The 57,671-nt window shown below is 62.6% G+C and carries 47 protein-coding genes, 1 pseudogene and 1 riboswitch (2 of these 49 running past the window's edge); of the genes and pseudogenes, 27 read left to right on the forward strand and 21 right to left on the reverse strand.

Annotated elements, in window-relative coordinates:
- A protein-coding gene (locus GQ59_RS13335) for a GGDEF domain-containing protein (protein ID WP_037081932.1) crosses the window boundary here: on the reverse strand, positions 1–127 show its start. Its footprint begins 944 nt before the window's first position; the window shows 127 of its 1,071 coding nt (coding positions 1–127); the start codon lies at positions 125–127; its stop codon lies beyond the left edge, outside the window.
- Positions 128–419: 292 nt separating this feature from the next.
- On the reverse strand, positions 420–1,811 hold the full coding sequence (gene fumC / locus GQ59_RS13340; protein ID WP_037082413.1) for a class II fumarate hydratase: 1,392 nt from the start codon (positions 1,809–1,811) through the stop codon (positions 420–422).
- Positions 1,812–2,192: 381 nt separating this feature from the next.
- On the opposite strand from fumC, the gene GQ59_RS13345 reads away from it, so the two are divergent.
- The gene (locus GQ59_RS13345; RefSeq protein ID WP_084683142.1) at positions 2,193–4,130 is read left to right on the forward strand and encodes a L,D-transpeptidase family protein; all 1,938 of its coding nucleotides are present in this window, start codon (positions 2,193–2,195) and stop codon (positions 4,128–4,130) included.
- Positions 4,131–4,191: 61 nt separating this feature from the next.
- Here the strand turns inward: GQ59_RS13345 and GQ59_RS13350 are convergent, their stop codons facing one another.
- Positions 4,192–4,893, reverse strand: a complete 702-nt coding sequence (locus tag GQ59_RS13350) for an HAD family hydrolase (RefSeq protein ID WP_037081933.1) — start codon at positions 4,891–4,893, stop codon at positions 4,192–4,194.
- A gap of 172 nt (positions 4,894–5,065) precedes the next feature.
- Here GQ59_RS13350 and rpiA point away from each other — a divergent pair, with 172 nt between their 5' ends.
- The 3 genes and pseudogenes from rpiA to gor all read left to right on the forward strand — a co-directional run bounded on the left by rpiA (position 5,066) and on the right by gor (position 8,020).
- Positions 5,066–5,761, forward strand: a complete 696-nt coding sequence (rpiA, locus tag GQ59_RS13355; RefSeq protein WP_037081935.1) for a ribose-5-phosphate isomerase RpiA — start codon at positions 5,066–5,068, stop codon at positions 5,759–5,761.
- 18 nt (positions 5,762–5,779) lie between these two features.
- Positions 5,780–6,346: pseudogene (locus GQ59_RS13360) on the forward strand (DUF2059 domain-containing protein); the annotation flags it as partial.
- Between the two features lie 285 nt (positions 6,347–6,631).
- Positions 6,632–8,020, forward strand: a complete 1,389-nt coding sequence (gene gor, locus GQ59_RS13365; RefSeq protein ID WP_037081938.1) for a glutathione-disulfide reductase — start codon at positions 6,632–6,634, stop codon at positions 8,018–8,020.
- Positions 8,021–8,044: 24 nt separating this feature from the next.
- Here the strand turns inward: gor and GQ59_RS13370 are convergent, their stop codons facing one another.
- Positions 8,045–9,385 (reverse strand): TadE/TadG family type IV pilus assembly protein, encoded by a 1,341-nt coding sequence (locus GQ59_RS13370; protein WP_037081941.1) that lies wholly within the window; start codon positions 9,383–9,385, stop codon positions 8,045–8,047.
- Positions 9,386–9,665: 280 nt separating this feature from the next.
- On the opposite strand from GQ59_RS13370, the gene GQ59_RS13375 reads away from it, so the two are divergent.
- The 5 genes from GQ59_RS13375 to bluB all read left to right on the forward strand — a co-directional run bounded on the left by GQ59_RS13375 (position 9,666) and on the right by bluB (position 15,176).
- Positions 9,666–11,039 carry a class II 3-deoxy-7-phosphoheptulonate synthase gene (locus GQ59_RS13375; RefSeq protein WP_037081944.1) on the forward strand — a complete coding sequence of 458 codons (1,374 nt, stop codon included), beginning with the start codon at positions 9,666–9,668 and terminating at the stop codon, positions 11,037–11,039.
- Between the two features lie 163 nt (positions 11,040–11,202).
- Positions 11,203–11,613, forward strand: a complete 411-nt coding sequence (locus GQ59_RS13380) for a GFA family protein (protein WP_037081946.1) — start codon at positions 11,203–11,205, stop codon at positions 11,611–11,613.
- Between the two features lie 60 nt (positions 11,614–11,673).
- The gene (locus GQ59_RS13385; RefSeq protein WP_037081948.1) at positions 11,674–13,347 is read left to right on the forward strand and encodes an NAD+ synthase; all 1,674 of its coding nucleotides are present in this window, start codon (positions 11,674–11,676) and stop codon (positions 13,345–13,347) included.
- A gap of 15 nt (positions 13,348–13,362) precedes the next feature.
- Entirely contained in the window at positions 13,363–14,193 is an 831-nt protein-coding gene (locus tag GQ59_RS13390; RefSeq protein ID WP_037082417.1) for a TolB family protein, read from the forward strand.
- 27 nt (positions 14,194–14,220) lie between these two features.
- Positions 14,221–14,409: riboswitch (cobalamin riboswitch) on the forward strand.
- An 80-nt stretch (positions 14,410–14,489) separates the two neighbouring features.
- On the forward strand, positions 14,490–15,176 hold the full coding sequence (gene bluB, locus GQ59_RS13395; protein WP_037081949.1) for a 5,6-dimethylbenzimidazole synthase: 687 nt from the start codon (positions 14,490–14,492) through the stop codon (positions 15,174–15,176).
- Here the strand turns inward: bluB and GQ59_RS13400 are convergent, their stop codons facing one another.
- On the reverse strand, positions 15,177–15,869 hold the full coding sequence (locus GQ59_RS13400) for a hypothetical protein (protein WP_207642194.1): 693 nt from the start codon (positions 15,867–15,869) through the stop codon (positions 15,177–15,179).
- Positions 15,870–16,021: 152 nt separating this feature from the next.
- On the reverse strand, positions 16,022–18,349 hold the full coding sequence (locus GQ59_RS13405) for an NADP-dependent malic enzyme (protein ID WP_037081953.1): 2,328 nt from the start codon (positions 18,347–18,349) through the stop codon (positions 16,022–16,024).
- A gap of 232 nt (positions 18,350–18,581) precedes the next feature.
- Here GQ59_RS13405 and GQ59_RS13410 point away from each other — a divergent pair, with 232 nt between their 5' ends.
- A complete protein-coding gene (locus GQ59_RS13410) occupies positions 18,582–19,385 on the forward strand; it encodes a UDP-2,3-diacylglucosamine diphosphatase (protein WP_084683144.1) in 804 nt (267 codons plus the stop codon).
- Between the two features lie 109 nt (positions 19,386–19,494).
- A complete protein-coding gene (locus tag GQ59_RS13415; protein ID WP_037081956.1) occupies positions 19,495–20,682 on the forward strand; it encodes an MFS transporter in 1,188 nt (395 codons plus the stop codon).
- On the opposite strand, the gene dgcA is transcribed toward GQ59_RS13415, so the two are convergent.
- Positions 20,652–21,635, reverse strand: coding sequence for an N-acetyl-D-Glu racemase DgcA (gene dgcA, locus GQ59_RS13420; RefSeq protein WP_037081957.1), 984 nt, complete (start codon positions 21,633–21,635; stop codon positions 20,652–20,654). The two genes, GQ59_RS13415 and dgcA, sit on opposite strands and share 31 nt — an antisense overlap.
- Positions 21,636–21,790: 155 nt before the next feature.
- Here dgcA and GQ59_RS13425 point away from each other — a divergent pair, with 155 nt between their 5' ends.
- The 5 genes from GQ59_RS13425 to GQ59_RS13445 are packed head-to-tail and all read left to right on the forward strand — an operon-like array spanning position 21,791 to position 26,267.
- Positions 21,791–22,900 (forward strand): ABC transporter permease, encoded by a 1,110-nt coding sequence (locus tag GQ59_RS13425; protein ID WP_084683154.1) that lies wholly within the window; start codon positions 21,791–21,793, stop codon positions 22,898–22,900.
- Positions 22,901–22,935: 35 nt separating this feature from the next.
- Complete coding sequence (locus GQ59_RS13430) at positions 22,936–23,745, forward strand: ABC transporter ATP-binding protein (protein WP_037082418.1); 810 nt, start codon at positions 22,936–22,938, stop codon at positions 23,743–23,745.
- An 8-nt stretch (positions 23,746–23,753) separates the two neighbouring features.
- On the forward strand, positions 23,754–25,124 hold the full coding sequence (locus tag GQ59_RS13435; protein WP_037081960.1) for an MlaD family protein: 1,371 nt from the start codon (positions 23,754–23,756) through the stop codon (positions 25,122–25,124).
- A 35-nt stretch (positions 25,125–25,159) separates the two neighbouring features.
- Positions 25,160–25,777, forward strand: a complete 618-nt coding sequence (locus GQ59_RS13440; RefSeq protein WP_037081963.1) for an ABC-type transport auxiliary lipoprotein family protein — start codon at positions 25,160–25,162, stop codon at positions 25,775–25,777.
- A gap of 7 nt (positions 25,778–25,784) precedes the next feature.
- Positions 25,785–26,267, forward strand: coding sequence for a barstar family protein (locus GQ59_RS13445; RefSeq protein WP_037081964.1), 483 nt, complete (start codon positions 25,785–25,787; stop codon positions 26,265–26,267).
- Between the two features lie 76 nt (positions 26,268–26,343).
- Here GQ59_RS13445 and GQ59_RS13450 read toward each other — a convergent pair whose 3' ends face one another.
- Positions 26,344–32,799, reverse strand: coding sequence for an apolipoprotein A-IV repeat region-like domain-containing protein (locus GQ59_RS13450; protein ID WP_037081967.1), 6,456 nt, complete (start codon positions 32,797–32,799; stop codon positions 26,344–26,346).
- Between the two features lie 479 nt (positions 32,800–33,278).
- Between GQ59_RS13450 and GQ59_RS13455 the strand changes: the two genes are divergently transcribed.
- Both GQ59_RS13455 and GQ59_RS13460 read left to right on the forward strand, forming a co-directional pair.
- On the forward strand, positions 33,279–33,647 hold the full coding sequence (locus tag GQ59_RS13455; RefSeq protein ID WP_037082419.1) for an Hpt domain-containing protein: 369 nt from the start codon (positions 33,279–33,281) through the stop codon (positions 33,645–33,647).
- A 140-nt stretch (positions 33,648–33,787) separates the two neighbouring features.
- On the forward strand, positions 33,788–34,108 hold the full coding sequence (locus GQ59_RS13460) for a 2Fe-2S iron-sulfur cluster-binding protein (RefSeq protein WP_007754550.1): 321 nt from the start codon (positions 33,788–33,790) through the stop codon (positions 34,106–34,108).
- Positions 34,109–34,523: 415 nt separating this feature from the next.
- Here the strand turns inward: GQ59_RS13460 and GQ59_RS13465 are convergent, their stop codons facing one another.
- On the reverse strand, positions 34,524–35,144 hold the full coding sequence (locus GQ59_RS13465; RefSeq protein ID WP_051903939.1) for a DUF922 domain-containing Zn-dependent protease: 621 nt from the start codon (positions 35,142–35,144) through the stop codon (positions 34,524–34,526).
- A gap of 106 nt (positions 35,145–35,250) precedes the next feature.
- Here GQ59_RS13465 and folP point away from each other — a divergent pair, with 106 nt between their 5' ends.
- Genes folP through folK form a run of 3 tightly spaced genes read left to right on the forward strand, consistent with a single transcriptional unit; the run spans position 35,251 to position 37,002 of the window.
- A complete protein-coding gene (gene folP, locus GQ59_RS13470) occupies positions 35,251–36,126 on the forward strand; it encodes a dihydropteroate synthase (RefSeq protein WP_037082422.1) in 876 nt (291 codons plus the stop codon).
- Positions 36,126–36,491 (forward strand): dihydroneopterin aldolase, encoded by a 366-nt coding sequence (gene folB, locus GQ59_RS13475; protein ID WP_037081970.1) that lies wholly within the window; start codon positions 36,126–36,128, stop codon positions 36,489–36,491. Before folP ends, folB begins: the two co-directional genes overlap by 1 nt.
- Positions 36,460–37,002 carry a 2-amino-4-hydroxy-6-hydroxymethyldihydropteridine diphosphokinase gene (gene folK, locus GQ59_RS13480; RefSeq protein ID WP_174459617.1) on the forward strand — a complete coding sequence of 181 codons (543 nt, stop codon included), beginning with the start codon at positions 36,460–36,462 and terminating at the stop codon, positions 37,000–37,002. The genes folB and folK overlap by 32 nt, the downstream gene beginning before the upstream one ends.
- A 15-nt stretch (positions 37,003–37,017) precedes the next feature.
- Here the strand turns inward: folK and GQ59_RS13485 are convergent, their stop codons facing one another.
- The 4 genes from GQ59_RS13485 to GQ59_RS13500 form a co-directional block, all read right to left on the reverse strand.
- Positions 37,018–37,572, reverse strand: coding sequence for a hypothetical protein (locus GQ59_RS13485; protein WP_037081975.1), 555 nt, complete (start codon positions 37,570–37,572; stop codon positions 37,018–37,020).
- A gap of 102 nt (positions 37,573–37,674) precedes the next feature.
- A complete protein-coding gene (locus GQ59_RS13490) occupies positions 37,675–38,754 on the reverse strand; it encodes a YcjF family protein (RefSeq protein ID WP_037081979.1) in 1,080 nt (359 codons plus the stop codon).
- Entirely contained in the window at positions 38,751–40,220 is a 1,470-nt protein-coding gene (locus GQ59_RS13495) for a YcjX family GTP-binding protein (protein WP_037081982.1), read from the reverse strand. Before GQ59_RS13495 ends, GQ59_RS13490 begins: the two co-directional genes overlap by 4 nt.
- Positions 40,221–40,297: 77 nt before the next feature.
- Positions 40,298–40,807, reverse strand: coding sequence for a SixA phosphatase family protein (locus GQ59_RS13500; protein ID WP_037082424.1), 510 nt, complete (start codon positions 40,805–40,807; stop codon positions 40,298–40,300).
- 269 nt (positions 40,808–41,076) lie between these two features.
- On the opposite strand from GQ59_RS13500, the gene dksA reads away from it, so the two are divergent.
- Positions 41,077–41,496 carry an RNA polymerase-binding protein DksA gene (gene dksA / locus GQ59_RS13505; protein WP_007771163.1) on the forward strand — a complete coding sequence of 140 codons (420 nt, stop codon included), beginning with the start codon at positions 41,077–41,079 and terminating at the stop codon, positions 41,494–41,496.
- An 89-nt stretch (positions 41,497–41,585) separates the two neighbouring features.
- Here the strand turns inward: dksA and GQ59_RS13510 are convergent, their stop codons facing one another.
- Positions 41,586–42,665 carry a flagellar biosynthetic protein FliO gene (locus GQ59_RS13510; protein ID WP_037081984.1) on the reverse strand — a complete coding sequence of 360 codons (1,080 nt, stop codon included), beginning with the start codon at positions 42,663–42,665 and terminating at the stop codon, positions 41,586–41,588.
- 252 nt (positions 42,666–42,917) lie between these two features.
- On the opposite strand from GQ59_RS13510, the gene cckA reads away from it, so the two are divergent.
- The 5 genes from cckA (at position 42,918) to GQ59_RS13535 (ending at position 51,505) form a co-directional block, all read left to right on the forward strand.
- The gene (gene cckA, locus GQ59_RS13515) at positions 42,918–45,530 is read left to right on the forward strand and encodes a cell cycle histidine kinase CckA (RefSeq protein WP_037081987.1); all 2,613 of its coding nucleotides are present in this window, start codon (positions 42,918–42,920) and stop codon (positions 45,528–45,530) included.
- Positions 45,531–45,775: 245 nt separating this feature from the next.
- Positions 45,776–46,864, forward strand: coding sequence for a recombinase RecA (gene recA / locus GQ59_RS13520; protein ID WP_037081989.1), 1,089 nt, complete (start codon positions 45,776–45,778; stop codon positions 46,862–46,864).
- 184 nt (positions 46,865–47,048) lie between these two features.
- Complete coding sequence (gene alaS / locus GQ59_RS13525) at positions 47,049–49,709, forward strand: alanine--tRNA ligase (RefSeq protein ID WP_037081991.1); 2,661 nt, start codon at positions 47,049–47,051, stop codon at positions 49,707–49,709.
- 53 nt (positions 49,710–49,762) lie between these two features.
- Positions 49,763–50,629, forward strand: coding sequence for a tRNA 2-thiocytidine(32) synthetase TtcA (gene ttcA, locus GQ59_RS13530; RefSeq protein WP_037081993.1), 867 nt, complete (start codon positions 49,763–49,765; stop codon positions 50,627–50,629).
- Between the two features lie 51 nt (positions 50,630–50,680).
- Positions 50,681–51,505 (forward strand): inositol monophosphatase family protein, encoded by an 825-nt coding sequence (locus tag GQ59_RS13535; RefSeq protein ID WP_037081994.1) that lies wholly within the window; start codon positions 50,681–50,683, stop codon positions 51,503–51,505.
- A 61-nt stretch (positions 51,506–51,566) separates the two neighbouring features.
- Here GQ59_RS13535 and GQ59_RS13540 read toward each other — a convergent pair whose 3' ends face one another.
- The 7 genes from GQ59_RS13540 to GQ59_RS13570 all read right to left on the reverse strand — a co-directional run.
- Positions 51,567–52,814, reverse strand: a complete 1,248-nt coding sequence (locus GQ59_RS13540) for a multidrug effflux MFS transporter (RefSeq protein WP_037081996.1) — start codon at positions 52,812–52,814, stop codon at positions 51,567–51,569.
- A gap of 89 nt (positions 52,815–52,903) precedes the next feature.
- On the reverse strand, positions 52,904–53,239 hold the full coding sequence (gene grxD / locus GQ59_RS13545; protein WP_007770088.1) for a Grx4 family monothiol glutaredoxin: 336 nt from the start codon (positions 53,237–53,239) through the stop codon (positions 52,904–52,906).
- A gap of 173 nt (positions 53,240–53,412) precedes the next feature.
- Positions 53,413–53,661, reverse strand: coding sequence for a hypothetical protein (locus tag GQ59_RS13550; protein ID WP_037082000.1), 249 nt, complete (start codon positions 53,659–53,661; stop codon positions 53,413–53,415).
- A 3-nt stretch (positions 53,662–53,664) separates the two neighbouring features.
- Positions 53,665–53,901: a BolA family protein gene (locus GQ59_RS13555; RefSeq protein ID WP_007770085.1), complete on the reverse strand. Its 237-nt coding sequence runs from the start codon at positions 53,899–53,901 to the stop codon at positions 53,665–53,667.
- Between the two features lie 107 nt (positions 53,902–54,008).
- On the reverse strand, positions 54,009–54,692 hold the full coding sequence (locus tag GQ59_RS13560) for a hypothetical protein (RefSeq protein WP_037082002.1): 684 nt from the start codon (positions 54,690–54,692) through the stop codon (positions 54,009–54,011).
- A 152-nt stretch (positions 54,693–54,844) separates the two neighbouring features.
- A complete protein-coding gene (purL, locus tag GQ59_RS13565) occupies positions 54,845–57,052 on the reverse strand; it encodes a phosphoribosylformylglycinamidine synthase subunit PurL (RefSeq protein ID WP_037082005.1) in 2,208 nt (735 codons plus the stop codon).
- A 161-nt stretch (positions 57,053–57,213) separates the two neighbouring features.
- Positions 57,214–57,671: the 3' portion of an acyloxyacyl hydrolase gene (locus GQ59_RS13570; protein ID WP_037082006.1), read on the reverse strand. It continues 97 nt past the right edge of the window; only the last 458 of its 555 coding nucleotides appear in the window; its start codon lies off the right edge, out of view — the gene reads right to left on this strand; it ends in the stop codon at positions 57,214–57,216.

The following is a 57,671-nucleotide window of genomic DNA, read 5'->3' on the forward strand; positions in this document are numbered from 1 at the left end:
CGATATAGGCCTCGTAGAAAAGCTGATAATTGCGAGGGATCGGCGCAACGCCCATCGATCGCACCGCATAGATGATCTGGCCGATCAGATCGCTAGATTGCGCTCTCGGCGCCGTTGCCGTCGTCATCGACGATCCCCACTAGATCCCACCTGTATGCTATTAAACGAAGTAGTATGTGAAAAATGTTGGAAAAGAATTAAGGGGTGCCAGCTGAAGAGCTTGTTCTTAAATTTATTTCGCATTTCTGAAATGCCCGATTTTCCATCAAAAGTAATGGGTTTTCAGACTTTGAGCCCGAAAAGATATTCAGCCCTATGAATTTGATATATTGTCGGAATTAATCATTTCGCGTTGACCGCAAGAGAAAGCCCGCCATGCGGAAGGCGGGCTTGTATGTTATAGTGTCGGGCGGATCGGCTTATTTAGGGCCGATCATGTTTTCGGGGCGGACATACTGGTCGAACTCCTCGTTCGTCAGGTATCCGCCGCCGACCGCTTCTTCGCGAAGCGTCGTGCCGTTCTTGTGGGCGGTCTTGGCGATCTTGGCGCAGATGTCGTAGCCGAGCCTGGTGTTAAGGGCGGTGACCAGCATCAGCGAGTTCTCCACGCCGCGCCTGATATTGTCTTCGCGAGCCTCGATGCCGACCACGCAATTGTCGGTGAAGGAGACGGCAGCGTCGCCGAGCAGCTGCACCGACTGCAGGAAATTGTAGGCCATCATCGGATTGTAGACGTTGAGCTCGAAATGGCCCTGGCTGCCGGCGAAGGTGAGAGCCGCATGGTTTCCGAAGATGTGGGCACAGACCTGGGTGAGCGCTTCCGACTGGGTCGGGTTGACCTTGCCCGGCATGATCGACGAACCCGGCTCGTTTTCCGGCAGCGACAGTTCGCCAAGGCCCGCACGCGGGCCGGAGCCCAGGAAACGGATGTCGTTGGCGATCTTGAAGAGAGCAGCGGCGGCGGCGTTGATCGCGCCGTGCGCAAAAACCATCGAGTCGTGCGAGGCGAGTGCTTCGAACTTGTTGGGAGCCGTGACGAACGGCAGGCCGGTGATCTTCGAAATCTCCTCGGCGACCTTTTCGGCAAAGCCGACCGGGGCGTTGAGGCCGGTGCCGACCGCCGTGCCGCCCTGGGCGAGCTTGGAAAGCGCCGGAAGCGTGAGTTCGATATTGGCGATCGCCGAGCCGACCTGCGCCGCATAACCGGAAAATTCCTGGCCGAGCGTCAGCGGGGTGGCGTCCTGCGTATGGGTGCGACCGATCTTGATGATGTGGGAGAAGGCCTTGACCTTCACTTCCAGCGCTTCGTGCAGATGCTTCAGCGACGGGATCAGGTGGCGCACGATGGTTTCGACGCAGGCGATGTGCATGGCCGTCGGATAGGTATCGTTCGACGACTGGCTCATGTTGACGTGATCGTTCGGATGCACGGGCTTCTTGGAGCCCATCACGCCGCCGAGCATTTCGATCGCGCGGTTGGAGATCACTTCGTTGGCGTTCATGTTCGACTGGGTGCCGGAGCCCGTCTGCCAGACGACCAGCGGGAAGTGGTCGTCGAGCTTGCCGTCGATGACTTCCTGGGCCGCTTCGACGATGACCTTGCCGATCGAAGCGTCGAGTCCGCCCAGTTCCATATTGGCGCGGGCGGCGGCCTGCTTGACGATACCGAGCGCACGCACGACCGCGAGCGGTTGTTTTTCCCAGCCGATCTTGAAGTTGCCGAGCGAGCGCTGCGCCTGAGCCCCCCAATAACGGTCGCTCGCCACGTCGATCGGGCCAAACGTATCGGTTTCGGTGCGGGTCGATGCCATCTTCGCTGCCTCTTTTTGCTCGTGGTCGCTGCCGGTGTCCTGAAAGATCAACAACGCGTTACCGCGTCGGAGCCGGCCGGCGGCATTACTATACGATTGGCGAACGTCTGCAAGCCGGCCTAGCAGGCTTTTTGGCAGGCTTTGGTCGTGCCTTTTATGACACGGACCGCGGAATTATACAGCGCAATCCGCCCTCCGGCCGGGTGCTTGTCGGTGGTCGTCAGTAAAAATTTAACGAATAGTTTCTTAACCTTCCGGCTGCGCACCGATGCTGTTTCCGGCGGAGCCGAAAGCCACCGGCCACTCGGGCGTTTCTTTCCATCCCTCACGCGATCGGTTAGATGGCGTGATATATATTCGAGCCCGCGGATCAAGACGCGGATGCAGGTGACGGGGACGACATTGCAGCACAAACACCAAAAAACTTCGATCGCATTGGCGCTCGTCTCCGGCATCTCGATGTTTACCGGTGCGGCCGTTCCGGCACATGCCGTGACACTTCTCGACCTTCTGCGCGGCGGTCCCGGCGCGGAACGGGCAGGGCGGGCCGATAACGGCCTGCCGGGCGTCGGCGGCAATACCGGCACGCCGACCGAGCGCAGCCTCGCCGATCCCGAGCCGCTGCCGAAGGTCTCCGGTCCTCGATATTACACCTACAAGCCGGATGCCGAGCGGGCCGTGAAGACGACCGCCTTCGCCGCGGCGTCTGCGACGGACGGCACGCGCCTCATCGCCGAGGCCAAGGTTTCCGCGCCGGCGGAAATCGCGACCGCTCTCGAAGCCTTCTACAGCAAGGCTGCGGAGCCTCTCTGGATCACCGCTGGCGACGTCAATGAGAAGGCGAGGGGCGTGCTGTCGCTCTTCGAGCGGGCCGGCGAATACGGGCTGGAACCGGCCGATTACATCCTCCCGGTCCCGGCGCTGACAACGGCAAGCGTCGCGGCCCCGACCGATGCGGCGGCCCCCATCAACGTTTCCGCGACGGCATCTGCACCGGTTTCGGCCGCCGACAGCCACGATCGCGCGCTGATGCAGTTCGAACTGGCGCTGTCGGAAAAGGTGCTGACGTTCGCGCAGGACATGACGCGTGGCCGCATCGACCCGAACAAGGTGTCCGGTTACCACGACTTCAAGCGCAAGGACGGCAAGCTCTCGCTCGTCCTGCCCTTCGCGCAGACCGGTACGGACGTGGCGGCCTACCTCGAAGGCCTCGCGCCGCAGAGCCCTCAATTCCAGGCGCTGAAGGCCGAGCTTGCAACGCTGCGCGCCGCAGCGGTCAACGACGGTCCGCAGATCTCGCTGCCGAGCGAGATTCTCCTGAAGCCGGGCAAGAGCAGCGCGGATATGGCGAACATCATCGCCGCAATCCAGCATACCGGTTCGGAAGCGCTGAAGACCAAACATGCGGCGACGCTGGCGGCCTATCAGCAGACCCCGGACTACACGCCGGAACTCGTCGATGTCGTGAAGTCCTTCCAGGCGGAAGTCGGTCTCAAGGCCGATGGCGTCATCGGCAATGCGACGGTGCGCAAGATGGTCGGCCATACGTCGAAGGACAAGATCGAGAAGGTCGAAGTCGCCATGGAACAGGTGCGCTGGCTGCCGGACGACCTCGGCCAGCGTTACGTCTTCATCAACCAGCCGGCCTTCACGGTCTATTACCATGACCGTGGTGCCGAACAGTTCGCGATGCGCGTCGTGGTCGGCAGCAAGTCCAACCAGACCTATTTCTTCCAGGATGAAATCGAAACCGTCGAGTTCAACCCCTATTGGGGCGTGCCGCAGTCGATAATCATCAACGAGATGCTGCCGCACCTGCGCCAGGATCCGAGCTATCTCGACCGGATGGGTTACGAGGTATCGGTCGGCGGCAGGGCGGTCCCGTCGAGCAGCGTCAACTGGTTCGGCTCGACCGACAAGATTTCCGTGCGCCAGCCGCCCTCGGGTGATAACGCACTCGGCGACTTGAAGATCCTGTTCCCGAACAGCCACGCGATCTACATGCATGACACGCCCTCGAAGAGCTTCTTCCAGCGCGACATGCGGGCGCTGAGCCACGGCTGCGTCCGTCTTGCCGAACCCCGCAAGATGGCGGCCGCCGTACTCGGCACCACGATCGAGGACGTCAACGGGCGGATCGCCGCCGGCGAGAACGTCGCCGCCAAGGTGCCGGTCAGGATCCCGGTCTACGTCGCCTATTTCACCGCCTGGCCGAACAAGGACGGCAAGGTCGAGTATTTCGACGACGTCTACGGCCGCGACAGTGCGACGATGAAGGCTTTCGTGGCAACCACCAAGGTCCGGGCGGCCCAGAGCTAAGGTCAGCTTGGGCTGAGAACGAGTTTCGGATTGCAGAAGAAAGCGGCCTCAGGGCCGCTTTTCATTTGGCAGCCGCCAGCTTCTTCACGTCGGCGGCAATCAACGTTTCCACCATCCCCACGGTCAGCTCGTCATAACCGCCGATCACCCGATCCGGGTTGAGCGTATCGACCGCGACGTCGGAATAACCGAAAGTCACGGCGACGGAGGCAATGCCGGCATTCTGCGCGGCAAGGATATCGTTGACGCTGTCGCCGATCATGACGCTCGTCGCGGGATTTCCGCCCGCCCGTTCTATCGTACCGAAAATGTGCCGGGCATCCGGCTTGCGGACGGCGAAGGTATCGCCGCAGGTCATCGCGACGAAGCGATCCGAAAGGCCGAGCTTTTCGAGAAGCGGGAAGGCGAGACGTTCGGACTTGTTGGTGCAGACCGCAAGCCGCATCCCGGCTGCCGTCAGGCGGTCGAGACACGCCACGACGCCGTCGTAGGGGCGGCTTCTGCCCGGCATCTCCGCCTCGTAGTGCTCCATATAGCGATCGAACAGCCTGGCCGCCGTCGGCTCGTCGAGCGGAACCCTGCGAAGTTCGAAAGCGCGGCGGATCATCACGCGCACGCCCTGGCCGACGAGATGGGTGAGGTCCTCGAAGGTCACCGGCTGCAGGCCGACGTCCTCGATCGTGTAGTTGAGGCTGTCGATAAGATCCGGTGCGGTGTCGATCAGCGTGCCGTCGAGGTCGAAAATGACAAGTGGAGCGGTCAATGGAACCTCGTGAACGTCGTTCGGGAGATGCCCCGGATTAAGCAATGCTGCCGTGAAAAGCAAATATGCGAGATTCGCGGCCCTTCGTAAAACCCGCCGCGAGGGGACTTTCGTTTGCGGGGAGAGGCGTGTAAACAGCGGGTCGGCGAAAACAGCGGGGAGCTTTTGGCGGATGGACGCCCGGGAAATGAAAGTCAAGGCGGCGCAAGCGGCACTGGCCTATGTCGAGGACGGCATGAGGCTGGGTATCGGCACCGGTTCGACGGCGGACGAATTCGTCAGGCTACTCGCCGAAAAGGTCCACGGCGGCTTCAAGGTCGAAGGCGTGCCGACATCCGAACGCACCGCGAGGCTCTGTGTCGAGCTCGGTGTCCCGCTGAAATCGCTCGACGAGCTTCCGGAACTCGATCTGACGGTCGACGGCGCCGACGAAGTCGATGCCAACCTGACCCTGATCAAGGGCGGCGGCGGTGCATTGCTGCGCGAGAAGATCGTCGCCGCGGCGTCTGCCCGCATGATCGTGATTGCCGACGAAAGCAAGCTGGTCGATATGCTCGGAGCCTATCCGCTGCCGATCGAGATCAATCCCTTCGGCCAGACGGCGACCCGGATTGCCATCGAAAAGGCTGCTTCCCGGTTAGGATTGACCGGCGAGTTGAAGCTGCGCAAATCGGGGGCTGAAGTCTTCACGACGGATGGCGGCCACTACATTTTCGACGCATCTTTTGGCCGCATTCCTGATGCAGACGCACTGTCGGCGGAGCTTAATTTCATTCCCGGTGTCGTGGAACACGGGCTGTTCATTCATATGGCGTCCTTAGCGATCATTGCCGGTGAGGCTGGAGCGCGGACGCTTGAGGCGAAGTAAACTAGGAGCAACCAACTCATGATCAGATACGCGGTTCTCGGCCGTGCCGCCGCTGTGGCCATCCTCTTCTCCGGCGCCTTCACGGTATCGGCTCGCGCCCAGGAAGTTTCGGAAGCCCAGCTTGCCGCTGCGCGCGGTGCGATCACGGCGCTCAACGTCACGGATCGTTACGATAATATCCTGCCCAACCTGGCAGAACGTCTGAAGGCCCAGTTCATCCAGGCCTCTCCGAATTTCCAGGGCCAAATCTCCAACGTCGTCGACGAGCAGGCGCTCGTGCTTGCACCGCGCCGTGCCGATCTCGAGAAGGAAGCGGCGACCATTTACGCCAAGAGCTTTTCGGCCGATGAACTGAAGTCGATTTCCACCTTCTTCAACACGGAGACGGGCAAGAAGCTGCTGACCACCCAGCCGCTCGTCAGCCGTGAACTGACCAAGGCCGCTGAAATCTGGGCAAACGGGATTTCCCGCGACCTGACCAACCAGAGCTCGGAAAAGCTGCGCGGCATCATCGACGCAAATCCGATCCAGGCGCCGGTCGTCGCTCCGGCTCCGGAAGCACAGGCCGCTGCACCCGCACCGGCAAAGCCTGCTGCTCCGCCGGCCCCGGCCAAGCCCGCTGCTGCGCCCGCGGCCAAGCCCGCTGCTCCGGCTGCCACCGCTCCGGCTGCCACCGCTCCGGCTGCCACCGCTCCGGCCAAGCCCGCCGCTCCGGCCGCCAAGCCGGCCCCGGCGCCCGCGCCGAAGCCCTGATAGCATCGTCCACCCGTCGAATTTTAAGGAAGCCCGGAGCAATCCGGGCTTTTCCTTTTGGATCTGTCATCCCTATATGTGAGCCACATCCAGCCGCCTGCTCTCAAGGAGAATATTATGACCGCCTATGACTATGATCTCTTCGTGATTGGCGGCGGATCGGGCGGCGTGAGGGCAGGCCGCGTGGCGGCATCGCTCGGCAAGCGGGTGGCGATCGCCGAGGAATATCGTTTCGGCGGCACCTGCGTCATTCGCGGCTGCGTGCCGAAGAAGCTCTTCGTCTACGCATCGCAATATCACGAGCATTTCGAGGACGCGGTCGGTTACGGCTGGGACGTCGGAGCGAGCACGTTCGACTGGAAGAAGCTGATCGCCGCGAAGGACAGGGAGATCGCGCGCCTCGAAGGCCTCTATCGCAAGGGTCTTGAAAACAACGGTGCGGAAATCCTCGAGACCCGCGCCGAGCTGGTCGATGCCCATACGATCCGGCTTACGAAGAGCGGCAAGACGGTCACTGCCGAAAAGATCGTTATCGCCACCGGCGGCGCGCCCAACCCGCATGCGGCGCTGCCCGGCCATGAACTCTGCATCTCGTCCAACGAGGCTTTCGATCTGCCCGAACTGCCGCGCTCCATCCTGATTGCCGGCGGTGGTTATATCGCGGTCGAATTCGCCAACATCTTCCACGGCCTCGGCGTCGACGTGACGCTGATCTATCGCGGCAAGGAGATCCTGTCGCGCTTCGACCACGACATGCGCCAGGGCCTGCACAAGGCGATGGTCGAGAAGGGCATCCGCATCGTGCTGACGGACGTGATCGAGGAGGTCACCAGGGCGCCGGCCGGTGGGCTTGTCGCCAGGACAATGAGCGGCGAGACGATTGCGGTCGACACCGTCATGCTGGCGCTCGGGCGCGATCCGAATACCAGCGGGCTGGGCCTGGAGGCCGCGGGCGTCGAGATGAACGAGCGCGGCGCCATCGTCGTCGACAGATATTCCCGCACCAGCGTCCCGCATATCTATGCGCTCGGAGATGTCACCGACCGGGTACAGCTCACGCCCGTGGCGATCCATGAGGCGATGTGCTTCATCGAAACCGAGTACAAGGGCAATCCGACCGCTCCCGACCACGACCTGATCGCCACCGCCGTCTTCTCGCAGCCGGAGATCGGCACGGTCGGCCTGTCGGAAGAGGAGGCGGCCAAGCGCTATCCGGAGATCGAGATCTACCGCGCCGAATTCCGGCCGATGAAGGCGACGCTTTCGGGTCGGTCGGAAAAGATGATCATGAAACTGGTCGTCGACGCGGCAAGCCGCAAGGTGGTCGGAGCCCACATCCTTGGCCACGATGCCGGCGAGATGGCGCAGCTTCTGGGAATTTCGCTGAAGGCCGGCGTCACCAAGGACGATTTCGACCGCACCATGGCCGTCCATCCGACGGCAGCGGAAGAGCTGGTCACGATGTACAACCCGAGCTACCGGGTGAAGAACGGCGAGCGCGTCTGACGCGCTCGCAGCTTCGGCGCGGTGTCAGCTGGTGATGCGCGGCGCGCTGACGATCTTGCGGAAAAGGGTATTCATGGCGGCGGCGATACCTTCGGTCGGGCTCACCTCGAAGTAATAACCTTCGGTGGCGCAGGCCCGCATGTTGTTGGGTATGCTTGGCTGGAACGGGGCGATCCAGTTGTTGTAGAAGCCGTTCTCCGGCAGAGGCAGATAGGTCGTATAGAGCACGGCAATCTTCACGCCCCGGAGCTTTATGTCGTTGCAGTATTCGACGTCGATCGGTTCCATGCAACGCGGCAGCTGTTCCGACCCCTTTTTCGTGTAGGTCAGCTTCTTTTTGCAGTTCGAGCGCTGCGCATCGCCGACGCCATCGCCAACCAGGAAGACGATCGCCTGCCGGTCGGCAGTACTGGTGCCATTGCCCGTCGACTTGATCTTCTCGTCGATGCCGGTGAGAGCCGCATTGTAGTCAGTCTGATTGTTTGGGTAATCGTGACTCGGGATGCTCATCAGCTCGATATTTTCCGTGGCCTTGCCGAGGGCCTCCAGATCGGTCGTCGGACTGGCGACCGTAAAGAGGTTCGCGTCGAGCGCGGAGCGCCCGAACGTGTAAGCCGACATCCGGAACTGACTGTTAACAGTCTGGGTGTCTTTGGCGGTCGTCATCAGCGCGGCGACCGCATCGGCCACAACGTCGATGCGGATCGTTGCTCCAATCTTTTTGGCGAGGTTGTAGTAGCTGTCCTTGTCCTCGACGCCGCTTTCCGAGACGATGTGACAGGCGAACGCGCAATCCTTGTCTTTTCCGTTGCGGCCGTTGATGGTGGCTGCCCGGAGTCTGGCCACGTCCGCAGGTGTCGCCCCGACCCCCATCGAAGGCGTGTTGTCGAGCAGCATGTAGAAGTCGAGGAACGACGGCGTCTGGTACTGCGCGGTGGCCCGGCCGGATACAGTAATGTCATCCTTGCCGAGGATCGTCATGAAAGTGGTCGGCAAGGTCGCGGTGAACGACACGCGCGAGGTCAGGATGCCGTTGTTCTTCGCGACCTCGATATCGACGTTCACCGGCAGGGTGGAAAGCTCGCCTAACATCTGACCGAGGAAGATGCTTCGGGCCTCGGCCGGATCGAGCGCCACGCTTCCGTCGCCCGGCAGCTGCATCGCCTGGGCGACAGCCTTCGATTTTTCCGCGATCGCACCGACGGCGGCCGCATCGGCCGCGCCGACGAGTTGCTGCTTGACGGTGAGCGCGTGGCCGAAATCGAGCGCCATGCCGGCCGTTCCGATCAGCGGAACCAGTAGAAAGGCAGTCATGACGCCGAAATTGCCGCCGCGATCCTTCCATAAACGTGTCATCGGATGCATTGCCTGCTCCCCAGCAAGAAAACCCTGCAGGAACCTCGCGCAAATTCGTGAAATTGTGGCTAAGAACGAGAGTAAAATTCAAGGCATGTCCTGATTTCATACTGCATGCGATCCGCCGGGCTACGGCGTCAGCTTGATATTCGAGGTCTTTCGCGGGGGACTGGCCGGTGGTGAAAGCGGGCAAAACGGCTATGCAACGCCGCTGTTAAGGTCTATAAGCCGCCTCGATTTTAAAGACTTGCCCGGCAGAGGATGGCCGAGGCTGAAACAGGTGAGCGAGATGGCACAGAATTGGACCCCGAGCAGTTGGCGGCAAAAACCGATCCAGCAGGTCCCGGAATTCCCGGACAAGGGCGCGTTGGCAGCGACGGAAGCTCAGCTCGCGACCTTTCCGCCACTCGTATTCGCCGGTGAGGCCCGCCGCCTGAAGAAGCAGCTTGCCAGTGTCGCGGAAGGCAATGCCTTCCTGCTGCAGGGTGGCGACTGCGCAGAAAGCTTCGTCGAACACGGGGCGGACAACATCCGCGACTTCTTCCGTTCGTTCCTGCAGATGGCGGTTGTCCTGACCTATGGCGCCCAGCTTCCGGTCGTCAAGGTCGGCCGCATCGCCGGCCAGTTCGCCAAGCCGCGCAGCAATTCGCACGAGACGCAGGACGGCAAGACGCTGCTCACCTATCGCGGCGACATCGTCAACGGCACCGAGTTCACCGAGGCGGCCCGCACGCCGGATCCGGAGCGCCAGATGATGGCTTACCGGCAGTCGGCGGCGACGCTCAACCTGCTGCGCGCCTTCGCGATGGGCGGTTACGCCAATCTCGAAAACGTTCACAAGTGGATGCTCGGTTTCGTCAAGGACAGCCCGCAGGGTGAACGTTACCGCAAGCTCGCCGACCGCATCAGCGAGACCATGGACTTCATGACGGCGATCGGCATCACCTCGGAAAACCAGCCGAGCCTGCGCGAAACGGACTTCTTCACCAGCCACGAAGCCCTGCTGCTCGGTTACGAAGAGGCCTTCACCCGCGTCGACTCCACCTCGGGCGACTGGTACGCGACGTCGGGCCACATGCTATGGATCGGTGACCGCACCCGCCAGCTCGACCATGCGCATGTCGAATATTTCCGCGGCATCAAGAACCCGATCGGGCTCAAGTGTGGTCCGTCGCTGCAGCCCGACAACCTGATCGAGCTGATCGACGCGCTCAACCCGACGAACGAAGCCGGTCGCCTGACGCTGATCTGCCGTTTCGGCTACGACAAGGTCGCCGACAGCCTGCCGAAGCTGATCCGCGCCGTCGAGAGGGAAGGCAGGAAAGTCGTCTGGTCCTGTGATCCGATGCATGGCAACACGATTACGCTCAACAACTACAAGACCCGGCCGTTCGACCGGATCCTGTCGGAAGTCGAAAGCTTCTTCCAGATCCACCGCGCGGAAGGCACCCATCCGGGCGGCATCCATATCGAGATGACCGGCAAGGACGTCACCGAATGCACCGGCGGTGCCCGCGCCGTCACGGCCGGCGACCTGCAGGACCGGTACCACACCCATTGCGATCCCCGCCTCAACGCTGACCAGGCCTTGGAACTCGCCTTCCTGCTCGCCGAGCGGATGAAGAGCGGCCGCGACGAAAAGCGGATGGTCGTCAACGGCTGAACCGCCGCGCTCGATTGTTGGAAATCAGGGAAGGCCGGCGGTGACGCCGGCCTTTTCTGTGTCTTCGTATTGCTTCCGCTGATGGTCATTATCAGCCGAATAGATTTGACCCTGAGGCCGCCGCTCGCGAGACTGAGCGCATCGCTTTCGTCGGGGATGTTGCATGCAGCAGAAGAACGGCGGTCGTTGCCTGTGCGGTGCGATCCGGTTTGAGACGGTGGGTCCGCTGCGGACGGTCACGGCCTGCCATTGTTCGCAATGCCGCCGCCAGACCGGGCTTTATTACGCGGCGACCAGCGTTCGCGTCGAAAACATGACGCTCGAAGGCGAGGAGACGCTGAGCTGGTATCGCGCCAGCGACGAGGCGCGGCGCGGCTTCTGCTCGCGATGCGGCTCTGCGCTGTTCTGGCAGGCGAAGGGCGCGGCAAGCATTTCGATCCTGGCGGGCGCCTTCGACCAGCCGAGCGGGCTTGTCATGGGCGAGCATATCTATTGTGCCGACAAGGGGGATTTCTACCAATTGCCGGAGGATGGCGTACCGCATTATCCGGGCGATCGCCCCGCATCCGCCTGAATGACAAAAAACTCTCGGAACGACGTTGCCGCCGTCTGCGGCTGACGCTAAATCGGTATCATGACCCAGGACATCAGCCAGACTTTCCGCATCGCCGTCGCCCAGCTCAACCCGACCGTCGGCGATATCGCCGGCAACCTGGCGCTGGCGCGAGAAGCCCGAAAGGATGCCGCCCGCGAAGAGGCGGATATCATCCTGTTCACCGAGCTCTTTCTGTCCGGTTATCCGCCGGAAGACCTCGTCCTGAAGCCGGCTTTCCTGAAGGCCTGCCTGAAGGCTGTGGAGGAGCTGGCTGCCGACACGGCGGACGGCGGCCCCGGCGTCATCATCGGCTTCCCGCGCCAGAGCGCGGAAGGCCGGCACAATTCGATCGCCGTGCTCGACGGCGGCAAGGTGATCGCGGTGCGCGACAAGATCGACCTGCCGAACTATGGCGAGTTCGACGAGAAGCGCGTCTTCATCGCCGGCGAAATGCCAGGGCCGGTGAATTTCCGCGGCGTCCGGCTCGGCATCCCGATCTGCGAAGACATCTGGGGCGATCTCGGCGTCTGCGAGACCCTGTCGGAGAGCGGGGCGGAAATCCTGCTGGTGCCGAACGGTTCGCCCTATTATCGCGGCAAGGTGGATATCCGCCATCAGGTCGTTCTGAAGCAGGTGATCGAGACCGGCCTACCGATGATCTACGCCGCCCAGCTCGGCGGCCAGGACGAGCTGGTCTTCGACGGCGCCAGCTTCGCCTTCAACGTGGACAAGTCGCTCGCCTTCCAGATGAGCCAGTTCGAGGCGGCCGTTGCCGTCACCGAGTGGAGACGGATTGGCGAGACTTGGCACTGCGCCCGCGGGCCGATGGCGCGCATTCCGGAAAAGGAGGAGGCGGACTATCGCGCCTGCCTTCTTGGTTTCCGCGACTACGTCAACAAGAACGGCTTCAAGTCGGTCGTGCTCGGCCTGTCCGGCGGCATCGACAGCGCCATCTGCGCGGCGATCGCCGTCGATGCGCTCGGCGAGGAGAGGGTCCGCACGGTGATGCTGCCCTATCGCTACACCTCCGAGGATTCGCTGAAGGACGCGGCCGATTGCGCGAGAGCGCTCGGCTGCCGTTACGACATCGTGCAGATCGCCGAGCCGGTGGACGGTTTTTCGTCGGCGCTGGCCGAACTGTTCGAGGGGACCGAGGAGGGCATTACCGAGGAGAACCTCCAGAGCCGTGCGCGCGGCACGATCCTGATGGCGATCTCCAACAAGTTCGGCTCGATGGTGGTCACGACCGGCAACAAGTCGGAAATGTCGGTCGGTTATGCGACCCTCTACGGCGACATGAACGGCGGATTCAACCCGATCAAGGACCTCTACAAGATGCAGGTCTATGCGCTGGCCGCCTGGCGCAACCAACACCTGCCGCCGACGGCTCTCGGCCCGAGCGGCGAGGTGATCCCGAAGAACATCATCTCCAAGGCGCCGTCCGCGGAACTCAGACCCAACCAGACCGACCAGGATTCGCTGCCGCCCTATCCGGTGCTCGACGACATCCTGGAATGCCTGGTCGAGCTGGAGATGGGCACGGAAGAGATCATCGCCCGCGGCCACGACATCGCTACCGTTCACCGGATCGAGCACCTGCTCTATCTCGCCGAATACAAGCGGCGCCAATCGGCGCCGGGCGTCAAGATCACCAAGAAGAATTTCGGCCGCGACAGGCGCTATCCGATCACCAACCGTTTCCGCGATCGCTAGGAGAGGATCATGGCCCTGCGCAGCTCGGTCGAGATCTTCAATATTCGAACGAGGACGATGCGGGTGGTCTGGCAGACGGAAGCCCTGTTCGAGGCGCCCAACTGGTCGCCCGACGGGCGCTACCTGATGCTCAACAGCGAGGGCCTGATCTATCGTCTGTCTCCGGACGGTGATAACGGCCCCGCTCTGGTCGATACCGGATTTGCCCGCCAATGCAACAACGACCACGGCATTTCGCCGGACGGTTCGCTGATCGCCATTTCCGACAAGGTAGAGTTCGGCAAGTCCGCGATCTATGTCCTTCCCGCCGGTGGCGGCGTGCCAAGTCTGGTAACCCTGAACCTGCCCTCCTACTGGCATGGCTGGTCGCCGGATGGGAAAAGCTTCGCCTATTGCGGCATCCGCGGCGACGAGTTCGACATCTATACGATCGGCATCGAAGGCGGCGAGGAGACGCGGCTGACGTTCGGTGAGGGACGCAATGACGGGCCGGATTTTTCGCCGGACGGGAAATGGATCTATTTCAATTCCAGTCGCACCGGACTGACGCAGATCTGGCGCGTCCCGGCCGCAGGCGGCATGGCCGAGCAGATCACCGACGGTGGTTACGGCGACTGGTTTCCGCATCCGTCACCGAAGGGTGACAAGATCGTCTTCGTCTCCTACGACGCCGATGTCTTCGACCACCCGCGCGATCTCGACGTTCGCGTCCGGCTGATGGACATGGACGGCGGCAATGTCGAAACGCTGTTCGAGCTCTTCGGCGGGCAGGGCACGATGAATTCGCCGAACTGGTCGCCTGATGGCGATGAGTTTGCCTATGTGCGCTATTTCCCCGTCGCATGAGCGCCTTGCGCCGAGGATGGCGTAAGGGCATAACCGATCCCGTCAGGTGCCGGCGACAAGCCGGAGAATCGGGAATCCGGGGTGGAACCGGAACGTGCCCAACGCTGTGAGGTGGACGCTCGGCCGCAGGATATGAAAGCCACTGGGAAACCGGGAAGGCGGCGGTGGAGGCGGACGAAGCCAAGTCAGAAGACCGGCCTGACGAGATAGACCAGCCCGCGCGGACGGCGGAAAGGTTTCGGACCTCTCCTTGCTTCCGAAAGGCAAGGGAGCGACGGCATTGTTGGGGACTAACGATGCAGCCTGATCCTTTCGAGCATGCCTTGCTGCCTGCCGGTGAATTTTCGAAGGCCGAGCGCGCGGCCGTTTACCGGGCGATCGAGACGCGCCGCGACGTGCGCGACCAGTTCCTGCCGGACCCGTTGCCGGACGACCTTGTGATGCGGCTGCTTGGCGCCGCGCATTCGGCACCCTCGGTCGGCTTCATGCAGCCCTGGAATTTCATCCTCATCCGCGATCCGGCGATCCGGGAGGCGGCCCGGGCTGCCTTCTCGCGCGCCAACGACGAGGCCGCGGAGATGTTTGCCGAGGAAAGCCGCGACCTTTATCGCAGCCTCAAGCTCGAAGGCATCGTCAAGGCGCCGCTGTCGATCTGCATCACCTGCGATCCGGATCGCGCCGGCCCGGTCGTGCTCGGCCGTACCCATAATCCGCGCATGGACGTCTATTCGACCGTCTGCGCCGTGCAGAACCTGTGGCTTGCGGCAAGGGCCGAGGGCGTCGGTGTCGGCTGGGTCAGCATCTTTCGCGAGGAGGACGTGCGCGCACTGCTGGGCATTCCCGACCGCATCGAGATCGTCGCGTGGCTCTGCCTCGGTTATGTCGATCAACTCTATGGCGAGCCGGAATTGGCGCTCAAGGGCTGGCGCCAGCGGTTGGCCCTAGAGGAGCTGATCTTTCAGGATCGCTGGGAAAACCGCTAATCACTGCTGCGGCTGCGGTCCTGCCGTTTTCGGATTGCTGAGGTCGATATCCGCTTCGGGCAGGAAAGCCGGCCCGACGGTGCGCACCTTCTTGTTCGGATCGTATGGCCGGTCCGGCGGCGGCGTGAGCACCGGCGGCTGGGCAGCGGCTGCCTGCGGCTTTTGCGGCGGGCGGGTGCGCAGGTTGGTGATCCCCGAATAGGGCTGTTCTTCTCTCGGAAGCTCGATGCCCGGCACCTTGCGGCGGTCGTCGACAACAGGCGGCAGCGGCTCGAAGGAGGGAATGCAGCGCTGCTCGCGGATGGCGGCGAGAATGGCATTCCGCTCTTCCGAGGGCAGGATCATCTGCCGGGAACTGTTCCGTTCCGCCGCCAGCGCGTCGCGGCTCTGTTCCATTCTGTCCAGCGCATCCCGCATCTGGCCGCAGACCTCGGCATTCGGGCCACCCAGAACCACGACGCTGCCATTGCCGCAGCCGGCGCGGCGCATGTCGACCCGCAATTCCCGGATATCGGCATTGTATTCGCCAAGCTGCTGGGCATAGCTGCGTGCCAGAGACGTGCTGCCGATGATCTGCGGGCTGTTTCCAAGTTTCCGGTAAAGGGCTGCACAAACGGCAGGGTCTCCCGCCAGCGCTGCGGCCGGCAGAAGCAAGAGCGGTATGGTCAGCAGGCCGCGAAGCGGTATCGGCAATTCCGGCATCCTCTCCTTAGATGGGAGATGGCATCATGGAACGTGCCGGTTGATAATCTCATAAAGCCGTGATCACCGCATGGTGAAATCGATCCCGAGTGCCGCTCGAGCCCCCGAAAGGGCCCGCGCCAAAGCAGGGGAAGAATTTCAACTCAGGATTGAACCTGCAGATTTGGCTGCGAGGCTTCCACGACGGCGAGCGCCGCCATGTTCACCACGCCGCGGGATGTCACCGAGGACGACAGGATATGCGCCGGCTGGGCTGCCCCGAGGAGAATGGGGCCGACATGCAGAGCGTCCGTGAGGTTACGGACCAGACCGAGCGAGATGTTTGCCGCATCGAGATTCGGGAAAACCAGCAGGTTGGCTTCGCCGGTCAGCGAACTGTCCGGCATGGCCCGCTTGCGCAGCGTTTCCGACAATGCCGAGCCACCCTGCATTTCGCCGTCCACTTCCAGCTCCGGCGCTCGCTGGCGCACCAGCTTCAGGGCCGCCCGCATCTTCTGGGCGCTTTCGGAATCGCGCGAACCGAAGTTCGAGTGGCAGATCAGCGCCGCCTTCGGGGTGATGCCGAACCGGCGGATTTCCTCTGCCGCCAGAATGGTGATCTCGGCGATCTCCTGCGCGGATGGATTGTAGTTCACGAACGTGTCGGTGAAGAACATCGCGCCGCGCTGCGAGATCACCAGGCTGAGGCCGGAGAAGGCGCAGACATCCGGCCGCTTGCCGATGATCTGGTTCACGTCGCTGAGATGCTTGTCGAAACGGCCCTCGACGCCGCAGATCAGCGCGTCCGCATCGCCGCGCTTGACCGCCAGCGCGCCGATCACCGTATTGTTGGTGCGCACGATGGTGCGCGCCGCTTCCGGATTGATGCCTTCGCGGCCGACCAGTGCGAAATATTCGTCGACATAGTCGCGATAGCGCGGATCGTCTTCCGGGTTGACCACGGCGAAATCGACATTCGGGCGGATGCGGATGCCGAAACGGGCAAGCCGCGCCTCGATGACGGAAGGGCGCCCGATCAGGATCGGGGTCGCCGTCTTTTCCTCGAGCAGAACCTGGGCGGCGCGCAAGACGCGTTCGTCCTCGCCTTCGGAGAAGATCACGCGGTTCTTTTCAGAAACCTTGGCGGCGCTGAAGATCGGCTTCATGACGAAGCCGGAGCGCCAGACGAAGCGGTTCAGCTGGTCGAGATAGGCTTCGAAATCCTGGATTGGCCGGGATGCGACGCCGGTCTCGGCAGCTGCCCTGGCAACCGCCGGTGCGATTCGCAGGATGAGGCGCGGGTCGAAAGGCGAGGGGATGAGGTAGTCGGCTCCAAAGATGGGAGTCTCGCCGGAATAGGCGCGCGCCGCGACGTCGGAGACTTCCTCGCGCGCAAGCGCCGCGATGGCCTTGACCGCCGCCATCTTCATTTCCTCGTTGATCGTCCGGGCGCCGCAATCGAGCGCCCCGCGGAAGATGTACGGGAAGCAGAGCACGTTGTTGACCTGGTTCGGGAAGTCCGAACGGCCGGTGCAGATCATCGCGTCGGGGCGGGCGGCGCGGGCAAGCTCGGGCATGATTTCCGGCGTCGGATTGGCAAGCGCCATGATCAGCGGCTTTTCCGCCATCTGTGCCAGCAGTTCGGGCTTCAGCACACCCGCGGCGGAGAGGCCGAGAAACACGTCGGCGCCGCCGATGCTGTCGGCAAGGACACGCTTTTCGGACTTCTGGGCGTAGATTTCCTTCCACTCGTCCATCAGCGTATTGCGCCCGTCATAGACGAGGCCTTCGATGTCGTGGACCCAGATATTCTCCTTTTTCGCGCCGAGCGAGACGAGGAGATGCAGGCAGGCGAGCGCGGCAGCACCCGCGCCTGACGTGACGATCTTGACGTCGGCGATGTTCTTGCCCGCGAGCTCCAGCCCGTTCAAGACGGCGGCAGCGACGATGATCGCCGTGCCGTGCTGGTCGTCGTGGAAGACCGGGATGTTCATCTTTTCGCGCAGCCGGCGCTCGACTTCGAAACATTCCGGCGACTTGATGTCTTCGAGGTTGATGCCGCCGAAGGTCGGCTCCAGCGCCGAAACGGTCGAGACCATCGCCTCGATGCCGGGCGCGTCGATCTCGATGTCGAAGACGTCGATTCCGGCGAATTTCTTGAAGAGGACGGCCTTGCCTTCCATGACCGGCTTCGAAGCCAGCGGGCCGATATTGCCAAGGCCAAGCACGGCCGAGCCGTTCGAAACGACGGCGACGAGATTGGCGCGGGCGGTATAGTAAGCCGCCATGTCGGGATTGTCGCGGATTGCCAGGCAAGGTGCCGCAACGCCGGGGGAATAGGCAAGCGCCAGGTCGCGCTGGTTGCCAAGCGGCTTGGTGGCCTGAATTTCAAGCTTGCCGGGCCGCGGGTAGCGGTGGAAGAACAGCGCCTGTTCGTCGAGATCGCCGCTGACCGGCACGGCCGGCGATTTCGGTTTGTCCTGCGCGTTCATGGTTCCTCCTGGCTTGTTTGTTTTGTGTCTGAGGGGTCGAAAGGAGAGACCTCTCCTTACATCAATCGACCGGAAGCGACAGCAGCTAATTTGCGGTCATGGCGGAAATTGGAACATGGCCGATTGGGCGCCGGGATGCACCTTTCCCGGTCCCTGTCATCATCCTGAAACACGAGTCTGGTTTTGAAGCCAACAGAAGCGGCAGCGAAAGGACGACTTCGTGACCGGTGAGATGGATACAAGACATTTCAGAACGCTCTTCATTTCAGACGTTCATCTGGGCTCCAAGGCAGCCCGAACGGACTTCCTCCTGGATTTCCTGCGCTATCATGAAGCGGATACCATCTTCCTGGTCGGCGACATCATCGACGGCTGGCGGCTGAAGCGCAACTGGTACTGGCCGCAGGGCTGCAACGACGTGGTTCAGAAGCTGCTGCGCAAGGCGCGCAAGGGCACCCGCATCGTCTACATCCCCGGCAACCACGACGAATTCCTACGTTCCTTCCCGGGCACGCATTTCGGCGGCATCGAAGTTGCCGAGCGCGAAATCTACGAGATGGCCGACGGCAAGAAATACCTGGTCCTGCATGGCGACGAATTCGACGTCGTGGTCCGCAACGCCCGCCTGCTCGCCTATCTCGGCGACTGGGCTTATGACGCGGCGATCGTCATCAATATCGGGCTCGCCGCCATCCGCCGCCGCCTCGGCATGCCCTACTGGTCCTTCTCCGCCTGGGCCAAGCTGCAGGTCAAGCACGCGGTCAATTTCATCGGCGAGTTCCAGCGGGTCGTCGCCGACGAAGCCCGCCGCAACAATGTCGATGGCGTCATCTGCGGCCATATCCATCATGCCGTCATGGAAGACATCGACGGCATCCACTACGTCAATACCGGCGACTGGGTGGAAAGCTGCACGGCGATCGCCGAAAACTTCGACGGCACGCTGGAGATGATCTCCTGGCAGAACGTCGCCGCCACGGCGGAGATCAAGTCCCTGCCGGCGCCGCAATCCGTCGAGGACATGCAGGCGGCGTGAGCGGCCTGCAACAGACGGACGGGCCAGCCTCAGGGCTATATCTTGCCATAGGCAGGCACAAGGGTGTGTGTTAGGTAAGCTGAAACTTCAGCAACCCACCCGTGAAATCGTGATTCCCTCAAATACGGCGCAGACAGCGCCCCGGTTCTTCCAGTTGCGCTGTGCGATCGCCTATGGGGCGCCGCTCGGGGTGAACGGAGTGATTCTGCCCTATCTGCCCGTCTGGCTCGACGGGCTTGCCTTTACCGAATTCGAAATCGGCCTCGTGCTCGCAGCCCAGCTTTTCCTGCGGGTGGCTGCGGCCCCGGTGGCCGGTCTGCTTGCCGACCGCATGACGGAACGGACCCTGATGCTCGCCTGGTCCGGTGCCCTGTCGCTGCTGACGGCGTTCGCCATGTTCTTCACCCGCGATTTCTGGCCGGTTCTCATCGTCATCGCCGTTCAGGCGGCGGTCTTCGCACCCTATGCGCCGATCGTCGAATCGATCGCCGTCAGCGGCGTCCGGCGCTGGGGTTTCCAGTATGGCTCGATGCGCGTGTGGGGCTCGGTCGGCTTCGTGGCCGTGGCGCTGCTCGTCGGCGAACTCCGCGGCTTCTGGGGTTTCCAGGCCATTCCATGGGCGATAGCGGTCGGTTTTCTCCTGACCGTCGCCGTTGCATTCGCGGCTCCGAAGCTCGGCCGGGCGGTTGCAAGGCCGGACCCGGACAGGATGCCTCAGCAAAGCTCGCTCAGAAGGCTCGACCTGCACGTGCTGATGATCGGCGCGTCGGTGGCGCAGGCGGGGCACGGCATGTTCTATACGTTCGGCACCATCCATTGGCAGCAGATCGGGTTTTCGAGCGGCTCGATCGGCGTCCTGTGGAGCGCGGCCGTCGTGTCGGAGATCATCGTCTTTTTCGCGGCGGGCTGGATCGCCAGACGGATTTCTCCCTGGACGCTGATGCGGGTCGGATGCGCGGTCGCGGTGGTCCGCTGGACGCTCTTTCCGATGCCGCTCGACTTCTGGGGATATCTGGCGCTGCAGGCCACTCACGCCTTCACGTTCGCCTTCGTCCATATCGGCATCCAGCACCGGCTGGTCGAGGCGGTGCGCGAGGACCAGGAAGCCTCGATGCAGGGCGCCTATGTCTTCTATAACGGCGTCTTTCTTGCGCTTGCGACGGTGCTTTCCGGCCTGCTCTACCGTCAGTTCGGCCCGCCGAGCTACGTGGCGATGTCGATCCTGGCGCTGGTCGGCCTGTCGATCATCGCGCTTGCGGCAAGAATTCAGCCCCAGAGGGTCGATTCCGGCGGGTAGACGAGGGACCCTTCGTAGCGCAGCCCGTCCGGCCGGTCGCGGGAAAGCAACAGCGGCCCGTCGAGATCCGCATAGTCCGCATCCTGGGCAAGCAGCACGGCCGGCGCCATGGCGAGCGAGGAGCCGACCATGCAGCCGATCATCACGGCAAATCCGAGCCGCTGTGCTTCCGCCTTCATGGCGAGGGCTTCGGTGAGCCCGCCGGTCTTGTCGAGCTTGATGTTGACCGCGTCGTACCGGTCGCGAAGGCTTTCCAGGTCACTGGTCGCATGCACGCTTTCATCGGCGCAGACGGAAACGAGGCGGCGGATACGGCCGAGCGCCGCGTCCCGCCCGGCTGGCAACGGCTGTTCGATCAGCGACACATTGGTTTCGGCGGCGATTGCCATGTGGTGGGCGAGGTTTTCCTCGGTCCATCCTTCGTTTGCATCGACGATGATCCGCGTGGCCGGCGCGGCGTCACGAACGGCCCTCAGCCGCGCTTCGTCGTTGTCGGTTCCGAGCTTGACTTTAAGAAGCGGACGTTGCGCATTCCTGGCTGCTTCGGCAGCCATGGCCTCCGGTTCCCCGAGCGACAGCGTGAAGGCGGTGACGAAGGGTTTGCGGCTGGTAGCGCCGATCATATCGGCAACACGCTGCCCGCTCAGCTTCGCCTCGAGATCCCAGAGAGCGCAGTCGACGGCATTTCGCGCGGCACCCGGCTCCATCCGCCTCCGCAATTCTTCGCGTGTCAGACCGGCACGGATGGCATCGGCGACCGCTTCTATGTCCGCCATCACACCGTCCAGGCTCTCGCCGTAACGCTTGTAGGGCACGCATTCGCCGCGGCCGGAAACGCCGTCCTCACTGACGGTGCAGGTAATCACCTCCGCTTCGGTCTTGGAGCCACGGGAAATCGTGAAGGAACCGGCGATCGGAAAGGTTTCTATTGTGGCTTGGAGGTGACGGCTCATGGTTTTACGCGTCCCGTTTATGGCAAATCCCTATGAGGTGGCTATATTGCCGGTCTCGAAAGTGCGATCAACCGCATGATATTGAAACTTCAGACAAGCTTGAAACGCGAAAGAAACACGTGACGTTCCAGCCAGCCGAAATCAAGGCCGAATCTATGCCCGGCGACGGCGGCGAGCGGTACGTGCTGGCCGGCGAATGGCGTGGTCCGACGATCGGGCCGGTGCTCAAGGAGTTCGAGCAGTTCGAACAGGCCAAGAGCCAGGGAAAGGTGGAGATCGATCTTACCGGCATAACCGGCGTCGATACCGCCGGCGCCTGGCTGATCCGCAGGCTGATGACCGCCAAGGGCGGGCAGGGCGGGGAAGCTGCCCTGGTGGGCGGCGAAGGCCCGATCCGCGAGTTGATCGGCGTCTTGCCCGAACATACTCCTGCACCACCTGTGGACGACGGGCCAAAGGGAAACCTGTTCGAGCGGCTGTTTGGGCCGATCGGCGAGGTGATGGTTTCGCTCGGCGGTGATTTCTATGCGGCCATGCACATTCTGGGATCGGCGGTTCGCGGTGCGCAGATGAAGTTCGGCCGTGGCGCCGGCGTCTCGCCGGCCTCGGTCGTCACTCATATCGATCGCATGGGCGTGCGTGCCGTGCCGATCATCGTGCTGATGTCCTTCCTGATCGGAGCGATCATCGCCCAGCAGGGCGCCTTCCAGCTGCGGTATTTCGGCGCCGAGATCTTCGTCGTCGACCTCGTCGGCATCCTGCAGCTTCGCGAGATCGGCGTGCTCCTGACGGCGATCATGATCGCCGGCCGTTCCGGCAGCGCCATCACCGCCGAAATCGGTTCGATGAAGATGCGCGAAGAGATCGATGCGTTGACGGTGATCGGCCTCAATCCGATCGGCGTGCTGATCTTCCCGCGCCTCGTGGCCCTGACCGTGGCGCTGCCGCTTCTGACGATCATCGCCAATTTTTCGGCGCTGTTCGGGGCGGCCGTCGTCGCCCTCGTCTATTCCGGCATTACCTTCGATACCTATCTCTCGCGCCTCCACGAAGCGATCGACCATACGTCCGTTGCCTCCGGCATGATCAAGGCGCCATTCATGGCGCTCGCGATCGGCATCGTTGCCGCCGTCGAGGGCATGAAGGTCGGCGGCAGCGCCGAATCGCTCGGCCAGCACGTCACCACCTCTGTGGTGAAATCGATCTTCGCCGTCATCTTCATGGATGCGATGTTCGCCCTCTTCTATTCCGCGATCAATTTCTGATGGAGAAGGGTTTGCAAGAGGCACCGCAGGCCGAGATGGTGGACAAGGCGAACGGCCGGCAGGTCGTTCTGTCGGTGCGCGACCTGACGGTCGGCTTCGGCGACAAGCTGGTGCTCGACCACCTGAACCTCGACATCTATCGCGGCGAGATCCTTGGCTTCGTCGGTGCATCCGGCACCGGCAAGTCGGTGCTGATGCGCACCGTGCTCAGCCTTCTGCCGCACCGTTCCGGCACGATCCACATCCTCGGCGCCGACTACGACACCGTTTCGGAAGACGAGCGCATGGCGCTCGACACGCGGCTCGGCGTGCTCTTCCAGCATGGAGCGCTGTTCTCGGCCCTGACGGTGAAGGAGAACATTCAGCTGCCGATGCGCGAATATCTCGACCTGCCGCAGTCGCTGATGGATGAGCTCGCCTACCTGAAGATCGAGATGGTCGGCCTGCCGCCTGACGCAGCCGACAAATATCCCTCGGAACTGTCCGGCGGCATGATCAAGCGCGCCGCACTGGCGCGGGCCCTGTCGCTCGATCCGGACCTGGTTTTCCTCGACGAGCCGACCTCCGGCCTCGACCCGATCGGCGCTGCCGATTTCGATGCGCTGATCGCCAGGTTGCGCGACACGCTGGGCCTGACCGTCTACATGGTGACACACGACCTCGATAGCCTCTTCTCCGTCTGCGACAGAATAGCTGTGCTCGGCGAGAAACGGGTCTTGGTGGAAGGTACGCTAGAGGATATGTTTGCCTGTGACGATCCATGGGTACAGTCCTATTTCCGCGGCAAGCGGGCGCGGTCAGTCGTGGTCCAAGAAAAGCAGCCTGCGGCAGAAGTAGAAGAGTGACGTAATCTATGGAAACGAGAGCCAACTACGCCCTTGTCGGTTTCTTCACCTTGCTGGTGATTGCTGCCGCTTTCGGCTTCGTCTACTGGATGGCGCAATCCGGCCGCGGCGGACCGACGGCTGAACTGGCGATCCGCATCCCGGGCTCGGCCAACGGCCTGTCGGTCGGCTCTCCGGTTCGCTTCAACGGCATTCCCGTGGGTTCGGTGCGCAGCCTCACGATCGATCCGGACGATCCCCGTTATTCGATCGCCTTCACCGAAGTGCGGGCCGATGCGCCCGTCTATCAGTCCACCCAGGCTGCACTCGAAGTGCAGGGCCTGACGGGGGCTGCCTATATCGAGCTTTCCGGCGGCGCCAAGGGGGAAGAGAACATCCTCCAGAAATCGATCGAGACCGGCCGTCCGGCCGTGCTGATCGCCGAGCAGTCGAGCGTCACCAACCTGCTCGCCACCGCCGACAAGATCCTCGACCGGGCAGACGCGGCGATCAGCGATATTCAAGGCTTCGTCGCCGATGCCAGAGGTCCGCTGACCCAGACAATCCGCAATGTGGAAACCTTCACCTCGGCGCTTGCCCAGAATTCCGACAGTATCGACAAGTTCCTGAACAGCCTCGCGACGCTTTCCACGACGATCGACCGGGTCTCCGGAACGCTGAACTCCACGCTTGCAGCCGCCGAACGGCTGGTGAGCGCGATCGATGCGGAAAAGATCAATGCCGTGGTCTCCAATACGGAGCGCGCCACGCGCAATATCGCCACCGCCTCCGACAAGTTCGACGATCTGGTGACCAATGTCCGGAACGCCGCCGCCAATTTCGAGAAGGTGGGAGCTGACGCCCAGGTCCTTCTGAAGCGCGCCGATACCGTTCTGGGTGCCGTCAATACCGATCAGGTCGCAACGACGATCCGCAATATTACCGCAGCTTCCGAGGATGCCCGCCAGACCATGGGCTCGGCCCGCAGCGTGGTCGACAATTTCGCTCACCGGAAGGACGATATCGACCGCGCGATCGGCGATTTCACCGATCTGGCAAAGAAGCTCAACGACGCTTCGAGCCGCGTCGACGGCATTCTTGCCAAGGTGGACGGACTTGTGTCGAGCGACGACTCGCAGGGCCTGTTTGCCGAGGCGCGCAAGACGCTGGAATCCTTCCGCGCCGTCGCCGACAATATCAATGCCCGGGTCGGGCCGATCGCCGACAACCTGTCGCGCTTCTCGGCAGGCGGCCTCAGGGACATCCAGACGCTGGTCAACGACGCGCGCCGCACGGTGCAGTCGCTCGACCAGACGATCACCAATTTCGACCAGAACCCGCAGCGGCTGATCTTCGGCGGCGAGACGGTGAAGGAATATGACGGCAGGACGCGGCGGTAAGCGCGGCGTTTTCAGTGTTTGACAGTGGGGTTTTGATGACCGGTTCGGAGTTACTGATGCGACGTGCGGCGACCCGCGCCTCGGCTTTGCTTGTCCTGCCGCTGATTGCGGCTCTGGTGAGCGGCTGCGGCAGTAAGGCGAACAACGACACGTTCGATCTGTCGATCACTCCCTCGGGCCAGGGTGCTTCCGCCCGCAACCGGCAGATCCTGGTGCCGGAACCCACGGCGTTGAAGCTGCTGAACAGCGAGCAGGTGATCGTGCGCGTTTCGCCCTCCGAGATCCAGTATCTTGCCGATTCCCGCTGGGGCGACCGCCTGCCGGCCCTCGTCCAGTCGAAGCTGGTCGAAGCCTTTGAAAACTCCGGCCGCCTCGGCGGCGTCGGCAAGCCGGGGCAGGGCCTTGCGATCGACTACCAGGTCGTGACCGATATCCGCGCCTTCGAGGTGACCGCCGGCAGCCCCCGCCTCGCCAATGTCGAGATTTCGGCAAAAATCCTCAACGACCGCAACGGCACGGTGCGCGCCCAGAGCGTGTTCAAGGCGACGTCTCCGGTCTCGGGCGCCGAGAACCGCCATTTCATCGAGGCGCTGGATCGCGCCTTCGCCAAGGTCGGCGCGGAGATCGTCGACTGGTCGCTGAAGTCGATGTGATGCATCAATGGCCAAAGTCCGGTTCAGGGATGTTTTAAATTCCACGGACCGGCCCTACGTGATCCAGTGCACTGCCGACGGGGAGACCTTGTCTCGCCGTATCGGCGCCTTGAGCGACTGCACCCAACCGCGCAAAATCGACTTTCACGGATGTGCGGAAGACGAAGATCTCTTCGCTGCCGTGATCCGAGGTTTGTCTATGCCCTATAGCCAACTTAACTGGGACGGTTTTTATGATGCCATGCGCGACCTGTCGTGGATCGAAGCCGGTAGCATCAACATTGTCGTATTGAATGGCGTCTCCCTATATCGCCGTAATCCCAATCTTTTCCAAAGGTTCGCAAGTTTACTCGACGCGGTTGGCGCCCAATGGGCCAAGCCGGTGACCGAAGACGGACCGTGGGATAGGCGGCCGAGACCTTTGCATGTCCTTTTTGCCAGCAGCCGGAAATCCGATCTGCCTTTGCCGCTTCTTGACATCAATATCTGATCGGGACCTTGGTATTACCAAACAGAAAGGCCGCCCCGAAAGGCGGCCTTTTGTCTTCGTATGTCAGACCCGGCTCTTAGTTGAACCGGCCGGCGGCGTGGGCCAGCATCGTGTAGACCTTGCCCGTATCCGAGGTGAGGTAGCTCTGGGTTACCGTCTTGTCGCGGTCGGTGCGGGCGACGTCGGCGAGCAGCTTTTCGAAATCGGCGATATAGCGGTCGACGGCGGTGCGGAATTCCGGTTCGCGGTCGTACTTGCGCTTGATCTCGTCGAAGGTCTGCTGGCCCTTCAGCGTGTAGAGGCGACGGGTGAAGACGTCGCGCTCGCCGCGCTGGTAACGCCGCCACAGGTCGACCGAGGCGTCATGGTCGATGGCGCGGGCGATATCGACCGACAGCGAGTTCAGCGATTCCACCATGTGGCGCGGGTTGCGGTTGTCGCCGTTGCCGCGCGGAGCTGGGGCCGGTTCGGCGGCACGTGGTGCCGGCTGCGGCTGCTGACGGGGTGCCGGCGGTGTCTCCGCCATCTCGTCGCGCGATGCGCCGCGCAGCAGGTCGCTGATCCAGCCGCCGTCGGTGCTGCGTGGCTCCGGCGCGCGGGTGACGGGCGCCTGCGGCTGGCGATCGAGGGGCAGCGTGCCGCGCAGGGCGTTCCCTACATAGGGATCATTGCGTGGCGCAGGCGGAGCCGGCTGCGGGATGGCTGCGGCGGCGGGCTGAGGCTGCGGACGGGCAGGAGCCGGCTGCGGAGCGGGAGCAGGCGCCTGGCGCGGTGCCGAAGCTTCGGAGATCTCGAAGTTCTGCGTCGAGCGGCCGACCAGCGCCGAGATGTCCTGCAGCGCCTTGATCTGCTCGGCGACGGCACGCCGCATGGCGGCCGCACTTTCCTTGGCTTCTTCCGGCAGGTCGAAGGCGCCGCGCTTCAGTTCGGTGCGGGTCGTATCCAGCTCGCGGCGGATATCCTGCGCCGAGCGGCGGATTTCGTCGGTTGCGCCGGCGAAGCGGCTGATGGCTTCCTCGACCGATTCCCGGAGCGTGTCGCGCAGCTGTTCCGCGGCGCTGCCGGAGCGTGTGGTGGCATCCGACAGCAGCTGCTCGACGTCGTTGAGCGACTGCGAAATGCTGCCGCGCATCCGCTCGGAAAGGTCGCGGGTGCGCTTCTCGGCATCGGACAGTGTCGTCTCGATGGCGTGGTTGGCGTCGCTGCCGGCGCTGATCAGCGCTTCGCGCATCGCATCGGCGGTAACTTCGGCGCGATGCTGGGTTTCCCCGAGCGTCCGGCCGATATCGGCAAACGAGGCATGCAGGCTTTCGCGAAGCCGCGAGCCGACCTGCAGCGAACGTTCTTCTGCCCGCTCGAAGGCGCCATCGACCAGGGTCGTCAAGCTGCGCATCGTCGTCTCGATTTCCTCGGAACGCTTGACCAGGCCGGTCGACAGGTTGCGCAGCGCATTCTGGCGTTCGTCCAGCGTGCTGACAAGGTTGGACTGGGCCGCACCGAGGAGTTCGGATGCTTCGACCAGCACCCTCGAGTGGTCGTCGAAACGGCCGACGAGGCTGCTGACCTGCTCGAGCGTATTGCCGAATACGTCCGACATGCGGCCGATATTGTCTTCGAGCATGCGGGTCGAGCCGGAAACGATATCGGCGGAGTTGGTTGCCGACTGAACGAACCGGTTAGCCGTGACGCTGAGCTTGCGGTCGGCCTCCGAAAGATGGTGGGCGACGGCATCGGCGGTGCTGCCGAGTTCCTTTGCGGACTCCTGGACCAGCGCCGAAATGCTCGAATTGCTTTCCGCCAGCTTGTCGATGAGGCTGTTGACGCTGGCTGACAGGCCCTGTTCGACGTGACGCATGGTGCCGGCGGCGCTTTCGGTCCGCTGGGTGATGGCGGCGAGCGTTTCGTTGGTCCGCGCAGCGATCGCATCGACAAGCGCCGAGTTCTCGTTGCGGATGCGCGCAGTCGATTCTTCCGTCGCGGAGGCAAGGCGTGTGGTCGTGTCTTCCGCCGCGGAAGAAAGCCGCGCGGTCGTCTCATCTGCGGCGGAGGAAAGCCGTGCAGCCGTTTCCTGTGCCACGGCGGACAGCCGTTCTGCACCCTGCTGGGCGGCATTCGTCATCTGTTCGATGGCAGTGCGGCCGGTCGCGGCATATTCCTCGACCATCGGCTTCGCCTTTTCGTCGAGAAGGCGGGTCAGTTCAGCCGAGCGGCCGGCAAGCATGGAGTTCAGATCGCGGGCACGGGCGTCGAGGGCCGTGTGGATGGCTTCGCCGCGGGCTGCAAGTGCGCGGTCGACGGCGTCCATGGCGGTGTCGAGCTGGCTTGCGGTATCGGCCAGCGTGGTGCGAATGCCGTCGCCGCGCGAGTCGAGCGCCTTCTGCGCTTCGTCGAGTGCCTCGGAGATTGCCGTGACCTGGCGTTTCACCAGGCTATCGGCTTCCGCAACCTTGTGGACGATCGCGTTGCCGGCTTCCGAGAAGGCGAGCGCCACCGTTGCTGCCTGTCCGGCGAGCCGGTTCTGGGTTTCCGAGATCCGGCCGACGATCTGGGTCGAACGTTCCTCGATCGCCTTGGTAAATTCGGCGTTGCGGCTGCTCAGTTCCTCGGTGAACTCGGCACCGGCACGAGCCAGCACTTCGGCGGAGCGGGTGGCTTCGCTGTCCATGCTCTGGGCCGCGGCGCCCACTGCTTCGCGCAGTGTCGAGGCAAGGCCGACGGCCTTGCTTTCTATGGTCTTGGTGACGTTGTCGAGACCGATGGTCAGCGCGCGGTCGATCGTGCCGAGGCGTTCCTCGATACGGGCGGTGCGGCCGTCCATGGTCTCGGTGATCCGGTCCGAAGCCTCGACCGCGACACGTTCCAGATCGGCCGTGCGGTTGGTCAGCGTGGCGGAAAGATTGACGCCGGCCTCGTCGACGAGCTGAGCCGCCTCGAGGATTTCGCCCCGGATCCGGCCTTCGAGCCCGCCGAACGTCGATTCGATGCGGCTACCGGTTTCTTCGAGTGCGCCCTGAACCCCGCCGACCGTCTGACGGATGCGGTTGGAGAAGGCATCGGCCGAGCGGCCGATTTCGCTCGCGGCATCGGAAAGCCGGACGGCGAGCGTACCGACATTGTCGCGCAGACGTTCTTCGAGCGACTGCCCCGCAGTGTCGATAGCGCCGCGCAGCGCGCTCTGCTGCGTCTCGAGCGACATTTCGAGCATTCCGGCGCTGGCCGCGATCGAGGTTCCGAAGGAGGTGACCTGGTCCTGCATCAGGTCGCCGATCTGGCTCTGGGCGTCGCCGAGCGTTGTCGCGAGCGACTTCGTGCGTTCGTCCAGGGTGTCGCGGATCTGCTCGTAACCGGAACTGAGCGTCGTTTCCAGCTGCTGGTGACCAAGGCCGATGGTTGCGGCGATACGCTCCTGAGTCGAGCCGAGAACGGCTTCGACGCGCTCCAGCCCGTCCGCCATGCCCGTTTCGAAACGCTGTGCGCCGGTTGTGAGTGCGGTCTCGATCCGGCCGCTTGCGCTGCCGACGGTTTGTTCGAGGCGATCGCCGCCGCTTTCGAGGACGCGGGCAATCTCGGCCGTCCGGTTTTCGAGCGACTGGTCGAGATTGAGCTGGTTATCGGCATAGGCGTTACGGATCGCTTCGGCGCGGGCCGCGAAGGATTGCTCGATGCGGACGTCGGCATCGATGAAGGTGTTGGCGATTGACGTCGACTTTTCGTCCAGCATGCTGGCGAGGCGGTCTTCGCCAAGCGCGAAGGAGGTGGCGATTTCCATCGACTTGTCGTCGAGGATTTCTGCAAGCCTGTCCCGGTTGACGCCCAGCGCCTCGTTGATTTCCGAGGTACGGCGGGCCAGGTCTCCGCTCATGCGCTGTTCGGTTTCCGAAAGTGCGCGCGTGATGGAATCCGACTTTTCGTCGAGCATGCCGGCGAGGCGATCTTCGCCGAGCGCGAAGGAGGTCGCGATCTCCATCGACTTGTCTTCGAGGATTTCGGAAATCCGCTCGCGGCTGGCATCGAGCGACGTCTGCATTTCGGAAGCGCGCCGACCCAGCTCGTCACCGAGCCGCTGTTCGCTGGCAATGAGCGTGCGGGAGATGTGCTCCGACTTTTCGTCGAACATGCCGGCGAGCCGCTCTGGCGCCCCGGACATCAGCGTTTCGATCGCGCTGGATTTTTGGCTCAGCACTTCGGTCAGATGATCGTGGCTGCCGGAGAGCGCAGCGACGATGGCGCCCGAACGGATGGCCAGGCTCTGTTCGAACTTCGCCTGGTTTTCCGAAAGCGTGCTGAGAAGGGTGCTGCTGCGCTCGGTGAGCGTTGCCTCGATGTCCTGACGCGCGCTTGCAAAGCCGGCGTGAAGTTCGCCGGTTCCGGAGGCAAACACGTCCCTGAGCTCGCCGGTGCGCAACGCAAGCGCGTCCTGAAGCTCGGTGGCGCCCGTTCCGAGCACTCCGTGCAGTTCTCCCGTGCCCGAGGCGAGCACACCCTGGAGTTCGCCGGTACGCGCGGTCAGCACGCCCTGGAGTTCGCCGGTGCGCGTGGTCAGCACGTCCTGGAGTTCGGCGGTGCGTGTTTCCAGTGCTTCGTGGAGTGCGCCGGTGCGGGTGGTGATGACGTCCTGGAACTCGCTGGTGCGAGCTTCAAGGGCTTCCTGAAGTTCCTCGGTGCGCGAGACGAGCACGGACTGGAGTTCGCTGGTGCGTGTCCCGAGTACATCCTGAAGCTGGCTGGTCCGGGATCCGAGGACGTTCTGGAGTTCGCCGGTGTGTGTCACCAGAGCATCCTGGATTTCGGTGGCGCGGGAGGCCAGCGTATCCTGAATTTCGGTGCTGCGGGCCGACAACGCGTCGGACAGTTCGCGCGAGCGGTTTCCGAGCATGGCATCCAGCATTTCCTGGCCGGTGCCGAGCGTCGTCTCCAGTGCGAGCGACTGGTCGGTCAGCGAGGAACTGATGCGCTCGACGCTGGACGAGAGGATGTTTTCGATCGCCTCCGAACCGCTTGCCACCGTCTCGTTGATGCGGGCGAGGCTGTCCATCAGCTTGCTGTCGAGCGTGCCGGCACGCTGGTCGAAGGCGGAGGTGAACTGCGAGATGCTGTCGTCGAAGGTCGTGCTGAGCAGGCCAACGGTCGTCTGCAGGCGTTCTTCAAAGAAGCCGGAGCGCATGTCGAGGTCGAGGACCACGTCTTCGACGGTGCTTTGCAGGCTCTGGCGGAAGGACGAGGTCTTTTCTTCGAGCGAGCTGTTGAGAGCCGCGAGGATGCCGCCGAGCGAACCGGTGAGCGTCTGTTCGCTTTCGGCAAGCCCGTCGGTGATCTCGCGGGTCCGGGCAAGCAGCGTCTCGTTCAGCTGGCGGGTGCGGTCCGCAAGCGCGGCGTTGAGCTTTTCGGTGTTGGCGTCGAGCGAGGAGGCGCGCGTCTGGAATTCGTTGAGAAGCGCCTGGCCGCGCTGCGACAGCACGGTATTGATCGCATCCATGCGCTCGTCGAACTCGTGGGCGAGTGCGAAGCCGGAGGAGTTGAGCGTCTGCAGCAGGTTTTCGGTCTTTGTCGTCAGCAGGCTGCCGAGTGCTTCGCCGGCCGCGTTGGATTTCTCCATCAGCGCCGCGCCGCGCGTCTCGATCATCGAGGCAAAGGCTTCGCCTGATGTCGCCAGGCGGATGGAGATTTCTTCGGTCGCGAGCGACAGCTCTTCCTTGAGCTGATCATGGGCTCCGACGATCGACGAGCGGATGCGCTCGGCGTGGTTGACGATCGCGTCGCGTTCGGCGCCGAGTTCGTGGACGAGGCCGCGAACGCGCAATTCGTTGTCGGTAAAGCTGCGCTCCAGCGCATTCACTTCCGAATGGACGAGCGTCTCGAGCTCGGCGGCGCGGGCGATGGTGCGCTCGATGCCTTCGTTCATTGCCGAGACTTCGCGGCGCACGGCCTGGCCGACACTCATGATCCGCTCGGAGGCGACGGTTTCCGGATCGGACAGGCGCAGAGCCACCTCCGCCATCGAACGGGCGGCGGTTCTCAGATCCTGAGCGCGGGCCATCATGATCGCGAAGGCGAAGAACAGCATGATGGGAACGAGGATACAGACCGCGAGCGCGACGATGCCGGGAGCGGCGAGAACGCCTTCGACCGAGGTGATCTGCCAGAGCTGGTTGCCGTAGATCATCTGTCCGAGCGCGATGCCGCCGATTGCCCACAGGATCGAGACGATGACCGCGTTGCGGATCGACGAGCGCATCGCGCCGCCTTCCAGCGTCCGCAGGATCGCGGTCGAACTGCGTTTGCCCGCATCGTTGGCGGGCTGGAATGTGGGGGACTTGGCAGCGGTGTCGGTGGCGGCCGATCTGTATGATTCGGCGGCATCGTCCTGATACTGGGTCTGACGCGGTTTGGTAGTGTCTGACACTCTTGCCTCCGAGGCATGGGGCACTGATCTGGGGCGCGACTGATCATCGTTGAAGTTGATTTTTAGGGCATCTTCCAACGCCTGGAACGCCGTCTCATCGACCGACTCGCTGCTAGGGTTCTTTGCCATGCGGTTACGCCTCGTTACATACTCGCCCGGCAAATCCCATCTGCCGCGCTGCCGCCTGCAGACCGATAGATGGAACGCTGCCTGCCGGAAACTCTCCACCCGCAAAGCGGATGTCCGGTTTCCTATTCATTTTCACGTCGGATGGCCGTTCTTTCAAACGGATGATAATGAAAGCTTACCAACCTACCATCCGGGGCAAAAGGACGATATTCCTCGCCACCTTAGGCGTATTGTAGTGGCACATTCGGCCACCCTGCACAATTATGACGCCTGCCTTCGAATGATGCCGCGGAATGTTGTTAACAGAATTTAAACCATGCGAAGATGCAAAACTCCTAAAATCCCGGGAGCTTAGCAGAAATTAACCATATGGGAAGAAACCGGCCCAGATTGTGCCGGAATTTAACGGGATAGCTCCGATTGGCCCGCACAATTCGGGACATTATCAGAAGAGCAAAAGGGAAAACAGGTTCATGGCAATGGCAGCGGTCAGTATCGCGTTCGAAGCTCCAGAAACGTTGAGGGGCGGTTGCCCTTCCCAGTCCCGTCCGATCGATCTCGTCCATCTCGCGACACAGACCATGGGCGACAAGAACCTCGAAGTCGAAGTGCTCCAGATGTTCGCGCGCCAGGCACGCCGCGCGCTGCATGACATCGCAAGCGCCGACAGCGCCTATGTCGTCGCAGCCGCGCACCGCCTGAAGGGTGCGGCCGGCGCCGTCGGCGCCTTCAAGGTTTCCACCGCTGCCGAGCGACTTGAAGACAATGCCTCCGACGCCTCGTTGCGGGCCGCGGTCGCTGCCGCCGTCGTCGAGGCCGAAAACTTCATCAACAAGCTCTGCCGCTGAGCGATTCGCCGAATCGCTACGCAAGGCGCCGATTGAACAGCCGGCGACGCCCGAAAATATTGACTGCGCCGGGGTTTTATCGGAAGACAGCGCCCTTAAATAGTGTGCCCTGACCCTTCAACATCCCGGATTTCCCTATCATGACGAAACTGACCATCGTTGCCTTTGACGGAACGCGCTTCGATATCGAAGCCGAGCCGGGCTCCACCGTTATGGAGAATGCGGTTCGCAATTCCGTCCCCGGCATCGAGGCTGAATGCGGCGGCGCCTGCGCCTGCGCAACCTGTCATGTCTATGTCGACGAGGCCTGGACCGAAAAGGTCGGCCCGCCGGCTCCCATGGAGGAAGACATGCTCGACTTCGCCTTCGAGGTGAAGCCGACCTCGCGCCTTTCCTGTCAGATCAAGGTCAAGGCGGATCTCGACGGGCTCGTGGTCAACGTACCCGAGCGTCAAGCCTGATCGTGGCCTGATCGTCACTTTGCCGAAAGACCTGTTTCCGGGCAAAAAAAAGCCTCGCTCCGCAAAAGCGGCAAGCGAGGCAAGGCGGGCGCATCACCAGCAGGGGAGGGAGGAAACACCTGCGGCTCGAAGACGCGCCAGGAGAACTAAAACACCGGAAACCAAACTCAGGGACACCTGAAACAAACGCGTCCGACACATCGGTTCGAAAACCGGAAAGCTACGCTGATCCTACGGCCATCTACCTCATTTGCCTCGTTTTTCGAAGCGTTGGTAGGTAAGCTATGTCTTAGGTTGTATCCGATATTTCTATTTTAGACTATCACCATAAATCACCCGTCATTGACGAGGGATGATGCAAGCTCCGCAAAAGCCTGGGCGCGGTTGGTCGGGCTGATTCACCCCAAAAATCGGATCAGTTGCCGGATCGCTTCAGGCGATACTGCAAGAGCCGAATCATCCGCGAGTCGAAATTGGCCGCCTCGATCTGGTCGAACCGCAGCTGCTCCCGGTCATGCGCCTCGAGAACACGGCGGGTCGTCTCCGCCACCTGTCTTTCCAGCGCATCGCAGGTTTTGTTGGAGGGGAGGCTGAGCAGTTCCCGTTCGAGCTGGCGCGCGTGGTTGCGGGCGATTTCCGCGTGCCGCTCCTCGTGGCGCTTGATGTCCTTCGACAGAGTATCCCAGATAAAGCCGAGATCGGCGGTGGCACGGCCGCGATTGCCCCAGCGCGGCAGGATAATGTGGGTTCGCAGTGTCACGCGCGCCCCACCGACCGAGCAGCGCCCGCCTCTTTCCACATAGGTGACGTCGCCGCCGAACTTGATTTCGGTGGCGCCGGGGTGGCGATGGCCGGTGCTGCGGGTGAGAGGGCCGCGGTTCTCCAGTTCCTTGTCGAGGTCCTCGGCCGTGCGCCCGCCGATCCGGAAATAGGAATAGGTCTTGTTGATGATCGGTTCTGCCATGGCCGTCGCGGGGATCACGCAGAGGAGAAGAAAGACACCGAAAAACCGGCGGACTCTGCGCATGGAGAACATTCTATGGCCTGCGACGTTGAACTTATGGGGACCTTGGGGCATAGCCAGCCTGAGCGCAACACAAAGGCATCAAATTTTGCGTTACCCTTCGAAAGACGGCCGGCCGGTGATATCGCAGCGCAACAGCACCTGGCGCGTCGGGCGGGGCCGTGTCCTTGAACTCGGTCGCCAAGGCCAGATTATGGCGATCATCAACATCACGCCCGATTCCTTTTCCGACGGTGGAAACTACGCGGACATGGATGCCGCGGTGGCTCACGCCGTTTCCTGCGTGCGGGAGGGCGCCGCAATCCTCGATGTCGGCGGCGAATCGACGAGGCCTGGCGCCACCGAGGTGACGGCCGCGGAAGAGCAGGATCGCGTCCTGCCGGTGATCGAAAGACTTGCCGCGGAGACCGATGCGCTGATCTCGATCGATACCTATCGCGCCGAAACCGCCCGCCTGGCGATGGCCGCGGGTGCCCATATCATCAACGATGTCCACGGCCTGCAGCGCGAGCCGGAGATCGCGACCGTTGCGGCTCAAACATCCGCCGGGGTCTGCATCATGCATACCGGCCGTGGCCGCGAGCAGGAAAAGCGTGCCGACCGCATAGCCGACCAGGAATTCTTCCTGCAGCAGTCGCTCGAGATCGCCCGCATCGCCGGCATTTCCGACGAGGCGATCGTGCTTGATCCCGGCTTCGGCTTTGCCAAGGATCGCGACGACGACATCGAATTGATGGCGCGTTTTGCCGAACTGCACCGGCTCGGTTTTCCGCTGCTCGCCGGCACCTCGCGCAAGCGGTTCATCGGCGCGCTGACGGGACGGGAAAAGGCGAACGAACGCGACGTCGGCACCGCCGCGACCACGGCAATCCTGCGGCTTGCGGGGGCGTCGATCTTCCGCGTTCACAACGTTGCCGCCAACCGCGATGCGCTGGCGATGGCCGACGCGGTTCTCGCTGCAGCCTCCGCTGACAACGCAAGAGAGGGCCTTTGATGGCGACCTACACGATCACGCTGAAGAACTGTGCGTTCTACGCCAAGCATGGCGCTTTCGAGCAGGAGGCCACGCTCGGCCAGCGTTTCTTCATCGACGTCATCATGGATGTCGAGGCAGACGAGGCGCTCGAAAACGACGATGTTTCAAGCACGGTGCATTACGGCATCGCCTACGAGATCGTCGAGAAGGTGGTGACGCAACGCCGCCGCAACCTCATCGAGACGCTCGCCAAGGACATCGCCAAGGCGCTCTGTGCCTGGACGCCGCAGATCCGCCGGGTGGAGATCGCCGTGCGCAAGCCGAGCGTGCCGATCCCCGGCATCCTCGATTATGCGGAGGTGCGTGTTGAGCATTTCGCCTGAAAAGACGGTCGAGGTCGCGGCTCTGGGGCTCGGCGGCAATATCGGCGACCCGCCGTCGTCGATGGCCGAGGCGCTCAGGCAGCTCGATGGGCGCGAGGACTGCCGCGTTCTCGCTGTCTCGAAACTCTATTCGACCCCGCCCTGGGGCAAGACCGACCAGGCGGATTTTTTCAACTGCTGCGTCCTGGTGGAGACTTCATTGGAGCCGGAAGATCTGCTGGACGTCTGTCTGGCGATAGAGCGCGGGATGAAGCGCGTCCGGCTGGAGCGCTGGGGACCACGCACCATCGACATCGACATCCTCACCTATGGCACGCGGGAACAGAAGACCGAAAAACTGGAAGTGCCGCATCCGCGGATGACCGACCGCGGCTTCGTGATGATGCCGCTTGCCGATATCGCCCCGGATCTTCCGGTGAAGGGAAGGAAAGTGCGCGACTGGCTTGCTGGAGCCGATACTGTTGGCATCAAGGTGGCGCGGGACAGCCAGGACTGGTGGCAGGGCGCCTGAGGCGCCCATAGTGTCTTATTGTTGGATCGAGCCGACGGCGATCGAATCCATGTCGCGGTCGAGGCTGAGCCCGATCACCGGAACCATCTGGTCCTCGACCTTGATCGAGATGGTGATGTTCATCTTGTTTTCGCCGCGCAGGCTCGCGACCATCGCGCCGTTGAGCTGATTGCGGTTGATGCCCATGACGACCTTGTCGCCGCTGACCGAGCCGGAAATGATGTCGAGACCCTTGCCTTCGGCACCGTCCAGGAACTTGCCGGTATAGCCGCGGCCGCTCTGGGTTATTGTGGCCGACATCGGCTGCTGGAACACGCCGACGCGGCAGGTTCCGTCGAGCTTGATGCCGACATTGCTGTCCGGAACGGCGGCGCCCGTGAGGTTGCAGCTGAATTTCGTGCCCTTGTATTTGCCGGCGACGATTTCGCCTGGGCCTTTCCAGACGCCCGCGACCGACTGGAAGAAAGCCTTGTCGCGAGGAGCGGCTTCAGCCTGCGGTGCCATGGCGGAGGTCGCAGCGACCGTCAGAATGGCGAACCCGCCGAGAAGCGAAAAGAAGCGCGAATACATGAACTTTCCCCTGACGAGCAGCAACCTTAAGTGTCCCGTAATTTAGGCGGGAATGGTTAACGACTGGTGACTATGGCCGGAATTGGGCCGTAGTCCACCGCTCTACTGCTCATCTTTCCGCCCGCCGACGGTCGCAATATCCGAGATAAAATCGCCGATTCCAGGCCTTTTGACCGCCCGGAAGGGCAGCGGTCGGCAAAGATCCATGGCGGCGATGCCGATTCGCGCGGTCAGCAGGCCGTTGATGACGCCTTCGCCCAGCCGTTTGGACAGTTTCGAGGCAAGGCCGTGTCCCAGAACCTGTTGTGCAACACCGTCGCCCACCGCGATCGAGCCCGTGACGGCAAGATGGGCGATGACGTCCCGCATCAGTCGCAACAGTCCGAGCGTTCCAGGCCTGCCGCCGTAAAGCTCGGCCATGGCGCGAATCAGCCGCGTCACTTCGAAAAGCACATAGGCGAGATCGACGATGGCGCGCGGGCTGACGGCGGTGACGATCGAGACCCGTTTGGACGATCCGAGAATAAGCGCGCGAGCCTTGCGGTCGAGCGGCGCCAGGAGTTCACGTTCGGCCAGTTCGATGAGCTGCGGGCCGTCGATGATTTCGTCTTTCGTCGCCTCGAGGTTGGCGCGTCCCTTGGCGGTCTCCGCCCGGTGACTGAGGATCTTGGTGAGCGCGGCGACGACGGTGCGCGCAGCTGCAGGGCGAGGGGAAAGGGCAGCCTCTTCCGCCTGGGTCTTGAGGGTCTGGACGGCGGAGAGCCGCATCATGCCGACGATCTCGCGGCCGACGATCACGGCGAGGGCGGCGAGCCCGATGGCAAGCGCGGTGAGCGCCGCATATCCCAGCCAGTCGGCACGGGTGAACAGGTCGCGGATGACGCTATCGGCCCACAGGCCGAAAGCGAGCGAAAGGAAGGTACCGAAGGCCGCCGCCGCCAGGTTGACGAACGAGAATTTCTTTCGCGCCCGGGGCTCGGCGACCGGGATCGCCTCTGCGGCCAGTTCGGGCGGCGACACGAACGGATCCTGGTCGTCGGGCGTCACCATGACGCCATCCTCGAAGCTGCGCGGGCTGCGGCGAGGGACGGGCAAGGTTTCGTTTCGGGCCGCGCTTTCCTCTTCGACCGAGAAAGATGCGGGGCGGCGCTTGCCGTTCTGAGGTGTCTCGGGCGGTCTCATGCGAGGCGGTCTCCGAACAGGAACTGCATGGCACGGTCGAGCCGGATATGCGGTACCGAAAGCTTCATGCCGCCGTTGGCCTCTTCGAGCGCCGGCGGACGGAAGCGCACCACGTTGATCTCCGGAAGCTCGGAATCGGCGGAATCCAGCTGCTGAAAAAATGCTTCAGGGTTTTCCGGCAAGTCGCCGGGAAATATGGCAGTTTTCTTAAGCCCATCGAAACGTTCGCCACTGATCATCTCGCCCGCAATAGGCGTGCCGACGATGACCGGCAGGAGATGGCCCTCTTCCTTGACGGTCGCCTCTCGGGTGGCGCGCACCGATGCGATCGCCATCACCTCGATGCCGGCGCCGGCCATGCCGATCCGCTGCACGGCGCGATCGACCAGCCGGCCCGTAAGCCGTTCCAGGCGGTCGTGGCTTTCGTGGTGCAGATGATCCGCCTTGGTGGCCGCGACCAGAACCTTGTCGATCCGGCGACCGATCAGGGAGGAGAAGAAGCTGTTGTGGCCGGGGCGGAAACAGGCGAGCACGTCGGTCAGCGCCCGTTCCAGATCCTGCACCGCTTCGGGGCCGCGATTGATCGCCTGCAGCGCGTCGATCAGCACGATCTGGCGGTCGAGCCGCGCGAAATGCTCGCGGAAGAACGGCTTGACCACGACGTTCTTGTAGGCCTCGTAGCGACGCTCCATCATCGCCCGCAGCGAACCCTTCGGCGCTTTGGTCTCGGGCATGTTCGGTAGCGGTGCGAACGTGAGCGCCGGCGAGCCTTCGAGATCGCCGGGCATCAGGAAACGGCCGGGCGGCAGGGTCGAAAGCGACCGCTCGTCCGCCTTGCAGGCCTTGAGGTAGCCCGCAAAGGCTTCCGACAACCGTCTTGCGGTCATTTCGTCAGCCGGGGCGTCCGCATCTATGCCGTTTGCGAGAGCCAACCATTCCCGCGACAATTCCTCGCGGATGCCGGTTCCGGCAAGCGCCACGGTGTTGTTGCTGAAGGTGCGAAAATCCTGCGCCAGCAGCGGCAGGTCGAGCAGCCATTCGCCCGGATAGTCGACGATGTCGATCGACAGCCGGCCGCGCGAAAACATCCGGCCCCAGCCGCTGGCGCTCTGGTAGTCGAGAGTGATCCGCAGCTCCGAGATGGCACGGGTCGAATCCGGCCAGATGCGGTCGCGCACCAAGGCCTGGATATGATCCTCGTACTGGAAGCGCGGGATGGCATCATCCGGCTGCGGCTCCAACCGCACGGCGGAAATCCGGCCGGATCGGAACGCCTCGAAGAGCGGCAACCGGCCCCCGTTCAGGAGGTTGTGGACGAGGGACGAGATGAACACGGTCTTGCCGGCCCGCGACAGGCCGGTCACGCCGAGCCTGATCGTCGGATGCACGAGGCCCGAGGCACGGTCGGCGAGATTGTCGAGCGCGATGCGCGCGTCATCCGAGAAGCTGGTAAGCGAAGGCGGCAAGGCGTCGTTCCGGGGCCAGAGTTTACGCCTATATAGGAAGTCGTCGCGAGGCCGCAAAGCCGTCGCTCGAGTCCAGTTCAGGCCGTCAGGAAGTCGGTCAGTATCCAGGCGGCATCCGAGCCGGCGACAAAGCCGCGATATTCGAGCACCGCAAGGCCGGCAGGAGGATAGCCGCCCGGGATCGCCGCCACCATCTGGTCTGCGCCGATCAGCCCTTCCAGCACTTCTTCCATGGTCGGGTTATGGCCGACGAGCATCACCGAACTGCTGTCCCCCTGGCCTGCAAGAACCGCAAGGTAGGTGCCGAGCGGGCCGTTATAAAGTTCGTCGATGAAGACAGGGTCGATCTCCTCGCTGATCGCGCGGCGGATGGCTTCGGCGGTCTGGCGGCACCGCAAGGCGGTGGAACTGATCAGGATATCGGGCCGGTAGTTGCGATCTGCAGCCTTGTCGGCAACGATTTCGGCCTGTGCGAAGCCCTGATTGTCGAGAGGGCGATCGAAATCATGCTGTCCCGGCTCCGCCCAGCCGGATTTGGCATGGCGCAGCAGGTAGATGCGGGAAGGAGGAGGAGTGATCGTCGTCATGCCCGGCACCGCTAGTGAGAGGATGGAAGCGATGGGTAGCTTTCGGCACGAGACTCGTCAACTGCCGCAGATGTTCTGAAACAGCCTGCCCTGGCAAAGCCTCCTGTGGAGAAGAGTTTCGAGCGTTCAGAATAAAAGCTTAAAAAATAGCCGTTTAGCGGATTTTTATGACAGTTTTAAAAATGCCTTAATACTGAGCGCGAGGCTTGAATCCGCATGGGAGGATAGGATATAGAGCGCCGCATGAGATGTTCTTCAGGAGAATCGCGTTGAGTGAGAAGATCGATCTTAGCAATTATGTGCTCTCTGAAAACGACGAGTTCATGAATGCAAATCAGAAAGCGTATTTCCGGGCAAAACTGATCGCCTGGAAAAACGACATCCTGAGAGAAGCGCGCGAAACGCTGGGTCACCTGGCTGAAGAGAGCGCCAACCACCCCGATCTCGCCGACCGGGCTTCCTCCGAAACCGACAGAGCTATCGAACTTCGAGCCCGTGACCGCCAGCGCAAGCTGATTTCCAAAATCGATGCCGCCTTGCAGCGCATCGAAGATGGCACCTACGGTTACTGCGAAGAAACGGGCGAACCGATCGGCCTCAAGCGTCTCGACGCTCGTCCGATCGCCACGCTGTCGATCGAGGCACAGGAACGCCACGAGCGCCGCGAAAAGGTCTATCGGGACGAATAATCCGCCCGATCAGCCGAAAAACGAATTCAAGGCACGGTTTTCCGTGCCTTTTTTCTTGGGTGGAAATTCAGACGGCAGGGGTCACCCGCTCACTTGTCGCGGGTGACGGACATCTCGCCGAAGATGCGGGCGACTTCCGACTGCAGGCTCGGTTCCGGCGTGGCGCCGGTGACCGGTGGCACGCCGGGGTTCCTCGGCTGCATCTGACGGTTCGGCTGGGGGATGACGGCGGTCTCGCGGGCCGCGAGGTTGTTGGCCATTTCCTCTTCGAGAATCCGTTCAAAGTCGCTTCCGAACTGTTTCGGCTTGTCGGCGGCCGATTGCAGGGCCGGCGGCACGATCGCGGCGCTGACCGGCACGGCGCGCGGCTCGGGTGCTTCCTGGAAAACCCGCCCACGTGCGGCGTCGAGCACGTCGGCTGCGTCGTCGAATGCCGGAACCTGAGCAGGGACTGGGGCAGGCACCGGCGGAGGTGCCGCAGCGGCTGCCAGTGCCGCGATCGGCCGCAGCTGTTCGGATTTTACCTCCGGGGCTTGCCGGGCCGGCGGCTCGATCCTGGGGGCGGCGGCCGGTTCGGGAGCTGCTGCATTGTTCGCCGGGACAGGCGGTGCGGGCCGAGGGGCCAGCGTACCGCTCATCGATATCGGCCCCGTCGTGGGAGCCACCGGCGGAGCGGCGCGCGGCGTCTCTCGCGGCGGCACGACGCTTTCCCGGGCCGGCTCGACGCGTGGTTCCGGAGCCGCAGGGCGTGGGATCGGAGCAGGACGCGGTTCGGCAACGGCAGCCGGTCGGGCTTCCATGGCGGATGCGGCCTGAACGGGAACCGTCATGTCCATCGGCTGGAACCGGTTGGCCGCTGTTGCCGGCATGGCCGGTGCCGCCGTCGAAATTCCGCTTTCGATGACGATATCGGTCGGCCCGCCGATCATGATCAGATGTTCGACCCCGTCGCGGCGGATGAGAACCAGGCGACGCCTTGCATCGACGGCGGCCGCATCGAGGACCTGAAGCCGCGGCTGGCGGTTCTTGCCGCCGCGCACGAAGGGCGAAGGGCCGGAACGGCTGCGGATGAGCCAGAGCACGCCGATAAGGACGAGAAGCCCAATGCCGACGCCGACGACTGCGATCACCAGGCGGCCCCCATAGGCGCCCATCAGCTCTTCGAACATCTCTTGCCACTCCTCATATGAACGCCACGGTAAAAAACGACTTTTTTGCTACCGAGGCAAGCTGCTAACTGTCACTGTCCGGCGCTGAAAAACAGCGTAGAAAAGCAAAGATAGGTCACTCCGCCAAACTGTCCCGGGTTTTGTGGCCCAGCAGAGCTTTTTGCTTAACCTGCAACTTGCTAATAAGGAATCGCGGGATTCCTGATCCCTGAATGTTCATGGCCGCAGCGTCGGTCGAAATGCGAGGAATTGATGACGAAGTTGCAGCAGAGCGGCAACTACGAGGCGCCCCTGGTGGAAAAAGGGACGCGTGGCGGCACCATCATCCGGATTGTTCTCCTGGCGCTCGTTCTCTGTGGCGTGGCCGCCGGATTCGTGCTGTTTCAGCATGCGCTCGACAATGAACTGGTGCTCGGCCTGCTCGGCATTCTCGCCATGGTCGGCATCTTCTTCCTGGTGTCGTCGATCATCGGCCTCGTCGAGGTCATGCCGCAGTCGCGTTCCGACGAACTGGCCCGCGGTTTCCTCGCCAATCATCCCGACGGCATTCTGATCACCGACGCCAAGGGCCGCATTCTCTACGCCAATGCCGCCTATGGCCGGATGACCGGCGCGACCAAGGCGAGCAACGTGCAGTCGCTCGAAGCGCTTCTGTCCAAGACCCGCGAATCGACCGAGGCGCTTTACAGGTTGACGACGGCTCTGCGCGAAGGCCGCGAAGGCCATGAGGAGTTCCGGCTTCTCCAGCCGATCGGACGGACGACCGGCAACGGTTCCGGTGCCCACTGGTACCGTCTCAAGGCTCGGCTGCTGACGCCCGCCGACAGCCGCAAGGGTCAGCTCGACATCTGGCAGATCACCGACATCACCTCGGAACGCGACGACCAGGAACGGTTCTTCCGCGAACTGCAGAACGCCATCGACTATCTCGACCATGCGCCCGTCGGTTTCTTCTCTGCCGGCAAGAAGGGTGAAATCTTCTACCTGAACGCCACGCTTGCCGAATGGCTCGGCATCGACCTGACCAAGTTCGTGCCGCGCTCGGTGACGATCGCCGATCTCGTGGCCGGCGAGGGCATGGCGCTGATCCAGTCGGTGCAGGCCGCGCCCGGTCTGAAGCGCACCGAGACCCTCGATCTCGATCTGCGCCGCACCAATGGCCAGAGCCTGCCCGTGCGCCTGGTGCACAATGTCAGCGCCACCCGCGACGGCGCGCCGGGCGAAAGCCGCACCATCGTGCTGGCGCGGCCGAAGGGCGGCGAGGGCGACCAGTCCGCCTCCGCGATGCGCTTCACGCGTTTCTTCAACAATACGCCGATGGCGATCGCCTCCGTCGATGGCGAAGGGAGAATCCTGCGCATCAACGCGCCGTTCCTCAAGCTGTTTGCCGGCGTCGTTTCCCGCGACGACGTGGATAACGGCATCGAACTCGACCGCATCGTGCACGACAATTCCCGCCAGCATCTGATGCAGGCGATCGCCGCCGCCAAGGATGGGCAGGGGGATATCGCCCCGATCGATTCGCGCCATCCCGGCGACGAGAACCGCTACGTGCGATTCTACGTGAACGCCGTGATCGACGAGAGCGACGAGGCGCCGGAAGAGGCCGCGATCGTCTATGCCGTCGAGACGACGGAACAGAAGGCGCTCGAAACCCAGATGGCCCAGACCCAGAAGCTCAATGCGGTGGGCACGCTGGCGGGCGGTATCGCCCACGACTTCAACAACGTCCTCACCGCGATCCTTCTGTCCTCCGACCATCTCCTGCTGCAGGCGCGCCCCTCCGACGCGAGCTTCGCCGACCTGATGGAGATCAAGCGCAACGCCAACCGCGCCGCCGTGCTGGTGCGCCAGCTGCTCGCCTTCTCGCGCAAGCAGACCATGCGGCCGGCAGTGCTGAACCTCACCGACGTCGTCGGCGATCTGCGTATGCTGGTCGACCGGTTGATCTCCGGCACCAATGTGAAGCTCGAAGTGGATTACGGCCGCGATATCTGGCCGGTGCGCACCGATCTGTCGCAATTCGAGCAGGTGCTGATCAACCTCTGCGTCAACGCGCGCGATGCCATGCCTCAGGGCGGCACGATCCTGATCAAGACCCGCAACGTATCCGCCGAAGATGCGGGCGGTTTCCACCAGGCGGATCTGCCGGCCGAAGATTTCGTCATGATCGAGGTTTCCGACACCGGCACGGGCATCTCGCCCGAAATCATGGACAAGATCTTCGAGCCGTTCTTCACCACCAAGGAAGTGGGCAAGGGGACCGGCCTCGGCCTCTCGATGGTCTATGGCATCGTCAAGCAGTCGGGCGGCTATATCTATCCCGAATCGGAAGTGGGACGCGGTACGAGTTTCCGCATATTCCTCCCACGCCACATTCCCGAAACGCCGGTCGTCGTTCAGGGCGCTCCCGCGCCCGGGGCGCAGGCGCAGCCGGCGGCTCTCGCGCCCGTCTTGTCGACGCCTGCATCCGACGACCTCGACCTCACCGGAAAGTCGGCGGTCGTCCTGCTCGTCGAGGACGAGGAGGCCGTTCGTCGCGGCGGCAAGCGCATGCTCGAGACTCGCGGCTATACCGTGCACGAGGCGGGCTCCGGCACCGAGGCCCTCGACATCATGGAAGAGCTGCAGGGCAAGGTGGATATCGTCGTCTCCGACGTCGTCATGCCGGAAATGGACGGCCCAACGCTTTTGACGGAACTGCGCAAGATCTATCCGGACATGAAGTTCATCTTCGTTTCGGGCTATGCCGAGGATGCGTTTGCCCGCAACCTGCCGGCCGACGCGAAGTTCGGCTTCCTGCCGAAGCCCTTCTCGCTGAAGCAGCTTGCCGTCGCGGTCCGGGAAATGCTCGATTCGGAGTGAGAATCGGAAGGTCGCTCATAAATATCGCGCCGTCGCGATTCGCCCGGCGACCGCGGAGCCGCATTGATTTCAAACGCGAATTTTCCACACCCGGCAAGGGGTGAACATTTTAAGAACGAAATCGGAATATCTATTTCGACTCAATTGCTTGCCTGGCTCTTGCCAAATGAGAACAAAATAGGTACATCACCTTTATCGGCAGCTTCATTGCTTGCGCGGCGGCAATAACCTAAAGGTGGGACCAGATGGCACAGAATAGTTTGCGGCTCGTAGAGGATAAAGGCGTGGACAAGAGTAAGGCGCTGGAAGCGGCATTGTCGCAGATCGAACGATCCTTCGGTAAGGGATCGATCATGAAGCTCGGTTCGAACGAGAACATTGTCGAGATCGAGACGGTTTCGACCGGCTCTCTCAGCCTCGATATCGCGCTTGGCATCGGCGGCCTGCCGAAGGGCCGCATCATCGAGATCTACGGTCCGGAAAGCTCGGGCAAGACGACGCTTGCGCTGCAGACGATTGCCGAAGCCCAGAAGAAGGGCGGCATCTGCGCCTTCGTCGACGCCGAACATGCGCTCGATCCGGTCTATGCCCGCAAGCTTGGCGTCGATCTCCAGAACCTTCTGATCTCGCAGCCGGATACCGGCGAGCAGGCGCTTGAAATCACCGATACGCTGGTCCGTTCCGGTGCCGTGGATGTCCTCGTTATCGACTCGGTTGCGGCATTGACCCCGCGCGCCGAAATCGAGGGCGAGATGGGCGACAGCCTGCCGGGCCTTCAGGCGCGCCTGATGAGCCAGGCGCTGCGCAAGCTCACCGCTTCGATTTCCAAGTCGAATACGATGGTGATCTTCATCAACCAGATCCGCATGAAGATCGGCGTGATGTTCGGTTCTCCGGAAACCACCACCGGCGGCAACGCCTTGAAATTCTACGCCTCGGTTCGCCTCGACATCCGCCGCATCGGCCAGGTCAAGGAACGCGAGGAAGTGGTCGGCAACCAGACCCGCGTCAAGGTCGTCAAGAACAAGATGGCGCCTCCCTTCAAGCAGGTCGAATTCGACATCATGTACGGCGAAGGCGTTTCCAAGACCGGCGAACTGGTCGATCTTGGCGTCAAGGCCGGCATCGTCGAGAAGTCTGGTGCCTGGTTCTCCTATAACAGCCAGCGCCTCGGCCAGGGCCGCGAGAACGCCAAGACGTTCCTGCGCGACAATCCGGAACTCGCCCGCGAGATCGAGACGTCGCTCCGCCAGAATGCCGGCCTCATCGCCGACCGCTTCCTGCAGAATGGCGGTCCGGATGCTGACGACGGCGACGCGGCTGCAGATATGTAGGCCTCCCGCTGCACTCGGAGTTTTCTCCGGCTGATTGCTTTTGAACCGGCCGCGCATGGAAAGATGTGCGGCCGGTTTCTCGTTCGGTTAGGCGGTCGGGCGGCTGGACAGTTGGGGGTGTGGGCGATACAAGCCTTTGGTTTTCGAATAATAGGACCGCATCCGGCGGTAAAAAGGGCGTAGCATGAGCGGCGTGAATGAAATCCGGTCGACCTTCCTCGACTATTTCCGAAAGAACGGGCACGAGGTCGTCTCCTCAAGCCCGCTGGTGCCGCGCAACGATCCGACGCTGATGTTCACCAATGCCGGCATGGTGCAGTTCAAGAACGTGTTCACCGGCCTTGAAAAACGGCCCTATACGACCGCGACGACGGCGCAGAAATGCGTTCGCGCGGGCGGCAAGCACAACGACCTCGACAATGTCGGATATACCGCTCGCCACCACACCTTCTTCGAGATGCTCGGCAACTTCTCCTTCGGCGACTATTTCAAGGAACGCGCCATCGAGCTTGCCTGGAACCTGATCACCAAGGAATTCGGTCTCGACGCCAAGCGTCTCCTGGTGACCGTCTACCATACCGACGACGAGGCTTTCGACCTCTGGAAGAAGATCGCCGGTCTTTCGGACGACAGGATCATCCGCATTCCGACCAGCGACAATTTCTGGGCGATGGGTGATACCGGTCCCTGCGGTCCGTGCTCGGAAATCTTCTATGACCATGGCGATCATATCTGGGGCGGCCCTCCCGGTTCGCCGGAAGAGGATGGCGATCGGTTCATCGAGATCTGGAACCTCGTCTTCATGCAGTATGAGCAGGTGACGAAGGACGAGCGCATCGACCTGCCGCGCCCGTCGATCGACACCGGCATGGGCCTTGAGCGTGTTGCGGCCGTCCTGCAGGGTCAGCACGACAATTACGATATCGACCTGTTCCGGGCGCTGATCTCGGCCTCGGAAGAAGCGACCGGCGTCAAGGCGGAAGGCGAGCATCGCGGCAGCCACCGCGTCATCGCCGACCACCTGCGATCCTCCGCGTTCCTGATCGCCGACGGCGTCCTGCCCTCGAACGAAGGCCGCGGCTACGTGCTCCGCCGCATCATGCGCCGCGCCATGCGCCATGCGCAGCTTCTCGGCGCCCGCGATCCGCTGCTCTGGAAACTGCTGCCGGCGCTCATCCAGCAGATGGGCCGCGCCTATCCGGAACTGGTCCGCGCCGAATCCCTGATTTCGGAAACGCTGAAGCTCGAGGAAAACCGGTTCCGCAAGACGCTGGAGCGCGGGCTTTCGTTGCTCTCCGATGCGACCAACACGCTTCACAAGGGCGATATGCTGGATGGCGAGACCGCCTTCAAGCTCTACGACACCTATGGCTTCCCGCTCGACCTGACCCAGGATGCCTTGCGCGCCCGCGAAATCGGCGTCGATATTTCCGGTTTCACCGACGCCATGCAGCGCCAGAAGGCGGAAGCCCGCTCGCACTGGACCGGTTCCGGCGACAAGGCGACGGAAACGATCTGGTTCGAGCTCAAGGAAAAGCACGGCGCGACCGAATTCCTCGGCTACGACACGGAAACCGCTGAAGGCGTGGTGCAGGCGATCGTGCGCGACGGCAAGGCGGTCGACAGTGCATCGGCCGGCGAGCAGGTGCAGGTCGTCGTCAACCAGACGCCTTTCTACGGTGAATCCGGCGGTCAGATGGGCGATACCGGGGTGATCTCGACGGACAATGCCAAGCTGAATGTCTCGGATACCCAGAAGAAGGGCGAGGGTGTATTCGTCCACGTCACAACCGTCGCCGAGGGTACGTTGAAGGTTGGTGATGCCGCAGCGCTGACGGTCGATCACGAGCGTCGCTCGCGCCTGCGTTCCAACCATTCTGCTACCCATCTGCTGCATGAGGCGCTTCGTGAAGTGCTCGGCACCCACGTGGCCCAGAAGGGCTCGCTTGTCGCGCCCGAGCGCCTGCGTTTCGACGTCTCGCATCCGAAGCCGATGTCGGCCGAGGAATTGCAGAAGGTCGAGGACATGGCGAACGCCATCATCCTCCAGAATTCGCCGGTCACGACCCGACTGATGAGCGTCGACGACGCGATCGCGGAGGGCGCCATGGCGCTGTTCGGCGAAAAATACGGCGACGAAGTTCGCGTCGTTGCGATGGGCAAGGCGATCGAAGGCCCCAAGGCCGGCAAGCCCTATTCGGTCGAACTCTGCGGCGGCACGCATGTCAACGCGACCGGTGATATCGGCTTGGTCCGCGTTCTCGGCGAAAGCGCAGTCGGTGCGGGCGTTCGTCGTGTCGAGGCGGTGACGGGGGAGGCTGCACGGGCTTATCTCGCCGAACAGGACGAGCGGGTGAAGACGCTCGCAGGCGCCTTGAAGGTGCAGCCGGCGGAATTGGTTTCGCGCGTCGAAGCGCTGATCGACGAGCGCCGCAAGCTCGAGAAGGAACTGGCGGAGGCCAGGCGCAGGCTTGCGATGGGCGGCGGGCAGGGCGGTTCTGCCGGTGATTTCAAGGAGATCGGCGGCATCAAGTTCATGGGCAAGGCGCTCAACGGCGTCGATGCCAAGGACCTCAAGGGCCTGGCGGATGAAGGCAAGGCGAGCCTCGGCTCCGGCGTCGTCACCTTGATCGGTGTCTCGGAAGACGGCAAGGCAAGCGCCGTGGTTGCGGTGACGCCTGACCTGGTTGACCGCTTCAGCGCCGTGGACCTGGTCCGCATCGCATCCGTGGCGCTCGGCGGCAAGGGCGGCGGCGGCCGTCCGGACATGGCCCAGGCCGGCGGACCCGATGGCGCCAAGGCGAGCGAGGCGCTCGACGCGGTGGCAGCCGCTCTCGGCGCCTGACGTCAAACACCGGAAGCGGGCATTGCCCGCTTTTCGGTTTCAAAGGAAGACCAATGGGCGTGACGGCCAAGATCGACGACGAGCTGGACGAGGTCGAAAGCGGCCTCGTGCCTGCGCTCTTTCGGGACGCGCCGAGTTCCGTCTCGTTCAACAAGCTGCGCAAGCGCCTGCTCCGGCAGGTCCGCCAGGCCTTCGATGATTTCGGCATGCTGAATGGCCAGAAGCGCTGGCTGGTCGGCTTGTCCGGCGGCAAGGATTCCTATTCGCTGCTCGCCGTGTTGCTCGACCTGCAATGGCGCGGCCTGCTGCCGGTCGAGCTAATTGCCTGCAATCTTGATCAGGGCCAGCCGAATTTTCCGAAGCATATATTGCCGGAATACCTCGCCTCGATCGGCGTGAAGCACCGCATCGAATATCGCGATACCTATTCGATCGTGAAGGAAAAGGTGCCGGAGGGCGCCACCTATTGCTCGCTCTGTTCACGGCTTCGGCGCGGCAACCTTTACCGCATCGCCCGCGAAGAGGGCTGTGACGCCTTGGTGCTCGGCCACCACCGCGAAGATATCCTCGAGACCTTCTTCATGAATTTCTTCCACGGTGGCAGGCTTGCCGGCATGCCGGCCAAGCTGTTGAACGACGAAGGCGATGTGATGGTGCTGAGGCCGCTCGCCTATTGCGCCGAGGACGATCTGGCGAAATTTGCCGCCGCCATGCAGTTCCCGATCATCCCGTGTGATCTCTGCGGCTCGCAGGATGGCCTGCAGCGCAATGCGATGAAGGCGATGCTTGCCGATATCGAGACCCGCATGCCGGGCCGCAAGGATACGATGCTGCGCGCGCTCGCCCACGTGAACCCGTCGCACCTGCTCGATCCTAAACTCTTCGATTTCTCCGGCCTGCAAGCCGCTCAAAGCCTCTGAATTCCTCTCGAACCCCGTCTTCCCGCACCAACTCCCCAAGAGACCGTTGTCATGACCCTTCCGCTCGACATCACGAAGCTTGCCGATCTTCTGCGCCTTGCCGCCAAGGCCGAAATCCTGCCGCGTTTCCGGCGGCTCGGTAGCGGCGATGTACGTTCAAAGAGCGAGCCGTCCGACCTGGTGACGGAAGCCGACGAGGCCGCCGAGCGGATGATCCGCCGCGAGCTGGAGGCCTTTGCGCCCGGTGCGCTCTTTGTCGGCGAGGAATCGGTGGCGGCGGATCCGTCGCTGCTCGCCAAACTCGCCGATGCGGAGTTCGCTGTGGTCGTCGATCCGGTCGACGGCACGTTCAATTTCGCCTCCGGTATCCCGGCCTTCGGCGTCATGGCCTCGGTCGTCTGGAAGGGTGAGACGGTCGCCGGGATCATCTACGATCCAATGGGCGACGACTGGGTGATGGCAGAAAGGGGCGCCGGCGCGTTCATGAGGCGGCCGGACGGCGAGGCGATCCGGCTTTCGGTCGCCGGAACCCGGCCGATCGAAGCCATGATCGGCATGGCGTCGCCTGGATATTTCTTCGGCGGTGAGCGGGAGCGGATCCTTGGCAATCTCGCCAAGGTCCGGTTCTTCGCCAACTATCGCTGCTCGGCCCATGAATACCGCACCTTTGCCGGCGGCCACGTGCAGTTCGTGCTCTACAACAAGCTGATGCCCTGGGACCATCTGGCCGGCACGCTGATCGGCACGGAGGCGGGCGGTTACGTGGCGCGTTTCGACGGCTCTCCCTACATGCCGCACCATGTCGATGGAGGCCTGCTGCTCGCCACCGACAAGGAAAGCTGGCAGATGCTGCGCAACGAGATCATCGGCCACTGAAATAGCGGCCATCAAGAGAAAAGGCCGGATCGCTCCGGCCTTTTTCGTTGAGGACTGTAGCTCAGATCTTCGGATTATGCGGCTGGAAGAGTTTTCCCTTCTCGCCGATCAGCACGAAGATCAGCCCGATGATCGAAACGGTGAAGAAACCTGCGACCAGGGGCAGGGCCGTACCGTCGAAGGCCTGGCCGATCGCGACGCCGATCAGCGCGCCGCCGACCGTGCTCATGAAGCCGAGTACGGCTGACGCCGTTCCGGCGACATGGCCGAGTGGCTCCATGGCGAGCGAATTGAAGTTCGAGCCGATCCAGCCGAACTGGAACATGGCAAGCCCGAAAAACACGATGAAGATCACGAGCGGCATGGGTTGAGGCCCGAAGATCTGCACGAGCATCCAAACGAACGTGATGCCGATAAAGCCAAACAGCGAGCCGTGCGAAAGGCGCCGCATGCCGAAACGCCCGACAAACCTGGCGTTCAGGAAGGACGCGGCAGACATGAACACCGCCACGCAGGCAAAGACCACCGGAAACCAGACGCCGACGTCGTAGATTCCGACATAAATCTGTTGGGCCGAATTGATGAAGCCGAACAGGGCGCCGAAGATGAATGTGCTGGCAATCGTGTAGCAGAGGGCGAGCCGATTGGTCAGAACGATCTGGAAGGCGTGCAGGATGGAGGAAATGGTGAAGGGACGCACATCGGCCGGATCGAGTGTTTCCGGAAGGCGTGCATACATCCAGAAGCCGATGCAGAGCGAGGCGACGGCCATGAAAACGAAAATCAGGTGCCAGTTGCCGAACAGCATGATCACCTGGCCCGTGGCCGGCGCGATGACCGGTACGACCATGAAGACCATCATGATCAGCGACATCACTTCCGCCATGGCGCGGCCACCGTATACGTCGCGCACGATCGAAATGGAAATCACCCGTGTTGCGGCCGCTCCGGCGCCCTGGATGAAGCGAAGGACCAGCAGCGTTCCGAATGATGGCGCGACGACGGCGCCGACCGCGCAGACGAAATAGAGGCCGAGCCCGAAGAGCATCGGGTTCCTGCGGCCGAAACGGTCGGAGATCGATCCATAGATGATCTGCGCGGCGCCGAGGCCAAAGAGATAGGCGGAGACTACATATTGCCGATGGTTCTCGTTGACGACGCCAAGCGATGCGCCGATCTCCTGCAGTCCGGGAAGCATGATGTCGATGGCAAGCGAATTGATGGCCATCAGCATCGCCATCATCGCTATGAACTCGACCCGACCCATGCCGCGCAGGCGCGCCGGGGCCATTTGTGAAGGATTTGTCACAGCAGTTTCCTAAATAACGTGAAAGGCGCCGTTGGGAGCGGCGCCTTGAAAATGTCTTCTAAAAATCCCGGACCTGAGCCCGGAAGATCTCAGGCCGCGCCGCGGACGCTGATGCCCTGTTCCTGCAGGTGAGTCTGCAGTTCGCCGGACTGGAACATCTCGCGGACGATATCGCAACCGCCGATGAATTCGCCCTTGACGTAAAGCTGCGGAATGGTCGGCCAGTTGGAATAGTCCTTGATGCCCTGGCGGATTTCCGCATCGGCGAGCACGTTCACACCCTTGTAGTCCAGGCCGAGATAGTCGAGAATCTGCACGACCTGGCCCGAGAAACCACACTGCGGGAACTGCGGGGTGCCCTTCATGAAGAGAACCACGTCATTGGTCTTCACTTCGTTGGCGATAAAATCGGTAATTCCGCTCATGTCCTATCCTTTCACATGCGGTTTCAAGGGCCGCTGCGCTGCGTCATCTGCCTTAAATAGCAACGTGGCATCGGGAATTCCAGCGGAATAGTCCATCGGAAAGCGCTTATTGCCTCGCATGACTCCCATTTAACCCGTGGACACAAGTACATTGAGGTCACGGTACATTGAGGTCAGCGGTTGCGCTGCTTGCTGCGGCTTGCCGTTGTGCGCCGGCGGCTCACCTGTTTCGTCGCCGGCTTCGCCGCGCGTCTGCTTGTGGTTTTGGTGCGTGAAGCCTTCTTGGCGAAACGTCCGGTCGTGGCCGAGCGGATTTGCCGCTTCTTGCGTTTGGCCGGCGTGCGGCCATGCGACTTGCCGAGAAGTTCCTTCAGGGCAGTCTCAACGAGGCCGGTCACGATCTCCTTGATCAGGTCAGCCATCGCTCACTCCGCCGGAGCCGAGGTCTGCAATGCCAGCGCATGGAGCACGCCGCCCATATTGCCCTTCAGAGCCTCGTAGACCATCTGGTGCTGCTGCACCCGGCTCTTTCCCCGGAACGCTTCCGCCACCACTTCCGCGGCATAGTGGTCGCCGTCGCCGGCAAGATCCCGGATGGTGACCTTGGCACCGGGAATGCCGGCCTTAATCAGGTCTTCGATTTCACCGGGTCTCATAGCCATGACGTCATCCCTTTTCTCTCCGCGGGACTCAAAACCGCGGAACCTTTTGTCAGGATACACTGCCTCAAAGCTGCTCTCCGGTCAAAGCTGGATCGAAGAGCTCCGCCTCAATGGTGCAAGAATACGTGTTTCACCTTATGGAGGCTGGCTTTGGCTCGGGTTCTGAGCGGTGGAAGATGCTGCGTGCGGGAGAAGCGGAAAAGCCAGATGGCACTCAGGGTCAGGATCATGAAACCGTAGGATTCAATGCTCTCCTCCATCACGACAATGTCGAAATGCTCGGCAAGCTGGCTGCAGGCGAGAACGGCGGCAACCAGACCCAACGGCCAGGAAAGGCGCGGATGAATGGCCCGCAGGATGCCGCCTCTGTGACGGTATTCGAACACGATGGTCGCAATCAGCAGGACGAGAACGGCAGCGCCGATAATAATCGGCAGCCATGTCTTCGACACACAATAAACTGTCATACTTCCACGGCATACTGGCATCTCGCGCATGAAGAAGACGACGGAGATGCAGGCCGTCGTGATTGCGACGAAACGCGCAAGTATCCTCGTCCCCAAGGCCGCCATCACGGCAAAGAGGGCGGTGATGGCAAGCGATGCAGACTGAAGGTCTTCGATGGGGCCATCCTCATCGAAGATGTCGTGGGTGGTCATCCCCATCTTCGAAAAAATCATCCAGGCCAGAACGTTCAGGCAAAGGGTGATGATCAGTGCATCGAGCCAGATGCGCCTGTAGTGCCAGGTCGGGCCCGATGACCTCAACCAGGTCAAAATCGGCATAAGCATTTTTGCGCGCTTACTTCCTATGTCAGAAAACAGCGATGCTTACCCGGACAGCCCGAGTCCATCAATCCCTTGCGCTTCACGTTTGTTCACGCGTGCAGATAAACCGCGATCCCTCGACCGCGGCAAATCGCCCGATGCGTTTGGGCCGGGTATCAGGCCATGAAGGCTGGGAACCAGCTTTCGTGCGCTTCCGTGAGCTGCAAGACCGCAACGTTGATGAGGTCGTCGACCACGAGGCTGTCGCCCGCGACCGCACCGAGCGTGCGGAAGGGCACACCCGCGCCTTCGGCATTCGCCTGCACGAAATTGGCGAGATCGGCTGGCACCGCTATCACGTAGCGGGCCTGGTCTTCGCCAAACAGCAGCCCATGGGCCGGGCCGCGTTGTTCCTTGAGGCTGACCTTCATGCCCTTGGACGAGGCCATCGCCATTTCGGCAAGCGTGATCGCAAGACCGCCCGAGGAAATGTCGTGGCAGGCCGTCACCTGGCCGTTGCGGATTAGGGCACGGACGAAATCGCCGTTGCGGCGCTCGGCCTTCAGATCGACTTCCGGCGGCGGGCCGTCGATCGTGTCGAGAATGTCGCGCAGATAGACCGACGAGCCGAGATGGCTGCCATCCGTGCCGATCATGATCAGCTTGTCGCCGTCATTGGCAGAACCGATCTTCGCCATCTTCTGCCAGTCGGGCAGGAGGCCTACACCGGCAATCGTCGGGGTCGGCAGGATCGCGACACCATTGGTCTCGTTGTAGAGCGACACGTTGCCGGAAACGATCGGGAAATCGAGCGCCCTGCAGGCCTCGCCGATGCCCTTGATGGCGCCGACGAGCTGGCCCATGATTTCAGGTTTTTCCGGATTTCCGAAATTGAGGTTGTCGGTTGCGGCGAGCGGCTCGGCGCCGGTAGCGACGATGTTGCGCCAGCATTCGGCGACCGCCTGCTTGCCGCCTTCGAACGGATCGGCTTCGACATAACGCGGCGTGACGTCGGACGAGAAGGCGAGCGCCTTGGTCGGGTGGCTTTCGATGCGCACGACGCCGGCATCGCCGCCCGGACGCTGCAGCGAATTGCCCTGGATCAGCGTGTCATACTGTTCCCAGACCCAGCGGCGGCTGGACTGGTTGGCCGAACCGATAAGCTTCAGCAGGGCTTGGTTATAGTCAGCGGGTGCCGCGACCTGCGAGGCGGGCAGGGGCGCGCGGGCATTCGACGGGACCCACGGGCGATCATATTCCGGGGCCTGGTCGCCGAGGTCCTTGATCGGCAGGTTGGCAACTTCCTCGCCCTGATGCAGCACGCGGAAGCGCAGGTCGTCGGTGGTCTTGCCGACGATCGCGAAATCGAGGCCCCACTTGACGAAGATCGCCTTGGCCTGATCTTCCTTTTCCGGCTGCAGCACCATGAGCATTCGCTCCTGGCTTTCCGACAGCATCATCTCATAGGCCGTCATCCGGTCCTCGCGCACCGGCACCTTGTCGAGATCGAGTTCGATGCCGAGATCGCCCTTGGCGCCCATTTCGACGGCCGAGCAGGTAAGACCGGCCGCGCCCATGTCCTGGATGGCGATCACCGCGCCGGTCGCCATCAGTTCGAGGCAGGCTTCCAGCAGGCACTTTTCGGTGAAGGGGTCGCCGACCTGAACGGTCGGGCGTTTCTCCTCGATGGATTCGTCGAACTCGGCCGATGCCATGGTGGCTCCGCCGACACCGTCGCGGCCGGTCTTGGCGCCGAGATAGACGACCGGCAGACCGACGCCCTTGGCTTCCGACAGGAAGATGGCATTCGACTTGGCAAGCCCGGCCGCAAATGCGTTGACCAGGATATTGCCGTTGTAGCGCGGATCGAACTCCACTTCGCCGCCGACCGTCGGAACGCCGAAGGAATTGCCGTAACCGCCGACGCCGGCAACGACGCCGGACACAAGATGCTTGGTTTTCGGATGATCGGGCGCACCGAAGCGCAGCGCGTTCATCGCCGCGATCGGGCGGGCGCCCATCGTGAAGACGTCGCGCAGGATGCCGCCCACACCCGTCGCCGCGCCCTGGTAGGGCTCGATATAGGACGGGTGGTTGTGGCTCTCCATCTTGAAGACGACGCAATCGCCATCGTCGATGTCGACGACGCCGGCATTCTCGCCCGGCCCTTGAATGACGCGCGGCCCCTTGGTCGGTAGCGTTCGCAGCCATTTCTTGGAGGATTTGTAGGAGCAGTGCTCGTTCCACATGGCCGAGAAGATACCGAGTTCCGTGAATGTCGGCTCGCGGCCGATCAGATCGAGAATCCGCTGATATTCGTCGGGCTTCAAGCCGTGCGAGGCGACGAGTTCGGGGGTGATCGCGATACTGTTCGGGATGGTCATGATCTTCTCTGGATTGAAGGGCCAAGCTCTTGGCGCTCTTTAACCTATGTCGCAATGCGGCGCGACAGGAAAATACTGCCTTGCGGCGTTAGGGCGTGGCGGCCGGAAAACAAAAAGCGCCGGAAAACCGGCGCCCTCAGTTGGAAAATACTCTATCTGGATCAGAACTTGTAGCCGACCGCGATGCCTGCGTAGGAGAGGCCGTCGTTGTGATCGCACAGATCGGCGTTCGAAGAATGCTCGACGGTCGCAAGAACGCGCCAGTTGTTGGTGATGTTGTAACCGAGGCCGAGCGACTCATGGAAGAGCACATGGCAGCCGAGCTTCGGACCGTCGTTCGGCTTGTCGAGGTTGCCGTTGTTGAAGGCGCCGCCGAAGCCGAGATCGACGAAGATCTTGTCGGTGATCGGTGCCGTCCAGGTGAAGCCCGCAAAGACCTGGCTCGCTTCACCCGCCGTCGACACGATCGCGCCGACATGGACGCGCGGACGCAGCATGTGGTCCATGAAGCTCTGGGCATGGCGCTGGTCGAAGGGGTCGAAGAAGACGGTGGCGGACGGGAATGCGCCCTTCTCGAACGTGCTCTTGCTCTGGATCGAACCGGAAACGCCGATTCGCA

This window comes from Neorhizobium vignae, from assembly GCF_000732195.1.
Taxonomy (GTDB): Bacteria; Pseudomonadota; Alphaproteobacteria; order Rhizobiales; family Rhizobiaceae; genus Neorhizobium; species Neorhizobium vignae.

What these genes read in the sequence shown, in the direction of transcription:
- bluB (WP_037081949.1), top strand. Translation starts at nt 14,490, where the DNA reads ATGCAGCCTGATCCTTTCGAGCATGCCTTGCTGCCTGCCGGTGAATTT.
- GQ59_RS13535 (WP_037081994.1), top strand. Translation starts at nt 50,681, where the DNA reads ATGACCCTTCCGCTCGACATCACGAAGCTTGCCGATCTTCTGCGCCTT.
- GQ59_RS13410 (WP_084683144.1), top strand. Translation starts at nt 18,582, where the DNA reads ATGGATACAAGACATTTCAGAACGCTCTTCATTTCAGACGTTCATCTG.
- GQ59_RS13500 (WP_037082424.1), bottom strand. Translation starts at nt 40,807, where the DNA reads ATGACGACGATCACTCCTCCTCCTTCCCGCATCTACCTGCTGCGCCAT.
- GQ59_RS13370 (WP_037081941.1), bottom strand. Translation starts at nt 9,385, where the DNA reads ATGCATCCGATGACACGTTTATGGAAGGATCGCGGCGGCAATTTCGGC.
- GQ59_RS13375 (WP_037081944.1), top strand. Translation starts at nt 9,666, where the DNA reads ATGGCACAGAATTGGACCCCGAGCAGTTGGCGGCAAAAACCGATCCAG.
- rpiA (WP_037081935.1), top strand. Translation starts at nt 5,066, where the DNA reads ATGGACGCCCGGGAAATGAAAGTCAAGGCGGCGCAAGCGGCACTGGCC.
- GQ59_RS13555 (WP_007770085.1), bottom strand. Translation starts at nt 53,901, where the DNA reads ATGGCTATGAGACCCGGTGAAATCGAAGACCTGATTAAGGCCGGCATT.
- GQ59_RS13445 (WP_037081964.1), top strand. Translation starts at nt 25,785, where the DNA reads ATGGCCAAAGTCCGGTTCAGGGATGTTTTAAATTCCACGGACCGGCCC.
- GQ59_RS13440 (WP_037081963.1), top strand. Translation starts at nt 25,160, where the DNA reads ATGACCGGTTCGGAGTTACTGATGCGACGTGCGGCGACCCGCGCCTCG.
- GQ59_RS13460 (WP_007754550.1), top strand. Translation starts at nt 33,788, where the DNA reads ATGACGAAACTGACCATCGTTGCCTTTGACGGAACGCGCTTCGATATC.
- GQ59_RS13485 (WP_037081975.1), bottom strand. Translation starts at nt 37,572, where the DNA reads ATGTATTCGCGCTTCTTTTCGCTTCTCGGCGGGTTCGCCATTCTGACG.
- dgcA (WP_037081957.1), bottom strand. Translation starts at nt 21,635, where the DNA reads ATGAGCCGTCACCTCCAAGCCACAATAGAAACCTTTCCGATCGCCGGT.
- GQ59_RS13450 (WP_037081967.1), bottom strand. Translation starts at nt 32,799, where the DNA reads ATGGCAAAGAACCCTAGCAGCGAGTCGGTCGATGAGACGGCGTTCCAG.
- GQ59_RS13405 (WP_037081953.1), bottom strand. Translation starts at nt 18,349, where the DNA reads ATGAACGCGCAGGACAAACCGAAATCGCCGGCCGTGCCGGTCAGCGGC.
- folK (WP_174459617.1), top strand. Translation starts at nt 36,460, where the DNA reads ATGCGGAGGTGCGTGTTGAGCATTTCGCCTGAAAAGACGGTCGAGGTC.
- cckA (WP_037081987.1), top strand. Translation starts at nt 42,918, where the DNA reads ATGACGAAGTTGCAGCAGAGCGGCAACTACGAGGCGCCCCTGGTGGAA.
- purL (WP_037082005.1), bottom strand. Translation starts at nt 57,052, where the DNA reads ATGACCATCCCGAACAGTATCGCGATCACCCCCGAACTCGTCGCCTCG.
- fumC (WP_037082413.1), bottom strand. Translation starts at nt 1,811, where the DNA reads ATGGCATCGACCCGCACCGAAACCGATACGTTTGGCCCGATCGACGTG.
- alaS (WP_037081991.1), top strand. Translation starts at nt 47,049, where the DNA reads ATGAGCGGCGTGAATGAAATCCGGTCGACCTTCCTCGACTATTTCCGA.
- gor (WP_037081938.1), top strand. Translation starts at nt 6,632, where the DNA reads ATGACCGCCTATGACTATGATCTCTTCGTGATTGGCGGCGGATCGGGC.
- GQ59_RS13345 (WP_084683142.1), top strand. Translation starts at nt 2,193, where the DNA reads ATGCAGGTGACGGGGACGACATTGCAGCACAAACACCAAAAAACTTCG.
- folB (WP_037081970.1), top strand. Translation starts at nt 36,126, where the DNA reads ATGGCGACCTACACGATCACGCTGAAGAACTGTGCGTTCTACGCCAAG.
- GQ59_RS13465 (WP_051903939.1), bottom strand. Translation starts at nt 35,144, where the DNA reads ATGTTCTCCATGCGCAGAGTCCGCCGGTTTTTCGGTGTCTTTCTTCTC.
- GQ59_RS13430 (WP_037082418.1), top strand. Translation starts at nt 22,936, where the DNA reads ATGGTGGACAAGGCGAACGGCCGGCAGGTCGTTCTGTCGGTGCGCGAC.
- GQ59_RS13385 (WP_037081948.1), top strand. Translation starts at nt 11,674, where the DNA reads ATGACCCAGGACATCAGCCAGACTTTCCGCATCGCCGTCGCCCAGCTC.
- GQ59_RS13560 (WP_037082002.1), bottom strand. Translation starts at nt 54,692, where the DNA reads ATGCTTATGCCGATTTTGACCTGGTTGAGGTCATCGGGCCCGACCTGG.
- grxD (WP_007770088.1), bottom strand. Translation starts at nt 53,239, where the DNA reads ATGAGCGGAATTACCGATTTTATCGCCAACGAAGTGAAGACCAATGAC.
- ttcA (WP_037081993.1), top strand. Translation starts at nt 49,763, where the DNA reads ATGGGCGTGACGGCCAAGATCGACGACGAGCTGGACGAGGTCGAAAGC.
- GQ59_RS13510 (WP_037081984.1), bottom strand. Translation starts at nt 42,665, where the DNA reads ATGTTCGAAGAGCTGATGGGCGCCTATGGGGGCCGCCTGGTGATCGCA.
- GQ59_RS13380 (WP_037081946.1), top strand. Translation starts at nt 11,203, where the DNA reads ATGCAGCAGAAGAACGGCGGTCGTTGCCTGTGCGGTGCGATCCGGTTT.
- GQ59_RS13435 (WP_037081960.1), top strand. Translation starts at nt 23,754, where the DNA reads ATGGAAACGAGAGCCAACTACGCCCTTGTCGGTTTCTTCACCTTGCTG.
- GQ59_RS13455 (WP_037082419.1), top strand. Translation starts at nt 33,279, where the DNA reads ATGGCAGCGGTCAGTATCGCGTTCGAAGCTCCAGAAACGTTGAGGGGC.
- GQ59_RS13550 (WP_037082000.1), bottom strand. Translation starts at nt 53,661, where the DNA reads ATGGCTGACCTGATCAAGGAGATCGTGACCGGCCTCGTTGAGACTGCC.
- GQ59_RS13490 (WP_037081979.1), bottom strand. Translation starts at nt 38,754, where the DNA reads ATGAGACCGCCCGAGACACCTCAGAACGGCAAGCGCCGCCCCGCATCT.
- recA (WP_037081989.1), top strand. Translation starts at nt 45,776, where the DNA reads ATGGCACAGAATAGTTTGCGGCTCGTAGAGGATAAAGGCGTGGACAAG.
- GQ59_RS13425 (WP_084683154.1), top strand. Translation starts at nt 21,791, where the DNA reads ATGCCCGGCGACGGCGGCGAGCGGTACGTGCTGGCCGGCGAATGGCGT.